Source organism: Streptomyces sp. NPDC059785 (assembly GCF_042732375.1).
In the GTDB taxonomy this organism is placed as follows: domain Bacteria; phylum Actinomycetota; class Actinomycetes; order Streptomycetales; family Streptomycetaceae; genus Streptomyces.
Map to the genome: position 1 here is coordinate 1 of NZ_JBHWHV010000074.1, position 44,759 is coordinate 44,759.

Genomic DNA, 44,759 nt, shown 5'->3' on the forward strand with positions numbered 1-44,759 from the left:
CCCGGCCTGCTTCAGGGTGGCGACCGGTCGCCACCCTGAAGCAGGCCGGTGCCACTGTGCGAAGGTGAGCGCATGCTCGTGCTCCGCTCCGCCGCCCTGTTCGCCGTCGCCGCGCTCTTCGAGATCGGCGGTGCCTGGCTGGTCTGGCAGGGCGTGCGCGAGCACCGCGGTTGGCTGTGGATCGGCGCCGGCGTGATGGCCCTCGGCGTCTACGGCTTCGTCGCCACGCTCCAGCCGGACGGCGAGTTCGGCCGCATCCTGGCCGCGTACGGCGGGGTCTTCGTCGCCGGTTCGATCGCCTGGGGCATGGTCGCGGACGGCTACCGGCCCGACCGCTGGGACGTCACGGGCGCGCTGATCTGCCTGGCCGGGATGGCGGTCATCATGTACGCGCCGCGGGGCGGCAACTGACCTCGGCGTACACATCGGCGTACGCGACCACGTACGCCTCGTAGCGCGCGGCCACGTACGCCTCGTCGCGCTCAGCCGCGTACGCCTCGGTACGCCTCGCCGTGCTCAGCCGCGTACGCCTCGGTACGCCTCGGTACGCCTCGGTACGCCTCGACGTGCGCGGCCACGTACACCTCCTCGTACCCCCCGGCCCGCACCACCCACCGCACACCCCACACACCGCCCGCCTATCCTGGCCGGACAGCCGCAGCACCGTACGCACCGAGGAGCAGCCGTATGACCCCCGCCGCCGCGTCCCGTATCGCCGTCGTCACCGGTGCGAGCAGCGGCATCGGTGCCGCGACGGCCCGGCAACTCGCCGCGGCCGGCTACCGCGTCGTGCTGACCGCCCGCCGCAAGGACCGCATCGAGGCGCTGGCCGAGGAGCTGACCGCGGCGGGCCACCAGGTGACGGCGTACGCCCTCGACGTCACGGACCGGGCCGCGGTCGACGAGTTCGCCACCGCCTTCAAGACGATCGGCGTCCTGGTGAACAACGCGGGCGGCGCGCTCGGCGCCGACCCGGTGGCCAGCGGCGACCCGGCCCAGTGGCGCCAGATGTACGAGACGAACGTCATCGGCACCCTGAACGTCACGCAGGCGCTGCTCCCCGCCCTCACCGCGAGCGGCGACGGCACGATCGTCGTGCTCACCTCCACCGCGGGGCACGGCACGTACGAGGGCGGCGCCGGCTATGTCGCCGCCAAGCACGGCGAGCACGTGCTCGCCGAGACGCTGCGCCTGGAGATCGTCGGCACGCCGGTCCGGGTGATCGAGGTGGCGCCCGGCATGGTCAAGACGGACGAGTTCGCGCTGACCCGCTTCGGCGGCGACCGGGAGAAGGCCGCCAAGGTCTACTCGGGTGTGGCCGAGCCGCTCACCGCGGACGACGTCGCCGACACCATCACCTGGGCGGTCACCCGCCCCAGCCACGTCAACATCGACCTCCTCGTGGTCCGCCCGCGCGCCCAGGCCTCGAACACGAAGGTCCACCGGGAGCAGTGACCACCGGCCCCCTGGACGACCCGGAGGACACCGACGCGGACGCGGACGCCGGTGAGCAGCGGCGCCTCGCCCTGGAGAAGAAGCGGGAGCGGTACGTCTGGTACTACCTGGCGTACTTTTTCTTCGGCATCCACATCGTCGCGTTCGTCATGATCTACGCGGTACACCACGCCAAATAGCGCACCGGCATAGTGTCGCCCCGTGGACAGACACATATCTTTCGACGCGCTGCACAACTTCCGTGACCTGGGCGGCTATTCGGCGGACGCCGGGCGGCGGGTCCGGCCGGGGCTGCTGTACCGCTCGGACTCCCTCGGCAAGCTGGCCGTCGGTACGGCGGACTGGGAGCGCTTCCTCTCGCTCGGGATCCGCACGGTGGTGGACCTGCGCTACCCCTGGGAGATCGACGGCCGCGGCCGCGTCCCCGACCACCCCTCGTTCTCGTACCGCAATCTCAGCATCGAGCACCGCCCCTACGACCAGGCGGCGCTGACCCCCGACATCGACCCGGGCCCGTACCTGGCGGAGCGGTTCGCGGAGGTCGCGCAGGACGGCACCAAGGAGATCCGCGAGGCGCTGGAAGCCGTCGCGGAGGCGGCGCGGGCGGACGAGCCCCTGGTCTTCCACTGCGCGTCCGGCAAGGACCGCACCGGCCTGCTGGCCGCCCTGGTCCTCGGCCTGCTCGGCGTGGACGAGCCCACGATCGTCGAGGACTTCAGCCTCACGGAGCTGGCCGCACCGGCCCTGCTCGCCGACTGGCGGGACCGCAACGGCGGCCGCAGCCCGGTCTGGCCCGCCTTCGGCCGCGCCCCCGCACGGATCATGCGGCTGTTCCTCGCGGACCTGACCGCCCGCCACGGCTCGATCGCGGGCTACGTCACCGACTCCCTCGCCCTGGACGCGGACGCCCTGGCGGACACCCTCCGCACCCATCTCCTGGAACCGGCCCCCGCCGCCGCCCCGCCCCTGACCTACCGCAAGGCGGTCCCGGCCGACGCCACCGCCCTGACGCGCCTGCACGACGCGTCCGCCCTGTGGCAGCTCGCCCGCGGGATCCGCGACTGGCGGCCGGGCGGAAAGGACGAGGCCCACTTCCGCACCCGCATGACCGAGGGCGAGGTCTGGCTCGCGTTCGCCGGCGACCACCTGGCCGCAGCCTGTGAGCTGTGGTGGGACGACCCGGTCCACTGGGGCCCCCGCCCGCCCGAGGCCGGCTACGTCCACCGCCTGATGGCCGCGTCCCACACGGCCCCGCGGGGCACGGGCCGCCGCATGCTGGCCGAGGCGGAGGCCCGCATCACCGCCGCGGGCCGCCCCTACGCCCGCCTCGACTGCCTCACCACCAGCCCCCGCCTGCGCGCCTACTACGAAGCCGCGGGCTACACACCCCTGCGCGACCAGCAGATACACCACCCCACGACGGGCCGCACCTACGAGGTGACCCTCATGGAGAAGCGGCTCGGGTAACTCACAGGGGTGAACTGCCTCGATCAGCCTTCTACGCACGGAAGATCACGGGCGCCGAGCGAAGCATGAAACGCAATGCCCGGGACGGCATCTACAACATCCTCTACACGAAGGAAGCCTCCCAGGCGCTGGCGTCCCACCTGTACTGTCCGGGCTGCCTGTCGCTGGCGCGCAAGCAGGCCGCCGACTCGCTTGCCACCTGGGTCCGCCCAGCAGGGATGAGCATCGCACCTGACCGCCGCCGCCGGCAGGCGTGGGAGGACCGCGTACTGCTCAGGCTGAACGACGACGTGGCGGCGGCCCGTGAACTCGGCCGGACCGAGAAAAGCTGTTACATCCGCCTCTGGCGTCTGCGTACCGGACAGGCTCCCCTGCCCGCTGATCAGTGAGACGACGAGCGGGGCTCCGGTCGAAGCCGGGCCCCGCTCCTCGGTGTCAGCCCTTCGCGTCGGCCCTTCACCTCAGCCCTTCACGCAGATGAACTGCTTCAGCTTCGCGACGATCTCGACGAGGTCGCGCTGGTGCTCCATGACCTGGTCGATGTTCTTGTAGGCACCCGGGATCTCGTCGAGCACTCCGGAGTCCTTGCGGCACTCCACCCCCCGGGTCTGCTCCTCAAGGTCCCGCACCGTGAAGTGCCGCTTCGCCGCGTTGCGGCTCATGCGCCGGCCCGCGCCATGCGAGGCCGAGTTGAACGCCTTCTCGTTGCCGAGGCCCTTCACGATGTACGAGCTGGTCCCCATTGAGCCGGGGATGATCCCGTAATCGCCGGCACCGGCCCGGATCGCGCCCTTGCGGGTGACGAGGAGATCCATCCCGTCGTACCGCTCCTCCGCCACGTAATTGTGGTGGCAGGAGATCTCCCGCTCGAACGTCGGCTTCGCCTTCTTGAACTCCTTGCGGATCACGTTCTTCAGGAGCGCCATCATCAGCGCACGGTTGTACTTCGCGTACTCCTGCGCCCAGAACAGGTCGTTCCGGTACGACGCCATCTGCGGGGTGTCGGCGACGAACACCGCGAGGTCCCGGTCGACCAGACCCTGGTTGTGCGGGAGCTTCTGCGCCACGCCGATGTGGTACTCGGCCAGCTCCTTGCCGATGTTCCGCGACCCGGAGTGCAGCATCAGCCAGACTGCGTCCGACTCGTCGAGACAGACTTCGATCATGTGATTTCCGCCGCCCAGCGTCCCCATCTGCTTCGCCGCCCGCTCCTGGCGGAACCTGACCGCTTCCGCGACCCCGTCGAAGCGGCCCCAGAAGGCGTCCCAGCCCCCGGTGGCCAGGCCGTGGAAGTCGCCCGGAGCGACCGGGTCGTCGTGCATCCCGCGGCCCACCGGGATGGCCTGCTCGATCTTCGAGCGGAGCCGCGACAGGTCGCCGGGCAGGTCGTTCGCCGTCAGGGACGTGCGGACCGCGGACATGCCGCAGCCGATGTCCACGCCGACCGCCGCCGGGCAGACCGCGTCCCGCATGGCGATCACCGAACCGACCGTCGCGCCCTTGCCGTAGTGGACGTCCGGCATCACGGCAAGACCCTTGATCCAGGGCAGCGTGGCGACGTTCTGGAGCTGGCGCAGCGCCACGTCCTCGACCGACGCCGGGTCGGTCCACATCCGGATGGGAACCTTCGCACCCGGCACTTCCACGTACGACATAACGTCCTCTTTCCCCCGGGAAACAACAGAAGTGATTAATCGCAAAACCAGCGCCAAGGTCGACGTATCAGACAACGGACCGGCGTCCACGGCAGTGCGTGCGATACACATTGTTCCCAGCGGCCGCCCCCGCGCGGCAAGCGAATAACCACAGGACACCCGCCCCAGGGTCCGACCGAGGACCCCGTCGAGAGGAGCCTCACCGTGCAGCGGAAGGCGTACGTACCGGGCGCCGCCGCGCTCCTCGCGGCACTGCTGGCCGGCTGCACCGGCGGCTCGGGCGACGGCGGCGCGGCCGAGGACTCCAAGGCCGGCGGCTCCGCCACGACGGCGACCTCGGCCCAGCCCGGCAAGTACAGCACCCTGCCGCAGCCGTGCGGCTCGGTCACCGAGGACGCGCTCGACTCGCTGCTGCCCGGCATCGCGGACCTCACCGACGAGCAACAGGAGAAGGCGTACGAGGGCGAGGCCACGCTCACCTACGACACCGACCGCAAGGCGGGCTGCCGCTGGAAGGCGGACTCCGCGGACGCGACGGACCACCTGCTGGTCGACTTCGAGCGCGTGGTGTCGTACGACAACGCGGTCAGCGACGACAGCCGGGCCGCGAAGGTCTACTCGACCCAGGAGGAGGCCGCGGACCTGCCCGAGCCGTCCGACTCGCCCGACGTCGAAGACACCGGGGACGGCGGGGACACGGGGGACGGCGGCGACACCGGCGACACGGGCGAGACCCCGTCCGCGTCCGCCTCCGCCTCGTCCACCGCCAAGGGCTCCAAGGGTTCCGGCACGTCGGACGGATCCGGCTCCTCGTCCGACGGCAAGGCGGGCTCCGACGACACCTCCTCCCCCACCGCGACCGCGAGCGAGACCCCGGCCGCCCTCCAGCCCCGCAGGATCGGTGATCTCGCCGACGAGGCGTTCCTCGACGACGAGCTGAGCGCCTCCGGCTCCACGGCCCGGCAGCGCACGGTGACTGTGGTGTTCCGCACGTCCAACGTCGTCGTGACGGTCTCCTACGAGGAGCAGCCGACCCAGGCCGGCATCGTCCCGGACAGCGAGGAAATGCAGGACAGGGCGCTGAAACTGGCCCGGAGCCTGGCCGATTCACTCAACGCGTAGCGGCCCCGCACGGCCGTCCGGGTGCTCCGCGGGAACCGCCCGAAGACGGACCGCCCCGCGCGCTCACCGCGTACCGTGGCCCCTCGGACCCGACCGGCCGCACCCGCCAGGTGCGCCCGTACCACGAGCGTCATGAGTGACCATGAGTGAAGGAACCATGCACCGATCAGCACAGCGAGCCCAGCGAGACCAGCGAGTACTGCGATTCGACCGCATCCTGGTGGGTGTGGCGGCCGTCCCCGTGATGCTCGTCGCCTCCGCCTGCTCCTCGGACTCCGGCTCCGGTGACGACGCGAAGGCCACGAAGACGGAGCAGAGCCCGACGGCCAGTGCGAGCGCCTCCGAGGAGACGGTCGCGAAGGCCGCGTACGCGACGCTGCCCGAGCCCTGCTCGGTGCTGTCGAAGAAGACGCTCGGCGATCTGGTGCCGGAGGCGAAGAAGGCCGGCAACGAGGGCAAGTCGGACGACATCAGCACGCGCGGCAACTGCTACTGGGACAGCCTCGACAACAACGGCGTCAAGGGCTCGCAGTTCCGCTGGCTGAACGTGGCGATGCTGCGCTTCGAGTCGGACTCGCGCGGGGCGGGCGACCAGCGCGCGCAGGAGTACTACGAGAAGCAGGTCAAGGCCGCGCAGACGGTGTCCGGGGCGAAGAACGCGAAGACGGAGCCGGTGTCCGGGACGGGCGACGAGGCGACGGCCGTGCGCTACGACCTGAAGAAGAAGGAGGGCGCCTTCAAGCAGCAGACGGTGGTGGCCCGGGTCGAGAACGTCGTCGTCACGGTGGACTACAACGGCGCGGGTCTGGCGGGCGACAAGACCCCGGACGCCGCCGGTCTGGTGAAGGACGCGCAGAACGCGGCGAAGGAGGCGGTGGCCGCGGTGACCGCCGCCAACGGCAAGGGCGGCAGCGCGAGCGCCTCCCCGTCGAAGTCGGCCTCACCGTCCAAGTCGGCGTCGAAGTCGGCCTCGAAGTCCGACGAGAAGTCGGACGCGGACGACGAGTCCGCCTCCGAGTCGCCCTCCGAGAGCGCCTCCCCGTCGAAGTCGAAGTCCTCCTCCAAGGACTGACCTCGCCCGGTCCGGGGGCCTCAACCGCCCGCCCTCGCAGTCCAGTTGGCGGAGCCCGGTGCGCGCGCGAACCGGGCTCCGGCCGTACCGGCGGATCGCCCGCCGCACACATGTGCCACCCTGTTGCGCGCAACAACACAGGCAAGGGGAGGGGATGACGGGTGGCCGCGCCACTGAAGCTCACACGGATGCACCGGGTTCTCATCGGCGTGGTGGTCGCCGGAGCGGTGGTCATCGCCGGTATCGGCTTCGCCGGTTCGTACGCGGCCGTCCGTGAGCTCGCCATCGAGAAGGGCTTCGGGAACTTCGCCTACGTCTTCCCGATCGGCATCGACGCGGGCATCTGCGTCCTGCTCTCCCTGGACCTCCTGCTGACCTGGATCCGCATCCCGTTCCCGCTGCTGCGCCAGACGGCGTGGCTGCTGACCGCCGCGACGATCGCGTTCAACGGCGCGGCGGCCTGGCCGGACCCGCTGGGCACAGGCATGCACGCCGTCATCCCGGTGCTGTTCGTCGTCGCCGTGGAGGCCGCCCGGCACGCGATCGGCCGGATCGCGGACATCACCGCGGACAAGCACATGGAGGGCGTCCGCCTCACCCGCTGGATGCTCTCCCCGGTCCCCACGTTCCTGCTCTGGCGCCGGATGAAGCTGTGGGAGCTGCGCTCCTACGAGCAGGTGATCAAGCTGGAGCAGGAACGCCTCGTCTACCAGGCCCGGCTGCGCTCCCGCTTCGGCCGCGCCTGGCGCCGCAAGGCACCCGTCGAGTCCCTGATGCCGCTGCGCCTGGCCCGCTACGGCGTCCCGCTCGCCGAGACCGCCCCCTCGGGCCTGGCCGCGGCCGGTATCGAGCCGGCCCTGCTGCCGCCCGCCCCGCAACAGCCCCAGCCGCAGCCCCAGCTCGAGGCGGCGACCGCACCCGCCGGCCGCCCGGAACAGGACGTTCGGCAGCCCGACCAGCAGCAGGCGCAACAGCGAGCGCAGCAGCAGGCCCAGCAGGCGCAGCCCGTCGGCCCCGAGCCCGAGTGGTACCCCGAGGACCCCGAGTTCGCTCCGCAGGGCGGCCCCGGCCAGGACCCGCAGTCCGGCCAGTCCCCCTGGTTCTCGGCACCGACCGTCCAGGACGTGGTCTACGAGGGCGGCTACGACCCCACGTACGTGCCCGAGGAGCAGTACGAGCAGTGGTACGAGGAGCAGCAGGCGCAGCGGTACGAGCCGGGGCCCGAGGAGACGGGCAGCTTCCCGATCCCGGCGGGTCCCGGCCGCACCCGGCAGCTCGGCGAGGGCGGCGCGCCCGGCCCGGAGCAGCTGCCGATCCCGGGGCCGCGCCAGGAGCAGCGGCCGCCGGTCGCCGAGGAGCGGCCCGACGCGGTGGCCGACGAGAAGACCCAGGAGGAGGCGTACTACAAGGTGTTCCGTCAGTCCATCGACGGCAGCTTCCCCACGCCCCGGGCTCTTGGTAACGACATCGAGGCCGCCCACGGCACGACGCTCAGCTCCAGCGCGCTGAAGGCGATGTCGGAACGCTTCCAGAACCGCTACAACGCGGAGCTGGAGGAGGACCACATCGCCTGAGCCCGGACGGGCCCCCGCGCCCCGAAGGGGCGCGGGGAACCGCGCGACCAGCCACAACGGACCCGCTGCCGGCGCACCGGCCCCGAGCGGAGTGCTTACGCGCCCAGCAGCTTGCGCACCCGGTCCTGGCCGACGGCGAGCAGCAGGGTGGGCAGCCGCGGGCCGGTGTCACGGCCGACGAGCAGGTGGTAGAGCAGCGCGAAGAACGTGCGCTGGGCGACCTTGATCTCCGGCGGGAGCTCCTTGGGACCGGCGTCGGCGGAGAAGCCGGCGCGGACCTTCGGGACGCCGTAGACGAGGTGGGTCAGGCCGTCCAGGGACCAGTGGCTGTCGAGGCCCTCCAGGAGCAGGCGCAGCGATTCCCGGCCCTCGTCGTCCAGGGACGCGAGCAGCTCGGCGTCGGGCTCGGCCCGGACGACGGTGCGCTGCTCAACGGGGACCTGGGTGTTGATCCACGCCTCGGCCCGGTCGAGCCGGGGCCGCACCTCGTCAAGGGCGGCGAGCGGGTTCCCGGGGTCGAGCTCGCTCAGGATGCGCAGGGTCTGGTCCTCGGCACCGGCGGTGACGTCGACGACGGAGGCGAGCGTGCGGTACGGCATCGGGCGGGGGGTCTTCGGCAGCTCCCCTGCGGCGGTGCCCACCGCGCGCGCGTGGGCGGCGGCGTCGGCCGGGAGGACGGAGCCGTCGGCGACCTTGCCCGCGAGCCGGTCCCACTCGTCGTAGAGCCGCTGGATCTCCTGGTCGAAGGCGATCTTGAAGGACTGGTTGGGGCGGCGGCGGGCGTAGAGCCAGCGCAGCAGCTGCGGCTCCATGATCTCCAGGGCGTCGGCCGGGGTGGGGACCCCGCCCTTGCTGCTGGACATCTTGGCCATGCCGCTGATGCCGACGAACGCGTACATCGGGCCGATCGGCTGCTTGCCGCCGAAGAGCCCGACGATCTGCCCGCCGACCTGGAAGGAGGAGCCGGGCGAGGAGTGGTCGACGCCGCTCGGCTCGAAGACCACGCCCTCGTGCGCCCAGCGCATCGGCCAGTCGACCTTCCAGACCAGCTTGCCGCGGTCGAACTCGCTCAGCCGGACCGTCTCTGAGAACCCGCAGGCCGAGCAGGTGTACGTCAGCTCGGTGGTGTCGTCGTCGTAGGCGGTGACGGTGGTCAGGTCCTTGCCGCAGTCCCCGCAGTAGGGCTTGTACGGGAAGTACCCGGCGGCGGAGCCGCTGCCGTCGTCCTCGTCGGCGGCGCCGGAGCCCTCGGCGGCCTCCAGCTCGGCCTCGTCGACGGGCTTCTGCGACTGCTTCTTCGGCGGGGCCTTCTTGGTGCGGTACTGGTCGAGGATCGCGTCGATGTCACCGCGGTGCTTCATCGCGAACAGGATCTGCTCGCGGTAGGCGCCCGAGGTGTACTGCTCGGTCTGGCTGATCCCGTCGTACTCGACGCCGAGCTCGGCCAGCGAGGCGGTCATCGCGGCCTTGAAATGCTCCGCCCAGTTCGCGTGCGGCGAGCCCTTGGGGGCGGGCACGGAGGTGAGGGGCTTGCCGATGTGCTCGGCCCAGGAGTCGTCGATGCCGGCGACCCCGGCCGGGACCTTGCGGTACCGGTCGTAGTCGTCCCAGGAGAGCAGGTGGCGCACCGTGTACCCGCGGCGGCGGATCTCGTCGGCGACCAGGTGCGGGGTCATCACCTCGCGCAGGTTGCCCAGGTGGATCGGTCCCGAGGGGGAGAGTCCGGACGCGACGACGATCACCGGTGCCCCGGCACCGTCGTGTTTCGCGCCCTCGGCCCGACGCTCCGACTCGGCGACGACCTCATCCGCGTAACGGGAGACCCAGTCGGTGGTCTCGGTGCTCTGAGCCACGATCGGCACGTCCTTCTTTCTCTTACTGCCTCTGAATACTGCTACTGCCTCTGATGCCAGTACGGCTGACCGACCCATTCTCCCAGCTCCGCCCTCAACCGCGAAAACGGCTTTTCACCGCGTGGGATACTTGGCCCCGCGGCCGGATGCGGCCGTGCACGACCAGCAGACCCACCGAACCCGAGCAGAACGGCAGCCACTGAAATGGCCTCGGTCACGTCCCTCACCGCTTCCGTCCACCAGCGCCTCGCGGACGCCCTCACGGCAGCACTGCCGGAGGCCGGTGCCGCGGACCCGCTGCTGCGACGAAGCGACCGGGCCGACTTCCAGGCCAACGGCATCCTGGCGCTCGCGAAGAAGGCCAAGGCCAACCCGCGCGAGCTGGCGGCGCAGGTCGTCGCGCGCGTGGAGTCGGGCGACCTGCTCGCGGACATCGAGGTCTCGGGCCCCGGCTTTTTGAACATCACGGTCACCGACTCGGCGATCATCGACAACCTCGCGGCCCGCGCCGCCGACACCGACCGCCTCGGCGTCCCGCGCGCGGAGCACCCGGGCACCACGGTGATCGACTACGCGCAGCCGAACGTGGCCAAGGAGATGCACGTAGGCCACCTGCGCTCCGCCGTCATCGGCGACGCGGTGGTGCAGATCCTTCAGTTCACGGGCGAGACGGTGGTCAGGCGCCACCACATCGGCGACTGGGGCACCCAGTTCGGCATGCTCATCCAGTACTTGATCGAGCACCCGCACGAGCTGGACCACGACAAGGGCGAGGGCGAGGTCTCCGGCGAGGAGGCCATGTCGAACCTGAACCGGCTGTACAAATCGTCCCGCGCGCTCTTCGACTCCGACGAGGAGTTCAAGACCCGGGCCCGGCGCCGGGTGGTCGACCTCCAGGCGGGCGACGCGGAGACCCTCGCGCTCTGGCAGAAGTTCGTCGACGAGTCGAAGATCTACTTCTACTCGGTCTTCGACAAGCTGGACATGGAGATCCGCGACCCTGACGTGGTCGGCGAGTCCGGTTACAACGACATGCTGGACGAGACCTGCCGCCTGCTGGAGGAGTCCGGCGTCGCCGTCCGCTCCGAGGGCGCGCTGTGCGTGTTCTTCGACGACGTCAAGGGCCCCGACGGCAACCCGGTCCCGCTGATCGTCCGCAAGTCCGACGGCGGCTACGGGTACGCGGCCACCGACCTGTCCGCGATCAGGAACCGCGTCTTCGACCTGAAGGCGTCGACCCTGCTCTACGTGGTGGACGCCCGCCAGTCCCTGCACTTCAAGATGGTCTTCGAGACGGCGCGGCGGGCCGGCTGGCTCAACGACGACGTCAAGGCGGTCCAGCTCGCGTTCGGCACGGTCCTCGGCAAGGACGGCAAGCCGTTCAAGACCCGTGAGGGCGAGACGGTGCGCCTGGTGGACCTCCTGGACGAGGCGGTCGAGCGCGCCACGGCGGTCGTCCGCGAGAAGGACACCAGGGGCGAGCTGTCGGACGAGGAGATCGCCGAGCGCGGCGCCCAGGTCGGCATCGGCGCGGTGAAGTACGCGGACCTGTCGACGTCGGCGAACCGGGACTACAAGTTCGACCTGGACCAGATGGTCTCGCTGAACGGCGACACCAGCGTCTACCTCCAGTACGCGTACGCGCGGATCCAGTCGATCCTGCGCAGGGCGGGCGAGACGCGTCCGGCCGCCCACGCGGAGCTGACCCTCGAACCGGCGGAGCGGGCGCTCGGCCTGCACGTGGACCAGTTCGCGGAGACGCTGGCGGAGACGGCCGCCGAGTACGCGCCGCACAAGCTGGCGGCGTACCTGTACCAGCTGGCGTCGCTGTACACGACGTTCTACGACAAGTGCCCGGTCCTGAAGGCGGAGACCCCCGCGCAGGTCGAGAACCGCCTGTTCCTCTGCGACGTCACGGCGCGCACCCTGCACCGGGGCATGGCGCTGCTCGGCATCAGGACGCCCGAGCGCCTCTGAGAGCGCGCAGCCCTTCCGCTGTGAACGGACCCGGACCGTGGCTGTGAACGGTCCGGGCCCGACGCGTGGCAAGGGCCGCTGTCATGGGCGGAGCCGATGTCAGTGGTCGGCCCTACTGTCTGGTCATGGCGACTCTTCCCAACGCGCTGCCGAAGCTGGCGGCCGATCCGAGCGGCGGCACGCTCGGGCTCGAACTGCCCTCCGGGACCCTGGTCGACGCGACCGCGGAGGGCCCCTGGCACGAACCGCTCCTGTGGTGCTCCGACGGGCCCGCGGCCCCCGGCGACTGGCTGCGGCTCTCGGCCGCGCGCCGTACGGCCGGGCTGCATCCGGTGCTCATCAGCGCCATCGACGACGAGAACGACCCGGACGGTGCGGACGGCGCGAGCGGTGAAGGACCGGCCGGCTGGCAGCTCGACCCCGGCGCCACGACCTACCCGGGCGACCACGACCCGGAGGAGGTGCTGGCCGACTACTGGGAGGAGTACGCGGCGGACGAGCTGTCCGCGGCCGACCCGGACCGGCCGGGCCGGGAGCGCGTCGAGGAGGTGTTCGGCCCGCGGTCGCCCTTCGCCGACACGGTGGCGCCGTTCGGCCCGGTCTGGCCCGGCCTCGCCCCCGCGGGCCCCGGCTCCGCCGACCCCGACGCCCGGGCCGCGGCGGTCGCCGACTCCCTGACCGGCCCGGACTCCTGGCTGGAAGCCCCCCGCGCGGCCCTGGTCCCGGCCCGCCGCAGCGCCGACGTCCCGGCGGCCCTCGGCTGGTCGGGCCCGGTGAACCAGGAGGACGACGTGGCGCGGCTGTGCGCCGTCCTGCGCTCCTGGGAGGACCGCTTCGGCATACGGGTGGTCGCCCTCACCGCCGTGCAGCTCGTGCTGTCCGTGGCGGCGCCGCCCGCCACCGCGGAGGCGGCCGAGGCGGTCGCCGCCGAGCACTTCGCGTTCTGCCCGGACGTCGTCGTCCATGGCGACCACAACACCCTGCGGGAGTACGCGGCGCGGGAGGTGCTGGGCCGGCACGTCTGGTCCTTCTGGTGGGACTGACACCGGCCCGCCGGCGGAGGCGGGAGCGTTGCGGAGGCGCCCCGACGGCGACCCGGCTCAGCCCCGCCGGAAGCCCGGCTCAGTCCCGCGCTGTGCCCGGCTCCAGCCCGCGTCCCAGCCGCCGCAGCCCCTCGGCGATCTCGTCGGGGGTCTGGGTGACGAAGGTCAGCCGCAGCGTCGCCCGGTCCGGGGTGCCCGCGTAGAAGGGCGCCCCGGGGACGTACGCCACGTCCTGCTCGACCACGCGCGGCAGCAGGGCGGCGGTGTCGTACCCCTCGGGCAGCCGGGCCCACAGGAACATGCCGCCCTCGGGGCGGTTCCAGGTGGAGCCGTCCGGGAGGGCGCCGGCGAGGCCCGCGAGCATCGCGTCCCGGCGCTGGCCGTACGCGGCGGCGACGCGCGCCACGTGGGCGTCGAGGTCCCGGTCGGCCAGGTAGCGGGCGGCGGCGAGCTGGTTGACGGTCGGGGTGTGCAGGTCGGCGGCCTGTTTGGCGACGGCGCAGGCGCGGCGCAGCGCGGCGGGTGCCCGCAGCCAGCCGAGCCGCATGCCCGGCGCCATGACCTTGGAGAACGACCCGAGCAGCACCGTCCGGTCACCGGCGCCCTCGTAGCCGGCGATCCACGGCACCCGCTCGCCCTCGAAGCGCAGTTCGCCGTACGGGTCGTCCTCGACGATCCACAGCCCGCGCCGCCCGGCGACGGCCGCGACGGCGGCGCGGCGCTCGGCGGGCAGGGTCCGTCCGGTCGGGTTCTGGAAGGTCGGCACGGTGTAGAGCAGCTTGGGCCGCTCCCGCACGACCAGTTCGTCCAGGGCCTCCGGGTCGATGCCGTCGTCGTCGCCCGGCACGGCCACGACCCGCGCCCCCGCGAAGGCGAACGCCTGAAGTGCCGCCAGGTAACAGGGGCTTTCGACCAGGACGGTGTCGCCGGGCTCCACCAGGGCGGTGGCGAGCAGTGACAGCGCCTGCTGCGATCCGGTGGTGACCAGCAGGTCGTCGGCCGCGGTCGGCAGCCCGCGCGCGGTGGTGCGCGCGGCGAGGGCGGCCCGCAGGACGGGCTCGCCCTCGGTGGTGGAGTACTGGAGCGCCCGCTCGGGCGTCTCCGCGAGCACGTCGCGGTAGGCGGCGGCGATGCCCTCGGCGTCGAAGAGTTCGGGCGCGGGCAGCCCGCCCGCGAAGTTGATCACCTCGGGGCGTGCGGTGACCGCGAGGATGTCCCGCACGGCGGACCCGCCGACCGAGGCGGCCCGCGCGGAGAGCGGCGGGAGGGGGGCGGACGAGGCGGCGGTACGCGGGCCGGTGCCGGGGCCGGTCCCGGGGCCGGTACGGGGGCCGGTGCCGGGGTCGGTGGGGGAATCGGCGGTGACGGTCACGAGGCGGCTCCTTGTCGGTGGTACGGCAGGACCGCACGCGCACCCGCGGCCCTGCTGCTCGGTGCCCGCACCCTAGGCAACAAGGTGCCGCCTACATCCACCATTTCCGCGATCCGGACACGGCGATCCGGACACGGCCGGAGCGCCCGGCCGTGTCCGCGCACTGTTCAGAAGGGCGGCACCGCTCAGGGCTTGACCGCCGTCCCCACGTAGACGTTGATGTCCGCGTCCGTGACGTCGTTGATGTCGCGGTAGCGGACCAGCTCGATGTCGTCGAGGGCGGACAGGTCGACGGCGTCGGCGTCCTCCGGGAGCGGGGCGGCCCCGTCGGGGTGCCAGTGGTGGGCGGGCACGACACCCGGCTCCTCGATCTCCAGCCCGTTCTCCGTGAAGAACCGCTCGACCTCGGCCTTGGTGCGCAGTACGAAGGTGAAACCGCGCTCGTGGTAGGTCCGCGCGACCGCGCGCACGTTCTCCGGATTCAGGTCCTCGGTGAGGTGGCTGAGCACCAGCCGGCTGCCCGAGGGCAGCACGTCGACCAGCTCCCGCACGATCGCGTACGCCTCGTCGTCCTCGATGAAGTGCAGGATCGCGGCGAGCACGAGCGCCAACGGCTCGCTGAGGTCGAGCGTCCCCGCGGCCTGTTCGAGGATCTGGGCGGGCTGCTTGAGATCGGCGTCGATGTAGTCCGTACGCCCCTCGGGGCCGCTGGTGAGCAGGGCGCGCGCGTGCGCCAGCACCACCGGGTCGTTGTCGACGTACACGACCCGGGAGTCCGGCGCGGCGCGCTGGGCGATCTGGTGGACGTTCTCCTGGGTGGGCAGTCCGGTGCCGATGTCCAGGTACTGCCGGATGCCGGACTCCTTGGACAGCCGGGTGACGGCCCGCCGCATGAAGTCGCGGTTGTGCCGCACGTCGAGGTACCCGCGGGGGTTGGCGGCGAGCGCCGCTGCGGCGGCCGCCCGGTCCACCGGGTAGTTGTCCTTGCCGCCGAGGAAGACGTCGTAGACCCGGGCCGGGTGCGCCTTCGTCGTGTCGATCCGCCTCCTCAGCTCGGCGGGGTCCTGGCTGAGCGCGTCACCGGGCATGGAGCCTCCCTGGGAAGTCACCTGGTCAGTCGATCACCTGGTCAGTCGATCGCCAACAACCTAGCTTCACCGATGACTTGATAGTGCCCGGCACCGGTACGGCCGCGCCCCTCACTCGCCGTCGGTCCGCTCCCAGGCGTCGCCGCCCAGCGGATAGCCGTACACCGGGCGCCCCTTCGTCCCGCTGGTCCGGAAGGGCCGGCCCTTGTTGTCGATGCGCACCGTCCCGCTGCGCTCGCCGCTGGACCAGTCAAGCTCCAGGTACCAGCTCACGTCGTTCGCCTCGGCGTGGGCGAGGATCTGGAACACCTCGGGATCGCTCTCGCTCACCTTGTACGGGAAGTCGCGCTGCCCGCCTTTGACCACGGCGTCCGGGTTGGCCAGGTCGAGGTTCACGTCGAAGGACTTGCTCTCCGCCGGTCCGCCGCAGCCGACCCCGATGAACCCCATGGAGTAGCTGTTCCAGGCGAGCGGCGCGCCCTTGCCCACCACCCGCACGTGCAGGGCGTCCAGTACGGCGGTCTCCTCGCCGGTGCCCTGCACGGTCAGGGTGAGCCGCTGCTCGTCACCGGAGACCGCGCCGAGCGTGGTGATCCAGCCGGGCGCCTCCTGCTCGTTCGGCGGCGGCGGCACGTTGGCGGGGTCCTGGTCGAGCAGGTAGGGCTGCCCGCAGGGGCTGTCCCAGACGTACGGCTTGGTGGCGACGGTGAGCGGTACGCCGCCGCCGCTGTTCCCGGACCCCTTCTCCGTACCGCCCCGCGAGGCGGAGGCGGAGGCGGACGGGGACGTGCTGTGCGAGGCGGACGCCGAGGCCGAGGGGGAGGACGACCGCCGCTTGCCGTCGGCCGACGCCCCGCCCGTGCCCGACTCCGCGACCGTCGCGGCCCCGGCACCCACCGCCTGCTTGCCGCCGCCCTCGTCGTCGCCACCGCCCTGCACGAGCCCCACGAGGACCGCGGCCGAGACGGCGGCGGCGACCACGGCGGCCCCGGCGAGCACGACGGTCCGCCGGCGCCGACGCACCGGAGCCTCCGGCTCAGCCGCCGCCTCCGGCGCGGACACACGCGCGCCCTCGGCCCCGACCTCTGGCTCTCCCCCAGCTTCTGCTGCCGCCTCCACCGATTCCGGAGCAGGTACCGATCCGGCAGGCGCCGGTGTGACGGGTGCCGGCGTGGCGGGTGCCGGTGTGGCGGGTGCCGGTGTGGCGGGTGCCCCCTTCTGTCCCCGCCGGGCATCGGCGAGCACCCACCGCCGGTGCAGCTCGACGAGTTCCTCGGGGGTGGCCTTGCAGACCCGGGCGAACCGCTCCACGGGCGCGTAGTCCGTCGGTACGGCATCCCCGTTGACGTACCGGTGGAGCGTCGAGGCACTCATGTGCAACCGCTTGCCGAGCACCCCGTAACTGAGCCCGGACCGCTCCTTCAACTGCCCCAGCAGCTCGGAGAATGCGTCCCCCGCCACCGTTCCTCCCTCTCCCCGTGTCCCGGACCGGCATTCCAGGGGACTGTCATTCCCCCAGGTCAGAGCCGGTACGAACGTTCCAGCGTCCCGTTTCCCCCGACTGCTGTGGCGGCTGGGACGGATCACCGCACAAGCTGTGGCCATCCAAGCACGCCGCTCCCGGCACCCGGTCGAGCGGTCTGCGCCAAGTCCCGCACCACCACAGGGGGATCACCATGTCCGCACGCACCGCCCGCACCCGTCTGCTCGCCGCCGCCACGCTCGCCGTCGCCGCGTTCACGATGACCGCGTGCGACAACGGAGAGGGCGTCCGCGACGAGGGCGCGTCGGCGCAGGCGTCGGAGACGGCGTCGGGCACGACGGGCACGACCGGGGGCTCGGACAGCACGGGTTCGAAGGGCACGGGCGGCTCGAAGGGAACGAACGGCTCGAAGGGCGCCGAGGCGGACCAGGCGTCCTCGTCCTCCGGCTCGTCCTCGTCCTCCAGCCGCCTGAACCCCTGCACCACGTCCGTCACCAAGGTGACCGCCACGGAGGTCTCCCGTCCCCTGAACCACATGCTGCTCACCGTCACCAACACGGGTTCGAAGACCTGCCACCTCGTCGGCTACCCGGCGGTCAGGTTCGGCGAGGCCCAGTCGGTGCCGCCGGTGTTCGAGGAGTCCCAGCCGCAGGCGGTGGTGACGCTGGCGCCGGGCGAGTCGGGCTACGCGGGCGTGCGTCTGTCGATGGCCGACGGCAGCGGCAAGAACGGCTACACGGCCGAGTCCCTGACGGTCTACTTCAACGACGACAAGGGCACGGCCACCCCGTCGCTCCCCGCGAAGGGCACGTACGTGGACGACTCGCTCACGGTCACGTACTGGCAGCAGGACCTGGACGACGCGCTGATGTACTGACACCGGCGACCGCGGGTCCGGCACGCGCTACCGCGTGCCGGACCCGCGCAGTCCGGGGCACCAGGTCTCCTGTTCCTCCGTCCCCCAGCGCCCGCAGAAGCCGACCTGCCGCAGCACGGCCTTCTCCCCGACCTGCTGGACGGAGATGAACTTGTCGACCGGGGTGTGCCCGCCCGCCTCGCCGCCGAAGTCGACGTCGCCGCTCTCCCCGTCGAGGGCCGAGTCCCCGTGGATGCCGCCGAGCGCCCGCCACACGGCGTGCGGGGTGATCTCCATCCCGGGCGCGTCCTCCTGAAGGCTGCGGACCGCCGCGAGGTACACGCTCACGGCGTCGTAGGCGAGGGCGGCGTGGCCGTCGAGGAAGGTGCTCGCCGACGGCCCGCACTCCTCCTCGAACAGCCTCTTCATCGTGGAGTAGAGGTTGTCGGCGCCGTCGCAGGAGTGCGAGTTGGGGGTGAAGTCGAGGAAGTCGTAGGCGAGCCGGCCGAACTCGGCGCGCCGCTTCGCGTCCGCGCCGAGCCGGGCCACGTCGTCACCGCCGAGGATGTGCGGCTCGGCCGTGCCGCAGATGCTGTCGACGCTCAGCAGGACGCTCTCGAAATCCTCGGAGCGTCCCGCGAAGAACACCAGCCGGTCCGGGTCCGCGCACACGTGCCGCCCGGCCGTGCGCGTACCGGCTCCGCCCGCGGAGGCGCCGGCCAGGGAGTCGGGGGTGAAGGCCCGCGGCACCACCGTGAAGCCGCGCCCGCCGAAGGCCCGGACGGCGTCCTTCCACAGGGTCCGGCTGTAGGCGTCGCTGCGGTCGTCGGAGTGCAGGAGCAGCACCTCCTTCTTCTTCACCGCGGCCCCCTCTCCCTCCCCCGACGTCCCCTTCTCCAGAAGTTCCGCGGCGTAGGCGGCGGCGACCTCGGCCTCGCGTTCGTTCTGCGGTGAGACCTGGTGGTAGAGCGGGGAGTCGTCGTCGAGGGTGTCGGCGGACGGGGTGGTGCCGACCATGGGCAGGCCCGCGCGGGTGAGCGCGGTGATCGTCTCCACGGTGGCCCGGCGGCTCTCGTCGAGGCCGGTGACCCCGACGATGGTGGGGTCGTCCCGCTTCATCCGCTCGATGATGGCGGCGACCTTCTTCCCGTGGTGCATGCCGGAACCGGCGTTCGCCGGGAAGATCCGCAGTACGGGCTGGTTCTCCGCGAGCTGGTCGAGCTGCCTGCGCTGGGCGCTCGCCGCTCCCTGGAGCTGTTCGCGCGCGTACGACAGGGCCTTCGGGGGCTGTCCGCCGGCGGCGCTGAACATGGCCGACACGTGGACGAGGGTGACCAGGGGCCGCCCGGAGTCCCGGTGGATCCGCTCGGCCTCCTCGTTCTGGGCGGCGAGCACCTCGAAGGTCCGGCGCAGCTCGTCGTCCTTGCCGCCGCCGACCGCGAAGCCGAATCCGTGCGGGGCGACGCCCACGCACTCCCGGGTCTCCTCCTCCCACCGCACGGTCCCGGCATCGGGGTCGGAGCGCTCGAGCCCGCAGTGCGCGCGCTGCCAGCGGCCGTCCCGGATCACCATGCCGCCGACGCTCGCGGCGACCAGGGCCAGGGCGAGGGTCACGGCCCCGACGGTGGCGGCCCGCCCGGCCCAGGCCGGAGGCCGTCCCACGGTGAACCGCCGGGCCGCGGAGGAGCTCTCGTGCTGGGCGTCCTGGTCGGGGTGGCCCTCCGGGAGCGGGCCCGGCACCTGGACGGGCAGCTTCCAGAAGTCGGCGCCGCGGCTGCGCCCCGCGCTCCGCAGCCGCTCGCACCACGCCTGGTACGGCGTCAGCTCCTCGGCCAGACTGCGCACCCGCACCCGACCGGGATCGTGCTCACGCCGCTGCTCGTCCTCCGTGCAGCTGGTGACGATGAGCAGCGGGTCGAAGGCGCCGGTCTCGTTGCGCACGTCCACGAACGAACGCACCAGCGCCCAGCCGCGGTTGTCCGTGCCGACGCCCTTGAGGAACGCCACGCAGTAGGCCGTGCGCCGGGCGGCGCGCCGCCGCCAGGGCCGCCGCCGGTAGGCGACCCGCAGGTCCTCCAGGAAGGCGTTGACCATCAGCTTGACGACCTGCTCGGGGTCCTCGCGCCCCCACCGGGGCTGGGTGAGCCGCAGCGCGAACCCCGCGAACGTCCCCGGATCACCGGGCGCCATGTACGGCTGCCGCAGCAGCCACCGGTACTCGCCGCCCAGCACCCGCCAGGCCCGGAACCAGGTGAGCGGCAGCACGTACAGCCCGAGGACGTACGCCCACCAGGGCACGTTCCCCTGGAGCGCCACCTCGGTGCCGGGCGAGCGCAGGAGGCCGAGGACGGGCCGGCGCTGGAACTCCCGGTCCCGCAGGCGGCGCAGCATGTCCCGGTCGTGCTGCGAGTCGGGTTCGTCCTCCGTGGAGGTCATCTCCAGCAGCCAGTTGACCAGGCCGAACCGCCGGAACCGTACGCGCCGGTCACCTCCGCCGCGGGCGGAGGAATACTCCCGGGCGAGCTGGACGAGCACCCTGCGGCACAGCTCGGAGCGCTGCCAGGCGGGGGCCAGGTCGGGACGTTCCCGGACGACCTCTTCCCACCGCTCGTCCATGGAGACGACCTCGTGCGGAACACGCCGCGGCTGCGCCTCCCCGAGCGCGCGCCTGATCTGCTCGGCGAGCCGCCCCTGCCGGTCGCCGACCAGTCCCAGTACGGGGATGCCGTCCCGGTGCGGCACCTCGCTCGGCAGCTCGCCCTTGCGCGGGCGGCGTACGAGCTGGTTCAGCAGCGCGAAGAGCCGGTCGGCGTGCGGGAAGACGGGTTCCACGGGACCCCCGGTGGGTGCGCAGGCGGGTGACCGGCACCATGACGCGCGGTCGCGACACCAACGCGTCCTCTCACCCGCCCGTCACGGCGCCCGCCTCCACGCGCCCCCGGCACGCACTCAGCGCAGGTTTCGCGCGACCTCGGTGGCCCAGTAGGTGAGGATGTTCCGCGCCCCGGCCCGCTTGATACCGGTAAGCGTCTCCAGGATCGCCTTCTCCCGATCGATCCAGGCCTTCTCTGCCGCAGCCTCGATCATCGAGTACTCACCGGAGATCTGATAGGCGACGACCGGCACGTCAGACTCCTCCGCAACCCTGGCGAGGATGTCGAGATAGGGCCCGGCAGGCTTGACCATCACCATGTCGGCCCCCTCCTCCAGATCCAGCGCCAGCTCGCGCATCGACTCCCGGATGTTGGCCCCGTCCTGCTGGTAGGTCTTCCGGTCCCCCTGGAGCGAGGACCCGACGGCCTCCCGGAAGGGCCCGTAGAAGGCGGAGGCGTACTTGACCGCGTAGGCGAGAACGGCCACGTCCTCGCGCCCGATCTGATCCAGGGCATCGCGGATGACCCCGATCTGCCCGTCCATCATCCCGCTGGGCCCGACCACGTGGGCCCCGGCGTCGGCCTGCACCTGAGCCATCTCGGCGTACCGCTCGAGGGTGGCGTCGTTGTCGACACGTCCGTGCTCATCGAGCACCCCGCAGTGCCCATGATCGGTGAACTCGTCAAGACAGAGGTCAGACATGACAAGCAACTCGTCCCCGACCTCACCTCGCACATCCCGGAGCGCGACCTGAAGAATCCCCTCCGGATCGGTCCCGCACGTCCCGGCGGCATCCTTCTTCGCATCCTCGGGCACCCCGAAGAGCATGATCCCGGAGACCCCCGCCTCCACCGCCTCCGCGGCCGCCTTCTTCAGACTGTCCCGCGTGTGCTGCACGACCCCAGGCATGGCAGCGATCGGCACAGGCTCGCTGACCCCTTCCCGCACGAAGGCGGGCAGGATGAAGTCGGCCGGGTGCAGCCGGGTCTCGGCGACCATGCGCCGCATCACAGGCGACGTACGCAGCCGCCGCGGCCGCGTACCGGGGAAGGATCCGTACTTCGTCATACCTCCACGCTACGCCCGCCCCACACGTGCCTTTGCCGACGCGCAGTCGGCCCCGCCCTACCCCTCGCCGTGTCGTCCCTCGCCGTCCTCGACGAGCCGCAGCACGACAGGCGGCTGGGCGAACTCGCCAAGGCCGAAAGCGGCGTCACGCCACTGACCGGCCAGGTACAGGAGCCGGTCGCTGTCATCGGTGAAGGGCGGTGCCGGCGCGCCGTCCACGGCGGGGCGCAGAACGACGGCTGCGAGCCGCACCGCCCACAGCGCGGCACCGGCGTGCGGTTCCACGCCGTCCCCGCCCGTCCGCTCGGCCATGAGCGTCTCCAGGAGGGACGACATCTGAATGAGCGAGGCGTAGGCGTGCCAGTAGGCCGCGCGCATCATCTCGTCGGTCACGGGCTCAGTCACGGGATTCGTCCCTCCGGGCTCGGCAGTCCCGGCACCAGGTGCCCTCCGGGGCACGGAAGGGGCGCGTACAGCCACCGGCACAAATCACCAGGGGATACCAGGGAGGCGGCTCGGCCTGCGGGCGCATGACCTCGATGGCCTTCTCCGGCAGGAACGGCACAGGTGGCGGCAACAGTGCCGCCAAGCGGTAGGCCAGGAAGCGCTTCGGATGTCTCAGGTGCGCGGGGATGTCAGCGGTCAGGGCGTGCTGCACGGCCGTCCGGCTGGCCCCGTTCTCGAACCAGGCGACGGCAGCGGGCACCAGGTGCCGTACGTCGCGCCGGGACAGGGTGAAGCGGTCGTCGGTCCGGCGCAGACCGATGAGGAGGGCTTCGGCCTCGTCATGGTGCTCGCTGCGGGGCGGGGCGGGTTCGACAGCATCAGGCGCGGGATCCCGGGCCGGCGGTTCGGGCTCGGCAGGTGCGGCCGGTGTCGCTGGTACGGCCGCAGCCGGCGACGCCACTGGTGCGGCCGGGACAGCCGTAGTGGCCACGGCAACGGCGGCGACCACCGGCCTCCCGGGCCTTCCCGGCTCCCCCGGCACCTCGTGGGCGTACGTCCGCGTGATCACCCGCCCGTCGGCGACCCGTTCCCGTACCCGCTCGATGTAGCCTGCCCCCTCCAGCTCCCGCAGCGCGAAGGCGATGCGGTCGCGCCCTTCCGGAAAGTGGGCGGCGAGCGTACGGATGTCGGAAGCGGCGCCGTCCGGCAGCGACAGGATGTGCACGGCGAGCCCGATCGCGGTGAGCGACAACTGGCGGTGCTGGGCGAGGTGGTTGCCGATGATCGAGTACCGGTCGGGTTGGTACGTCCGTACGTGGGTGACACCGGATCGGGCGGCGGTGCGCCGAACGCCCTGACGCGGACACGAGGCAGGGATAAGCTTCTGCTCAGCCATGGGGGAAGGTTCTGCTTCCTCGTTGGTAGGCCCTCGCACTGGGATTGCAGTCCCGGCGAGGGCCGTTGCTTTTGCGGTACGCGGTTGCGGCACGCGGAGTCGTACGAAGTCGTCGTCCGAGGCCGAGACTGCACGGCCGTACGGCCCGCGCGCCAGCCGCACAGACCCCTTTCACCCGCCCGAGTGACGTAGGCGGGGTTTGGTCCGGTTGGGAGGGTTCTTTCCCCAGGTTCTTTGGTCTTTTACCGCCCGCAGCTCCGGCGTCCGCACCACCGGGTCCCGTGTTTCCGGGCCCCGGTAGGGGGCCTATCGGCAGGGGCCGGAACCAAGATCCAGACCGAGATCGGGATCGATCTCCGCCCACACGGTCTTGCACGGCACCGGCCCCCACATGACCCCCCATCGATCCGCCAACTCCTCGACAAGCAACAGACCGTGACCGCACTCCGCGAGCTCAGCGCCATCTCCCTGACGCACCCGGGTGGGCAGACGATCACCGCGCGTGTCAGTCACCTCGATGCGCAGCGCGCCGGACGCGGTGACGAAGAGGACGAGACGGAAGTCCCTCCCGGAGACTTGCCCGTGCAGCGCCGCGTTCGCCGCCAACTCCGCCACCACGAGCCGCGCCGGGTCCAACGGCAGCCGCCACTCTCGCAGTTGCTCGACCGCCAGCAACCGGGCGAGACGGGCACCACGACGCGTGGCGGAGAGCGGAACGGAGAACTGCTGATGGGAATAGTTGAATTGCTGTTTCACATCACTCAGCGTGTCCACCCGTGCGTAGCCTGTGAAGAGAGGCAGCTCGTGCGGACAGTGGCTGCCCGTACGGTGCCCGGTTCCGTCCGGGCCGCACGGGGTGACGTAACCCGCACGCCAGGGGTTGAACCGCGGGTGCCCGGCGGGAGGCGGCGGACGTGAACGAGTGGGACGCGGGACTACGTGACCAAGACGACGAGGCGGGAGCCGTACTACGCACGGTCGCGCGACAGCTGAAGCTGTGGCGTGAGTCGGCCGGCCTCACCCAGGCCGAGTTCGGCGCGGCGATCGGCTACGGCGAGGAACAGGTCTCCTGCGTGGAGCGGGGGCGGCGCATTCCCCGCCCCGAGTACCTGGACCAGGCCGACGAAGCGCTGGCGGCGGGCGGCCGGATCGCGGCACTGAAGCAGGACGTGGCGGAGGTCCGGTATCCGAAGAAGGTGCGGGACCTCAAGAAACTGGAGGCGGAGGCGGTCGAGCTGTGCGCCTACAACAACTCCGTCGTGCAGGGGTTGTTGCAGACGGAGGAGTATGCGAGGGGTCTCTACGGCGCCCGTCGGCCAGGGTTCACCAAGGACGAGGTCGAGGAGCAGGTCGCAGCCCGCTTGGCGCGTCAGGAGGTTCTCGACCCCCTGACGGGGCGGCGCGTTTTCAGCTTCGTGCAGTGCGAGTCGACGTTGCGCAGGCCCATCGGGGGCAAGCTTGTGTTGCAACAGCAGCTCGAACGGTTGTTGGAGGTAGGGCAGCAACGCAATGTCGACCTCCAGGTTTTACCGCTGGACTGTGAGGAGAACTCAGGAACCGACGGTTCGTTCAGACTTCTCAGGCTCAAGGACGGCGCCACAGTTGCGTTCAGCGAAGCACCCCTCAAGAGCCGAGTGATGACCGACCCCAAGGAAACGACGGTCCTCGACATCCGCTACGGAGCCCTCCGAGCCCAGGCACTGAGCCCACAGGAGTCGTTGACCTTCATCGAAAACGTGCTGGGAGAAAAGAAGACATGACGCTCAAGGCTTACGCAGCCGACGCCAAGTCGGAGTGGATAAAAAGCAGCTACAGCACATCTGACGGGCCTGACTGCGTGGAGGTGGCGACAGCCCCGCGCCACATCCTGATCCGTGACTCAAAGGTCCCCGACGGCCCCCGCCTCGCCCTCTCCCCCACCACCTGGGCGTCCTTCCTGCCGTACGCAACCGCTGAAACCACTGACCGTTAGCCGCGTACGCGCGGAAGGGGCCGTGCCGGTACATCAGATGCCCGGCGCTTGCGTGGTCACCGTCGGAGTTGAACCGGACATCTCCGGGGCGACCACGTAAGCGACGGGCGGATGTACCGGCGCGGCCCCGACCCACGACCAAAGAGCAGGCGCCCCGGCGGGATACCGGCAGAGAAAGGCATGGCCGACACGACGATGAAGATCGACGAAGAGACCCGCATGCGCCAGGCGCGTGAGGAACTGCAAGCCGCGGGCATCACGGTGACCGAGAACACCGTGCGCAGGGCCCGGAAAGGCGAACTGTTCGCCCGGCTCCAGAAGCTGCGGACGGCGGCTTCGTAACCACAAGGACGCGGGGCGCACTCGAAGAGCACGCCCCGCACTCGCCACCGCCTCAGCTCAGATCAGGTTGTCGTCCGCCGCCTACGAGACCCCGGCCGCCGCTCGCTCGGCCGAGTCACCGGATCCCCCGCCTCCACCGCCGCCGCACGGCGCCGCGCGCCGAAGTCCGCCAGCGCCTCCGCCAGCTTGTGCACGGACGGCTCCGGAGCCATCACGTCGACCCGCAGCCCGTGCTCCTCGGCCGTCTTCGCCGTCGCGGGCCCGATGCACGCGATCACCGTCACGTTGTGCGGCTTCCCCGCGATGCCCACCAGGTTCCGCACGGTCGACGACGACGTGAACAGCACGGCGTCGAACCCGCCGCCCTTGATCGCCTCACGCGTCTCGGCCGGCGGCGGCGACGCCCGCACGGTCCGGTACGCCGTGACGTCGTCCACCTCCCAGCCCAGCTCGATCAGCCCGGCGACCAGCGTCTCCGTGGCGATGTCGGCCCGCGGCAGGAACACCCGGTCGATCGGGTCGAAGACCGGATCGTAGGGCGGCCAGTCCTCCAGCAACCCCGCAGCCGACTGCTCACCACTCGGCACCAGATCCGGCTTCACGCCGAAGGCGACCAGCGCCTTCGCCGTCTGCTCACCCACCGCCGCGACCTTGATCCCGGCGAAGGCCCGCGCGTCGAGCCCGTACTCCTCGAACTTCTCCCGCACGGCCTTGACCGCGTTGACCGAGGTGAAGGCGATCCACTCGTACCGCCCGGTCACCAGGCCCTTGACCGCCCGCTCCATCTGCTGCGGCGTCCGCGGCGGCTCGACCGCGATCGTCGGCACCTCGTGCGGCACCGCACCGTACGAGCGCAACTGGTCGGAGAGCGACGCCGCCTGCTCCTTCGTCCGCGGCACGAGCACCTTCCAGCCGAACAGCGGCTTGGACTCGAACCAGGACAGCTGGTCGCGCTGGGCGGCGGCGGAACGCTCACCGACCACGGCTATCACCGGCCGCCCGCCGTCGGGCGAGGGCAGCACCTTGGCCTGCTTCAGCGTCTGCGCGATCGTCCCGAGCGTCGCGGACCAGGTCCGCTGCCGGGTCGTCGTACCGGCGATGGTGACGCTCAGCGGCGTATCGGGCTTGCGCCCGGCGGCCACCAGCTCACCCGCCGCCGCGCTCACGGAGTCGAGCGTGGCGGACACGACGACGGTCCCGTCCGACGCCCCGACCTCGGTCCAGCACCGGTCGGAGGCCGTACGCGCGTCCACGAACCGCACATCGGCACCCTGCGCGTCCCGCAGCGGAACACCCGCGTACGCGGGCACCCCGACGGCCGCGGCGACACCGGGCACGACCTCGAACGGCACCCCGGCGGCGGCGCAGGCCAGCATCTCCTCGGCGGCGTACGTGTCGAGCCCGGGGTCCCCGGACACCGCACGCACGACCCGCTTGCCGCCCCGCGCGGCCTCCATGACAAGATTGGCCGCATCCCTCAACACGGGGGCCTCAACGGTTGTTGACGCACCGTCAACAACCGTGAGCTGAGGCGTGCCCGCACCCGAGCGCGCCCCCGAAGAGGCACCCACGGGAGAGCCCAAGGCAGCGCCCGAGGACACACCCGGCGGCGCGCCGGACGACCCGGACGCTCCGAAGGACGCGTCCGTGTTCAGTACGGCGACGCTCTGCCTGGCATGCGTGCGGACGACGTCGAGCACCTCGTGCTCGGCGACGAGGACGTCCGCGTTGGCCAGCGCCTCCACGGCGCGCAGCGTCAGCAGTCCCGGATCCCCGGGTCCGGCACCGAGGAAGGTGACGTGCCCGTGTTCCGGAGGGGCGGGAAGGTTGGTGGGGCTCAAAGTGCTCGCTCCCCCATCAGACCGGCCGCGCCCTTGGCAAGCATCTCGGCGGCGAGTTCACGGCCGAGCGCAGTCGCCTGGTCGTATGTCTCGGGCACGGGACCGGTGGTGGACAACTGCACCAGCGACGAGCCGTCGGTCGTGCCGACGACGCCCCGCAGGCGCATTTCCTTGACAATCTGCCCGTCGGCCAGGACGTCGGCGAGTGCACCCACGGGTGCGCTGCAACCGGCCTCCAGGGCGGCGAGCAGGGACCGCTCGGCGGTCACGGCGGCCCGGGTGAACGGGTCGTCGAGCTCGCCGAGCGCGGCGACGAGGTCCGCGTTGTCCGCGGCACACTCGATCGCGAGGGCCCCCTGGCCGGGGGCGGGCAAAACAGTGTCGACCGCGAGGAAGTCGGTGACCTCCCCGATCCGGCCGATCCGGTTGAGTCCGGCGGCGGCGAGCACGACGGCGTCGAGCTCCCCACTGCGCACGAACCCGATCCGGGTGTCGACGTTCCCGCGGATGGAGACGGTCTCGATCGCCATCCCGTGGTCACGGGCGTACGCGTTGAGCTGCGCCATCCGCCGCGGCGAACCGGTACCGACGCGCGCACCGGCGGGCAGCTCCCCGAAGGTCAGCCCGTCGCGGGCGACGAGCACGTCACGCGGGTCCTCGCGCACCGGCACGGCGGCCAGCGCGAGGTCCTCGGGCTGCGTGGTCGGCAGGTCCTTGAGGGAGTGCACGGCGAAGTCGACCTCGCCGCGCAGCAGCGCGTCGCGCAGCGCGGTCACGAAGACGCCCGTGCCGCCGATCTGCGCGAGCTGCTCGCGGGAGGTGTCGCCGTAGGTGGTGATCTCGACGAGCTCGACGGGCCGCCCGGTCACCCGGCTGACGGCGTCCGCCACCTGCCCGGACTGGGCCATGGCGAGCTTGCTGCGCCTGGTCCCGAGCCTCAGCGCCCCTCCGGTGTTCCGGGCGGCGCGCCCTTGCGGCTCACGTGCCTCACTCATGCTCGCCCTCGGTTCTCGGCGTTCTCGGTACTGATGTCTTGGGTGGCCCGGGAGACGGCGGCGACCGTCTCCTGGTCCAGGTCGAACAGGGTCCGCAGCGCGTCCGCGTACCCGGCGCCGCCGGGCTCGGCGGCGAGCTGCTTGACCCGTACGGTCGGCGCGTGCAGCAGCTTGTCGACGACGCGCCGCACGGTCTGGGTGATCTCCCCGCGCTGCTTGTCGTCGAGGCCGGGCAGCCGCCCGTGCAGGCGGGCCATCTCGCTCGCGACGACGTCGGCGGCCATGGTGCGCAGCGCCACGACGGTGGGGGTGATGTGCGCGGCGCGCTGGGCGGCGCCGAAGGCGGCCACCTCGTCGGCGACGATCCGGCGCACTTGGTCGACGTCGGCGGCCATCGGCGCGTCGGCCGAGGCCTCGGCGAGCGACTCGATGTCGACGAGCCGGACGCCGAGCAGCCGGTGCACGGCGGCGTCGATGTCGCGGGGCATCGCGAGGTCGAGCAGTGAGAGCACGGGCGCGGGACGGGCGGCTTCGGCGACCGGTTCGGGCCTGCGGCGCTCAGGGATCCGCCCGGCACCGGCCGCGGTGGCGGCCAGGGCGGCGATGAGCTCGGCGTCGGCGGCCTCGACGGTGCCCGGGTCGGCGGTGCCGGCTCCCGCACCGGTGCCCACCGCACCCGTGTCAGCCGTGCCGGCTCCCGCGCCGGTGCGCACGGCACCCTTGTCGACCCAGGCGGCGTGCTGCTCGAGCTCGGCGGCGGCCATTCCGGCGACGGCGGCCTCACCCAGTACGGAGAACCCGGCGGTGGCCTGCACGGCGGACAGGTCGAGCGGACACCCGTCCTCGCTGCCGATGCTGGTGGGTGCGAGCACCTCGTCCGCCGGAGCCCCGGCCGGAGCTTCGAGAGGCACCCCGGCCCCGGACGGAGCCGCTCCCGCGGCCACTCCCGTACGCCCTTCCACCGCGGCGGAGATCGCGTCGGCCGTGAGGACGAGCCCCGTGGCCCCCGTACAGGAGACCGCGACGTCGGCACGTGTCAGCTCGGCCGCCACCGAGTCCATCGGCACCGCACGGGCCCGTACGTCCGTGTCGTCGCCCTCGGACAGGATCCGGGCGAGCCGCTCGGCGCGCTCCAGGGTCCGGTTGGCGACGACGACCTCGGCGACACCGGCGCGCGCCAGCGTCGCGGCGGCCAGCGAGGACATCGACCCGGCGCCGATGACCAGCGCCCGCTTGCCCTTGGCCCAGGCCTCCACGGCCGCACCGGCGGCGAGCTGTTCGAGGCCGAAGGTCACCAGGGACTGGCCCGCGCGGTCGATCCCGGTCTCCGAGTGCGCCCGCTTGCCGACCCGCAGCGCCTGCTGGAACAGGTCGTTCAGCAACCGGCCCGCGGTGTGCAGCTCCTGCGCGGTGGCGAGGGAGTCCTTGATCTGGCCGAGGATCTGGCCCTCGCCGACGACCATGGAGTCGAGGCCGCAGGCCACCGAGAACAGATGGTGGACGGCCCGGTCCTCGTAGTGCACGTACAAGTACGGCGTCAGCTCGTCGAGGCCGACGCCGCTGTGCTGGGCGAGCAGCGTGGACAGCTCGGCGACGCCCGCGTGGAACTTGTCCACGTCGGCGTACAGCTCGATGCGGTTGCAGGTGGCGAGCACGGCGGCCTCGGCGGCCGGCTCGGCGGCGAGGGTGTCCTGGAGGAGCTTGACCTGCGTGTCCGCGGACAGCGCGGCCCGCTCCAGGACGCTGACCGGAGCGCTGCGGTGGCTCAGCCCGACGACGAGGAGACTCATGCCGGCATCACCGCGGGGACGTCCCCGTCGGGTCCCTTCCCGGAGTCCTGGCCGGGCGCGACGGCGGTCCCGGCGTCGGCCGCGGCCTCCTCGCCGGCCTTGCGCTGCTCGTGGAAGGCGAGGATCTGGAGTTCGATCGAGAGATCGACCTTGCGCACGTCGACGCCGTCCGGGACGGACAGGACGGTCGGCGCGAAGTTGAGGATGGAGGTGACCCCGGCGGCGACGAGCCGGTCGCAGACCTGCTGGGCCGCGCCGGCGGGGGTCGCGATCACGCCGATCGACACCCCGTTGTCGTCGATGATCCGCTCCAGGTCGTCGGTGTGCTGCACCGGGATGCCCGCCACGGGCTTTCCGGCCATCGCGGGGTCGGCGTCGATCAGCGCGGCGACCCGGAAGCCGCGGGAGGCGAACCCGCCGTAGTTGGCCAGGGCGGCGCCGAGGTTGCCGATACCTACGATCACAACCGGCCAGTCCTGGGTCAGCCCCAGCTCGCGGGAGATCTGGTACACGAGATACTCGACGTCGTAGCCCACCCCGCGGGTCCCGTAGGAGCCGAGGTAGGAGAAGTCCTTGCGCAGCTTCGCGGAGTTGACCCCCGCGGCGGCCGCGAGCTCCTCGGAGGAGACCGTGGGTACCGAGCGCTCCGACAGTGCGGTGAGGGCTCGGAGGTACAGCGGAAGACGGGCGACGGTGGCCTCGGGGATTCCTCGGCTGCGGGTCGCCGGTCGGTGAGTTCGGCCAGTTGCCACGGTGCTCCTGCGGGTAGAGCGGGGCTGCGGGCGGTCATACGTCCCCGGACCGCCCCGTCGAATGCAGGCTATGTCTTTGTGAACGCGTGCACAAAGATGGTGTCCGATTTGCCCGGCCAACGTGACCGGGGTCACGCGCCCCCGGCGCAGGCGCGGGGAACCGGCGCACAGGCACCTTCGTTCCACTCCGGAAGGGGGCAAAACCGCACACTCTCCTCAACGCATCCCGCCCCCCGCGACCAGTCGACCCTCGATCCTAAGCGACTTTCCGGACCACTTGGACTACTCAGTCAGGCCACGGTTCGGCCACGGAAGCCGGAAACGTACGGGGCGCGGAACGCCTCGCGAGCCGGCGCCCGTCCTGACCGCTCCGTACACCTCCGGACACCCCTGGACGCCCGGCCGCTCAGGCCGTCAGCGCCCGGCGCAGCCGCCCCTCGTCCACCCGCCAGAACGTGTGCTGCGCGCCGTCCACGAGCACCACGGGGATCTGCTCCCAGTACGCGCGGTGCAGTTCCTCGTCCTGCGTGATGTCCTTCTGCTCCCACGCCACGCCGAGCTCCGCGCAGACCTTCTCGATCACCGCCTGTGCGTCATCACACAAATGACATCCGGGCTTCCTGATCAACGTGACGAGCCGGCCCTTCGCCGCCTCGGTCCCGTCCGTCTTCTCCGTACGGCGGTCACTGCGCCGGAACATGGGGCTCATGTCGGCCATTCTCGCCCCACGGCGCCCGCGCTGCCCCGCCCCGGCCGCGGGCGGTCCACCGGTCCCGTACCCGCGCCGATGTGCGCCCGGCGCGCCGATCGGCTCGCGGATCGGATCGCCGCTTTACGACGCGGTCGCGGAGAGTTCACAGCCCCGCATCCTCTCGACTCCGGAACGACCGAACAGACTGGCTATGCTCACGACATGGCCGCTCTCGGATGGCTCACTCCCCGTAGGCGCTCCGCCACGGCGCGGAGCGTGTTGGCAGGCGAGGCCTCGGCTGAGGCAGCGCGCAAGTCCTCCCAGGAGCTGGAGGGCCTCGCGCCCGCAGCCGAGCCCGACTCCGCCCCGGAGGAACCCCAGTTCCCCGTGCTCGGCGACGACAAGGCCGCCGCCTTCTTCGACCTCGACAACACCGTGATGCAAGGTGCCGCGCTGTTCCACTTCGGGCGCGGCCTGTACAAGCGGAAGTTCTTCGAGACGCGCGATCTCGCCCGGTTCGCCTGGCAGCAGGCCTGGTTCCGGCTCGCGGGCGTGGAGGACCCGGAGCACATGCAGGAGGCGCGGGACTCCGCACTCTCCATCGTCAAGGGCCACCGCGTCGCCGAACTGATGTCGATCGGCGAGGAGATCTACGACGAGTACATGGCCGAGCGGATCTGGCCCGGCACGCGCGCGCTGGCCCAGGCGCACCTGGACGCCGGCCAGAAGGTGTGGCTGGTCACGGCCGCCCCCGTGGAGATCGCCACGGTGATCGCCCGCCGGCTCGGCCTCACCGGCGCCCTGGGCACCGTCGCCGAGTCGGTCGACGGCGTCTACACCGGCAAGCTGGTCGGCGAGCCCCTGCACGGCCCGGCGAAGGCGGAGGCGGTACGCGCCCTGGCCATGGCCGAGGGCCTGGACCTCTCGCGCTGCGCCGCGTACAGCGACTCGCACAACGACATCCCGATGCTCTCGCTGGTCGGCCACCCGTACGCGATCAACCCGGACGCCAAGCTGCGCAAGCACGCCCGCGCCTCGGACTGGCGGTTGCGCGACTATCGCACCGCCCGGAAGGCCGCCAAGGTCGGTATCCCGGCCGCGGCGGGGGTCGGGGCGGTGGCGGGCGGCACGGCGGCGGCGATCGCGATCAGCCGCCGACGCCGCTGACGCGTCCGCATCCGGTACGCGTTTTCGCACGCCCACCTCACCGCGTCTTCACCCGCCCGCGTCGCCGCGCGTTCGCACACCCGCGTCACCGCACCCTCCGCGTTGCCGCACCTTCACAGCCACGCGTTGCCACACCTCCGGCACCTCCGCACCCCCGCGTTGCCGCGCCTTCGCAACTCCGCGCCTTCACAGCCCCGCGTTGCCGCGCCTTCGCAATTCCGCGCCTTCGCGCTTCGACCGCCGCACCTCGGCTCACCGAGCGCGATCGCTCCGCGTTCGCTCCACTGGCCGTCGCCGACCTTGTCCCTCCCGCGCGGGCGGCACACGCCGCCCGCGCCCGTACGCCCGGCCGTCGCAGTCGTCACCGGCCCCCGCGAGCGCAACCGACGGACCCGCCACCGCCAAGTGAGCCGCCGCCGAATGAGCGTTCCCCGGCCGTCTCGTCCCCGCGACCCTCGAGACGCGGTGTACCCGCCGTACGCGAACACAGGTTCCGCGAACCCGTGTCATGGCCGTGACCTGGCAATCCGGCAGTCCTACCCGTCCGGCGCCGCCGCCAGTCACCACGCTCGTACCCGGCCACAACACGCCCCGCACCCAGACGGAAAGCGAAGCGATTCGATCAAGAACCGTTCACAATCCGGCACTTGATCAGGCGTCGATCAGTAACAGAAGCGACGTAATCGATGATTTGAGCAACTGGGTGTAGCGCTCCCTGTACGAAGCGTTATTCTCCTCAAACGCATGACGGACTCCACCGGTCGCTACGACGGGTGAACGGTCCGGTACTGCACGTGATGGAAGCTCTGCCTCTGGGAGTCCCGTGTACCCACACGTCGGGGTTGACGCCTCGGGCCTGGCTACGCTGCGCGCAACGGTCCTCGACCGGCTGCGCGACTTCGTCCCCACCGCGTATGCCGTCCCCGCCCTCGCTGTCTCCGCCGCGCCCACCAGCCCCTGCTACGCACTGACCGACGGTATCGAGCGAGGTTCGGCGCGCAGCGCCGTCGTCGGGGGCCGGCGGTCGGGCGAAGGGCGGGAGGCCGGCAGACGAGGCCGGTCCGCCGCCACGCCCACCGCACGCCGTCCCGCCGCGGACAGCGACAGCGCCCGGATGATGGCGCTGGTCGAGCGCGCCCAGGCCGGTGAGGCCGACGCCTTCGGACGCCTGTACGACCAGTACAGCGACACCGTGTACCGCTACATCTATTACCGCGTCGGCGGCAAGGCGACCGCCGAGGACCTCACGAGCGAGACCTTTCTGCGGGCCCTGCGCCGCATCGGCACGTTCACCTGGCAGGGGCGCGACTTCGGCGCCTGGCTGGTGACCATCGCCCGCAATCTGGTCGCCGACCACTTCAAGTCGAGCCGCTTCCGGCTGGAAGTCACCACCGGCGAGATGCTCGACGCCAACGAGGTGGAGCGCAGCCCCGAGGAATCCGTCCTGGAGTCGCTGTCCAACGCGGCCCTCCTGGACGCCGTGCGCCGCCTCAACCCCCAGCAGCAGGAGTGCGTGACACTGCGCTTCCTGCAAGGACTCTCGGTCGCCGAGACCGCGCGGGTGATGGGCAAGAACGAGGGTGCCATCAAGACCCTCCAGTACCGAGCCGTGCGCACGCTCGCCCGGCTCCTCCCGGACGACGCCCGCTGACGCCCGCCGGCACCTGCTGCTGACGCCCGCTGACACCCGTCAGCGGCACCCGGCGGGCCTCGTACACCCGGCGACGGTCAACTGACCGTGCGTCGACGTGTGTTGCCTTCACGGTCCCCTCGGCTGTCGTCCGTAACCCAAGTGCCGCGCCGCTCGTTGTGCGGGATACAGGCTCCCTGTGGTCACGCCCTCGCCATTCCCGATCACTCGATCGTGTGGATGCGCGCTGTGCGTGCAACCCTCAGGACCCCCTGGGGAGTCGACCGTCATGACGAGAGGAGGTGCCGCCAGTGATCGCGAACGTATCGGCACACCGGCGGGCGAACGCCTTCGCCCAGGCCCTGGAGGAGCAGTCCGACCGGGGCACGGCGGCCGAGCAGCCGGACGACCCGGCACCGCCACCGGCCGCCGCGGATCGGACCGAGCGGGGCCGCATGCTGGCCCTCGCCACCGGTCTCGGCGAGCTGCCCAAGCCGGAGCTTGACCCCGAGGTCAAGGTCGTCCAGCGGGCCCGGCTCGTGGCCGCGATGGAGGCCATGCTGCTGGAGGGCGAGGCCCCGGGAGGCGAAGCGACGGACCCTTCGGTACCCGAGCAGCGGGCCCCCAGAGGCCGGGGCGCCCACCGGGCGACCGGACTGGGGAAGCTACGGCCCAGATCCCGGCTGTCCAAAGGACTGGCCGCGGGCGGGCTCACCGTCGGAGTGGCCGCGGGAGCCTTCGGCGGCGTAGCCGCCGCCAGCTCCGACGCCCTCCCCGGTGACTCCCTCTACGGCCTCAAGCGCGGCATGGAGGACTTCAAGCTGGGGCTGGCCAAGGGCGACAGCGACCGCGGAGAGCTCTACCTCGACCAGGCCTCCACCAGACTGAGCGAGGCGAGCCGGCTGATGGAGCGGGACCGCTCCGGCCCGCTCGACCACGAGGTGCTCGGCGAGATCCGCCGCGCCCTGTCCGGCATGCAGCACGACGCCTCCGAAGGCCACCGCCTGCTCCACGAGGCGTACGAGCGGGACGGATCGCTGGCCCCGATCCAGGCCCTCTCCAGCTTCTCCCAGTCGCACCGCAAGGTCTGGGGCTCGATGCGCGACCGGCTGCCCGTCCAGCTCGGCGACGTCAGCGAGCAGGTCTCGTCGGTCTTCGACGCCATAGAGCAAGAGGTCGGCCCGCTGCGTTCACTGCTGCCGCACTCCCCCGAGCAGGGCGGCAGTGGCGAACACGGCTCCGGTGCGGCCTCCACCGGCTCCTCCGACACCGAGCACCCCGCCCCCAGCGCGAGCCGCGGGCCCGGGGAGAGCCACACCGCCGGCGGCAAGCCCAAGCCGTCGACGTCCGACAGCGGCGGCGACAGCCTCCTCGGCGGCAACACGGGGGGTCTGCTCGACCCGCCCCGGGACGAGACGAGCTCCTCCTCCCCGTCGGCCGGCCGCTCCAGCGCGAACACCGAGCCGGACGTCACCCTGCCCCCGCTCCTGCCCGGTCTGCTTCCCGGCCTGGGCATCGACGGGGAGGACGCCAAGTAGGGCACGTACGGCATCGGGCATACGGCACAACGTTGGGGCGCTCCGTGATAGGGGGCGCCCTCAGCGTTGTGACGGTGCGTTGTCGCGACGCGGGCGGCGTGTGGTGGCGAGGGTCAGAAGAACTCAGAAGAACACCGAGCGGCGTTGCACCAGCAGTTTGTACAGGGTGTGCTGGATCTGCTCCCTGACCTGGTCCGTCAGGTTGAACATCAGCATCGGGTCCTCCGCCGCCTCCGGCGGATAGCCGTCGGTGCGGATCGGCTCGCCGAACTGGATCGTCCACTTCGTCGGCAGCGGCACCGCGCCGAGCGGGCCGAGCCACGGGAACGTCGGCGTGATCGGGAAGTACGGGAAGCCCAGGAGCCGGGCCAGCGTCTTCGCGTTGCCGATCATCGGGTAGATCTCCTCCGCACCCACGATCGAGCACGGGATGATCGGGGTGCCCTGCCGCAGCGCCGTGGAGACGAAACCGCCGCGGCCGAAGCGCTGGAGTTTGTAGCGCTCGCTGAACGGTTTGCCGATGCCCTTGAAGCCCTCGGGCATCACACCGACCAGTTCACCGCGCTCCAGGAGCCGTTCGGCGTCCTCCGCGCAGGCGAGCGTGTTCCCGGCCTTGCGGGCCAGCTCGTTCACCACGGGCAGCATGAAGACCAGGTCGGCGGCGAGCAGCCGCAGATGACGGCCCGCCGGATGGTTGTCGTGCACGGCGACCTGCATCATCAGGCCGTCCAGCGGCAGCGTCCCGGAGTGGTTCGCGACCAGCAGCGCTCCGCCCTCGGACGGGATGTTCTCGATGCCCTTCACCTCGACCCGGAAGTACTTCTCGTACACCGGGCGGATCAGGGACATCAGGACCTGCTCGGTGAGTTCGGCGTCGTAACCGAACTCGTCGACCTCGTAGTCGCCGGTGAGCCGTCGGCGCAGGAAGGCCAGGCCGCCGGCGATCCGTCGTTCCAGACCGTCCGCGAACCGTCGCTCGAGGCCGCCGTCGCGCGCCGGTGCCTGCTCCGGCGCCTCTGCTTTCTCCTGCGTCACAAGGACATCATCCTGCGTGTGCGTCCGGCCCGGCAGGGGCTGGACCTCACGCACCACCGCGGGCTCGCCCTTGCGCCGGCTCCCCCCGCTGCGGCGGCGCGGCGGGCGCTGCACAGCACCGCCACGCGACCGGTCGTCGTCGAACGGAATGACCTTGGCGTCCGCCATTGTTGATGCGCTCCTCAGTTGGCGCTCTGCGTCGGGGGGTTGCCGCCGCCCAGGGCGGGCAGCGCGGCGATCCGGTCGACGGCCCCGGCGAGGGCCTCAGGCGGCAGGAGCCCGGGTCCCCGGCTGCGGACGAAGTCCGCGAAAGTCTCCGCGGTCGTGTATTTCGGCTGGAAGCCCAGGGTCTCGCGCATCTGGTCCGTCGCGACCACCCGGCCGTGGGTGAGCAGCCGCAGCTGCTCGGGCGAGAAGTCGGTCATGCCCAGCGTACGCACCGCCGTGCCCACCCAGCTCACCGCCGGCAGCAGCAGCGGCACCGTGGGCCGGCCGAGCCGCCGCGCGCACTGCGAGAGCAGCAGGACGCCGTCTCCCGCGATGTTGAACGTGCCGCTGTTGAGCGTGCCGCGCTCAGGCTCGTGCGAGGCCACCCGCAGCACGTCGATGACGTCGTCCTCGTGCACGAACTGCAACCGCGGGTCGTAGCCGAGCACGGTCGGCAGCACGGGCAGCGAGAAGTACGACGCGAGGGGCGAGTCCGCGCTCGGCCCCAGGATGTTGGCGAACCGCAGCACGCACACCGCGACGTCGGGGCGGCGGCGCGCGAAGCCGCGTACGTAGCCCTCGACCTCCACCGTGTCCTTGGCGAAGCCGCCGCTGGGCAGCGACTTCGGCGGGGTCGTCTCGGTGAAGACGGCCGGGTCGCGCGGCGCGGAGCCGTACACGTTGGTGCTGGACTTCACGGCGAGGCGCTTGACCGTCGGGGACTTCTGGCAGGCACCGAGGAGCTGCATGGTGCCGATGACGTTGGTCTCCTTGACCGTGGTCCGGCTGCCGCTGCCGAGCGGGGTGCCGGTGACGTCCATGTGGACGACGGTGTCGACGGAGTGCTCGGCCAGTACCCGGGCGATCGTGGGCTGCCTTATGTCGGCCTGGACGAAGTCGGCACCGCCGAGATGGTGCTCGGGGCGCACCGCGTCCACGGCGATCACCCGGTCGATCTGCGGATCACGCTGGATCCGACGCACGAACCGGCCCCCCAGCTGACGGGCCACTCCGGTCACGAGCACGACCTTTCCCAAGATCAGCGCCTTCCTTCCAGGCCTCGATCGCGTCTGTGCGTCTGTGCGTACCCTGTGCCGCGTTCCCCGTGTGCGGCCAACTTAGCGGGTCGATGTTGCGCTGTGATGACCGCCCGATGCACGAAGTGACGACAGCCCCGGATGTGCGATCGGACCAAGCCATTTGCCGCATGTCCGGACGTCCGGGAGCCGTTGGGGAGGACGGCCCCGGGGAGGCCTCCGGGACACCGCCGGGAGGCCTCCGGGAGACCGCCGGATTCGGCCGGATTCGGCCGGATCCGCTTGTCGCGGCGTGCGGGCCGTGTCCGGCGATCAGTGCGTGGTCGGTGACCGGTGCGGTCAGGGACCGGTGCGTGGTCGGTGACCGGTGCGTGGTCGGTGACCGGGTATGACTGTGGCCTCCCACCAGCGGCGGGAGGCCACAGAGCGCGCTGTCGCAGCGGTCGTACAAGCGCAAGGGCGAGCCCCGCGGGAGCGGGACGCGGCCTTACTTCTTGTTACGACGCTGAACGCGAGTGCGCTTGAGCAGCTTGCGGTGCTTCTTCTTCGCCATCCGCTTGCGCCGCTTCTTGATAACAGAGCCCACGACTACCCTCGCTCACTTCTCTTCACTCGGTGCTGGGCGCCGGGGCCCACACGACCTACGAGGGGCTAGCCTACCCGCCCGAGCGCTGAGGTCGTAATCGAGGTGAACCGGGGAATCCCCGGAGGGCCGCGAAGGCCTTCCGGGGATCCCGCGGAACGCCGTCAGGCGGTCTCCACCCCCACGTAGCTCTCGCGGAGGTACTCGTGAACCGCTTGCTCCGGCACCCGGAAGGACCTGCCCACCCGGATCGCCGGCAGATGACCGCTGTGCACCAGTCGGTACACGGTCATCTTCGACACTCGCATCACCGAGGCGACTTCCGCCACGGTAAGGAACTGAACCTCGTTCAGAGGCCTCTCGCCAGCTGCAGCCATGACACACCTGAACCTTCCGCACTCGACGGCCACCGGCTTCCCCTTCCGGTGACACTTCGTCGTTGCGTGCTCACTCCCCAGAGTAGGGGCGGGTGATGCGAGTGGGGAAGAGGAGCTGCCATCGGCGGCCTACTGTGACAGACACGCTCGATTGAGTACATAGCGAGTAAGCGGTCGGTAGTAATCAGACCGCACAGCGTCATCAAGTGGAACGACGACGGACACTCGCCCCTCTGCCTCGCCGACGAAGAGGGCCGGATCGTCCGTATCCCCCAGACCGATGGCCTCGAACCCCAGCTGACCTGCCCCGCAGACCCAGCCGTGGTCTCCGACGACCAGCTCGGGAAGCGGTCCTCCGGCCTCCGCTGCGGCGGCCAGCGCGGTACGAATCGGGAGGGGAGAGTGTGTGTGCGCGCCGGTCGCGCGCCCAGGGAGCTGCGCGCCGGGCTCGCGCACCAGCGCGACTCCTCGTACGTAGTCAAGGTTGTACGTGCGTAGACCGAACCGGGTCGTTATGTCGACACGGTCGCCCTGCGCCGGGGTGAGGACGGTACATCCGGCCGCCGAGAGGGCGTCCGCCAAGGCGGCGTAGAAACCGATCAGCCGGTGCGGATGTCCGGTCCCGAGGAGTACGGGGGCCCTGCGCCGGGCGGCTTCCGCGAGGCGTTCGGCGAAGGCGTGCAGGGCGGTCAGCGTACGTTCGGGGTCGATCACATCATGCCCCGAGGTGCAGCGCGGGTCGGCGGAAACCCCGCACTTGTCGGCCATCAGCTCGATCAGGTCGCCCTGGCGCCAGGTCCACTCCGGGTCGATGCCGATCAGTACCCGGGGGTCGCGGGCCGCGAAGAGCCGATAGCTGCGCAGGCTCTTCTCGCGCGGGGTGGCCACGGGGCCGGCCAGGCGGGCTGCCAGCAGGTGGGCACGCAATGCTCCGGTGCTCAACACGGGAGCGATGCTGGCGCATGCGGGCCCGGTCCACCCGGGGAATCGTCGAACACCCCACCGTTGGCGTAACGATGCTGCGGGTCTTGCACCTGCCGGTGGTGCGTCGTCTTCCGGGCCGGTGCGGGCGGTGGGGGCTGGTGCGCCTGCCGGGGGCGGGTCGGGGCCGCGCCGGTACATCCGCCCGTCGATTGCGCGGTCGCCAGGCAGGGATCTTGTGCGACCTCTCCGGTGACCACGCAATCGACGGGCATTTGATGTACCGGCACGGCCCCTTCCGTGCATACGCGGCTGCGGCAGCGCGAGGGCTGAGGCCCGGGCGCGAGCAGGGCCTCGCCGCGCGGGGCTGCGGCGGGGTTACGCCAGCAGTCCCCGTAGGGGGAACGCCGCGCGGCGGGTGGCCAGTACCGCCTGGTCCAAGCGGTCCGCCGGGTCGTAGCCGGACTCCCAGTCCTGCCAGGTCACCGGCCACCGGCCGTCGGTCATCCGCATCGGTGCCAACTGCCTCGTACGGGCGAAGACTTCCTGGCGCCAGCCCTCGGGGATCACCGTCTCGGGTTCGATCGGGCGTCCCGCCGCGATCCCGACCAGGTGCGTCCATGATCGCGGCACCACGTCCACCACCGCGTACCCGCCGCCGCCGAGCGCGACCCACCGGCCGCCGGCGTGCTCGTGCGCCAGCTCGTGACAGGCCACCTGCACGGCCCGCTGCGCGTCCAGCGACACGGCCAGATGCGCGAGCGGGTCCTCGAAGTGGGTGTCGGCGCCGTGCTGGGTGACCAGCACCTGGGGCCGGAAGTCGGCGATCAGTTCGGGTACCACCGCGTGGAACGCGCGCAGCCAGCCCGCGTCCCCGGTCCCCGCCAGCAGCGCGACGTTCACCGCCGAGCCCTCGGCGCAGTCCGCGCCCGTCTCCTCCGGCCAGCCGGTCTGCGGGAACAGCGTCCGCGGATGCTCGTGCAGCGAGATGGTCAGCACCCGCGGGTCCTCCCAGAACGCCGCCTGCACACCGTCCCCGTGATGCACGTCGACGTCCACGTACGCGATCCGCTCCGCCCCGAGTTCGAGGAGGCGCGCGATCGCGAGGGCCGCGTCGTTGTAGATGCAGAACCCGGAGGCGCCGCCCGGCATCGCGTGGTGCAGGCCGCCCGTGAAGTTCACCGCGTGCAGCGCGTCCCCGCGCCAGACCGCCTCGGCCGCCCCCACGGACTGCCCCGCGATCAGCGCGGACGCCTCGTGCATCCCCGCGAAGGCCGGATCGTCCACCGTACCGAGCCCGTACGACGCGTCCGCCGCGGCCGGGTTCAGCGACGCCGCCCGTACCGCCGCCAGATAGTCCTCGCGGTGCACGAGCCGCAGCGTCGACTCCCCGGCCGGCTTCGCCGCGACCACCCCGGTCTCCCGGTCGAGCCCGAACGCCCCGACCAGCTTCCGGGTCAGCGCGAGCCGCACCGGGTCCATCGGGTGACCGGGCCCGAAGTCATAGCCCGTTACTGCCTCGTCCCACATCAGCTGTGCGCGACCGCTCATGCCCGTCACCGTATCGGTCCGGTTCGGCGCCGAACGACCTGGCGTATCTCAGGGTCAGCAGGATCAGCACCATCGGTACGAGCATGGCGCCGCGGTAGCTCCACGCGTCGCCCAGCGCTCCCACCAGCGGCGATCCGATGAGAAAACCCACGTAGTTGAAGATGTTGAGCCGCGCGACCGCCGCGTCCGACGCCCCCGGGAAGAGCCGTCCGGCCGCCGCGAACGTCTGCGGCACCAGCACGCAGAGACCCAGCCCGAGCAGCGTGAACCCCAGCATCCCCACCCACGCCCCAGGCGCCACCGCCACCACCGCGAACCCGAGCGCCGCCACCAGCGCACCCGCCCGCACCACGGCCACCGCCCCGAACCGCCGCACCCCGAAGTCGCCGAGCGCCCGTCCCAGCAGCGTCGTGACCATGTAGACGTTGTACGGAACGGTCGCCAGCTGCTCCGAACTGTGCAGCACGTCGTCGAGGTACTTCGCGCTCCAGTTGGAGACCGTCGAGTCCCCGATGTACGCGAACGTCATCACCAGGCAGAGCGGCAGCAGGATCTTGAAGACGACGGTGTCGGGGGCGGGGAGGGAGGCGGATGGTGAATCGGGCGTGGGATCGGGGGTGAGGTCGGGGGGCGGGTCAGAGACGGCTTTTCCGTCTACGTACCACCTGCTGGCCAGCAGCGCCGCCGGCAGGAGTACGGCCACCGCCGGCAGGTACGACACGAAGAGCGAAAGATGCCAGTGGGCGCCCGCCCACGCCAGCGACGCTCCCAGGATGCCGCCCAGACTGTACGCGGCGTGGAAGCCCAGCATGATGCTCCGCCCGTACTGTCGCTGGAGGCTCACGCCGAGCATGTTCATGGAGGAGTCGAGGCCGCCCACCGCCAGACCGAAGGCGGCCAGCGCGACCGCGACCTCCGCCACCTGGTCGCCGGCCCCCACCCCGAGCAGTGCCAGGAGCACGACCGGCTGCGACCACCTCAGTACGCGGCTGGGTCTGGCCCGCCGTACCAGCCGCTCGGTGCAGACGCTGCCCACACCGGCGAGGATCGGCACGGCCGCGAGGAAGACGGGCAGCAGCGCGTCGGATATCCCGTACCGGTCCTGGATGGCCGGGATACGCGTCACGAGGAGGGCGAAGGCGACGCCCTGGGCGAAGAAGCTGAACGCCAGAGAGGCCCTGCCGCGCCGCAGCTCATCTGTCATGGCGGCGAGCGTAGGGCCCCGGTCCTGCGGTGAATAGATCAAGCCGAAGGTGAATTGTGTTCAGTTTCGGCGCGGCGCCGTGCCCTGTCGCGCGGCGCCGCGGCGGTCACTTGGCCTCGACAGGCCCGTCCGTGAGCTCGTTCTCCAGCATGATCTTCATCGGCACCACCGCCAGTCCACCGCTGACCAGCACTGCCCCCACGATCGTGACGACCATGACGACCGAACCGAGCCAGACCATCGTGTCGACCGGGATCGTGTAAGCCCCCACGACACGGAGAACGCACTCGGTCAGCAGGGCGACGCCCCAGACGGTGGAGAAGGTGCGCTCAGCCCGCCGGAAGCGTGCCGAACCGTTCAGCAGCCGCTCCCACGCCTCGGTCCTGGCCGCGCTCCCCTTGGTGACGGACGGCGCCAGCACCGTCGTCATCATCGGCTTGCCGAGCCTCACGGAGAGCAGAATGCCGATGCCGACCACGCTGCTGACCGCGCTGTCCTTGGCCAGCATCAGCCGCGGGTCACCGGTCACGAAGCTCATCAGCAGCCCGGCGACGTTGACGATGAGGATCAGCGCGGCCAGGCCGTTCAGCCGCCGGTCCTTCACCGCGGTCCACCCGGTCCGCACCGCCGGCACCACGCTGCTCCAGCCGAGCGCCGCCACGGTGCTCATCCCGAACCCGCTCTTCAGGAGGTAGTACGACCCCAGCGGCAGCGCCACGTCCACGACCAGCGGCAGGAAGCTCTGCCGCGCCCCACCCTTACCGGTGCCGGTGCCGGTGGTGATGGGGGCAGCAACCTCGGTGCTGGTCTCGGTGGCCGTGAGGCTCATGATCGGGTCCCTCCGTCGTCGCTGTGTACGTCCCGTTTCGGTGTACTCAGCTTCGCGTCCGGGCCCCTGGTCGCAGTAGAAACGATCGTCCGTAGTCGGCCGTGACAAATGTCAGTGCCGTCGCCCGACGGTCGTCATCGCAGCAGGTCGGGCAACTGGCTCATGTCGCCGAACAGTTGGGTCGCCCCGGACAGCCTCTCGGCGGGCGTCATGGCCGTGAACCCGTACACGTCCATCCCGGCCGCGTTCGCCGCCCGCACCCCGAGCGGGCTGTCCTCGACCACGGCACACTTCTCCGGCGGTACGCCCATCCGCTCGGCCGCGTGCAGAAACAGGTCCGGCGCCGGCTTCCCCCGCCCCACGTCCTGTGAACTGAAGATCCGCCCGTCGTCGAACCACCGGTCGAGCCCGGTCTTCCGGTGCCCGACCCGAATCCGCTCATGACTTCCCGAGGACGCCACGCAGTACGGCACCCCGTCCGCGGCCAGCTTCTCCAGTACGTCCACGGCCCCGGCGACCGGCTCCAGCTCACGCTGGAAAGCGGCGAACACCCTCGCGTGGAAGACGTCGTCGAAGTCCTCGGGCAACCGCTCCCCGGTCCGCTCCAGTACGAGATCGTGCACCCGGTGCATCGCCGCACCCATGTAGTCGCGCAGGGAATCCTCGTACGACGTCTGGTGCCCCAGCTCGGTGAGATACGCGGCCAGGAGCGTATTCGAGATGGGCTCGCTGTCCACGAGGACACCGTCGTTGTCGAAGATCACCAGGTCGTAGCGCATACCTTGAGCTTATGGGAGACGCCGCGACGGGAGGCGGCTCAATAACAGTCCCAATGACTCTCTGAAATGCAGAAAGCCCCCGCACCGGTCAACCCGGGCGGGGGCTTTCTGTCTTTACTAAAATTAGTTCGGCGGCGTCCTACTCTCCCACAGGGTCCCCCCTGCAGTACCATCGGCGCTGTGAGGCTTAGCTTCCGGGTTCGGAATGTAACCGGGC

The 44,759-nt window shown here is 71.4% G+C and carries 41 protein-coding genes and 1 rRNA gene; 17 read left to right on the top strand and 25 right to left on the bottom strand.

What is annotated here, in order from left to right; translation table 11 throughout:
- The first annotated feature begins 72 nt into the window (after window positions 1-72).
- The 5 genes from ACFV6E_RS37095 to ACFV6E_RS37115 all read left to right on the top strand — a co-directional run bounded on the left by ACFV6E_RS37095 (window position 73) and on the right by ACFV6E_RS37115 (window position 3,311).
- Window positions 73-411, top strand: a complete 339-nt coding sequence (locus tag ACFV6E_RS37095) for a YnfA family protein (RefSeq protein WP_385177412.1) — start codon at window positions 73-75, stop codon at window positions 409-411.
- A 276-nt stretch (window positions 412-687) separates the two neighbouring features.
- Window positions 688-1,455 carry an SDR family NAD(P)-dependent oxidoreductase gene (locus ACFV6E_RS37100; RefSeq protein WP_385177414.1) on the top strand — a complete coding sequence of 256 codons (768 nt, stop codon included), beginning with the start codon at window positions 688-690 and terminating at the stop codon, window positions 1,453-1,455.
- Entirely contained in the window at window positions 1,452-1,634 is a 183-nt protein-coding gene (locus tag ACFV6E_RS37105) for a hypothetical protein (RefSeq protein ID WP_385177415.1), read from the top strand. Before ACFV6E_RS37100 ends, ACFV6E_RS37105 begins: the two co-directional genes overlap by 4 nt.
- Window positions 1,635-1,656: 22 nt before the next feature.
- Window positions 1,657-2,922, top strand: coding sequence for a tyrosine-protein phosphatase (locus ACFV6E_RS37110; RefSeq protein WP_385467742.1), 1,266 nt, complete (start codon window positions 1,657-1,659; stop codon window positions 2,920-2,922).
- A 65-nt stretch (window positions 2,923-2,987) separates the two neighbouring features.
- Entirely contained in the window at window positions 2,988-3,311 is a 324-nt protein-coding gene (locus tag ACFV6E_RS37115; protein WP_385177419.1) for a hypothetical protein, read from the top strand.
- Window positions 3,312-3,383: 72 nt separating this feature from the next.
- Here ACFV6E_RS37115 and ACFV6E_RS37120 read toward each other — a convergent pair whose 3' ends face one another.
- On the bottom strand, window positions 3,384-4,577 hold the full coding sequence (locus tag ACFV6E_RS37120; protein WP_385177421.1) for an RtcB family protein: 1,194 nt from the start codon (window positions 4,575-4,577) through the stop codon (window positions 3,384-3,386).
- A gap of 204 nt (window positions 4,578-4,781) precedes the next feature.
- On the opposite strand from ACFV6E_RS37120, the gene ACFV6E_RS37125 reads away from it, so the two are divergent.
- From ACFV6E_RS37125 to ACFV6E_RS37135, 3 genes are all read left to right on the top strand, one after another.
- Complete coding sequence (locus tag ACFV6E_RS37125) at window positions 4,782-5,699, top strand: DUF3558 domain-containing protein (RefSeq protein ID WP_385467745.1); 918 nt, start codon at window positions 4,782-4,784, stop codon at window positions 5,697-5,699.
- A gap of 157 nt (window positions 5,700-5,856) precedes the next feature.
- Entirely contained in the window at window positions 5,857-6,771 is a 915-nt protein-coding gene (locus ACFV6E_RS37130; RefSeq protein WP_385467748.1) for a DUF3558 domain-containing protein, read from the top strand.
- Between the two features lie 161 nt (window positions 6,772-6,932).
- Window positions 6,933-8,345: a DUF2637 domain-containing protein gene (locus ACFV6E_RS37135; protein WP_385467751.1), complete on the top strand. Its 1,413-nt coding sequence runs from the start codon at window positions 6,933-6,935 to the stop codon at window positions 8,343-8,345.
- A 95-nt stretch (window positions 8,346-8,440) separates the two neighbouring features.
- Here the strand turns inward: ACFV6E_RS37135 and lysS are convergent, their stop codons facing one another.
- Window positions 8,441-10,207: a lysine--tRNA ligase gene (gene lysS / locus ACFV6E_RS37140; RefSeq protein ID WP_385467754.1), complete on the bottom strand. Its 1,767-nt coding sequence runs from the start codon at window positions 10,205-10,207 to the stop codon at window positions 8,441-8,443.
- A gap of 195 nt (window positions 10,208-10,402) precedes the next feature.
- On the opposite strand from lysS, the gene argS reads away from it, so the two are divergent.
- Window positions 10,403-12,175 (top strand): arginine--tRNA ligase, encoded by a 1,773-nt coding sequence (gene argS / locus ACFV6E_RS37145; RefSeq protein ID WP_385467757.1) that lies wholly within the window; start codon window positions 10,403-10,405, stop codon window positions 12,173-12,175.
- Between the two features lie 125 nt (window positions 12,176-12,300).
- Window positions 12,301-13,218, top strand: a complete 918-nt coding sequence (locus ACFV6E_RS37150; RefSeq protein WP_385467760.1) for a DUF4253 domain-containing protein — start codon at window positions 12,301-12,303, stop codon at window positions 13,216-13,218.
- 79 nt (window positions 13,219-13,297) lie between these two features.
- On the opposite strand, the gene ACFV6E_RS37155 is transcribed toward ACFV6E_RS37150, so the two are convergent.
- The 3 genes from ACFV6E_RS37155 to ACFV6E_RS37165 form a co-directional block, all read right to left on the bottom strand.
- Window positions 13,298-14,590: a PLP-dependent aminotransferase family protein gene (locus ACFV6E_RS37155; RefSeq protein WP_385166204.1), complete on the bottom strand. Its 1,293-nt coding sequence runs from the start codon at window positions 14,588-14,590 to the stop codon at window positions 13,298-13,300.
- A gap of 185 nt (window positions 14,591-14,775) precedes the next feature.
- Window positions 14,776-15,678, bottom strand: a complete 903-nt coding sequence (locus ACFV6E_RS37160; protein ID WP_385467763.1) for an SAM-dependent methyltransferase — start codon at window positions 15,676-15,678, stop codon at window positions 14,776-14,778.
- A gap of 111 nt (window positions 15,679-15,789) precedes the next feature.
- Entirely contained in the window at window positions 15,790-17,139 is a 1,350-nt protein-coding gene (locus ACFV6E_RS37165; protein ID WP_385467767.1) for a helix-turn-helix domain-containing protein, read from the bottom strand.
- Between the two features lie 215 nt (window positions 17,140-17,354).
- On the opposite strand from ACFV6E_RS37165, the gene ACFV6E_RS37170 reads away from it, so the two are divergent.
- Window positions 17,355-18,038 carry a DUF4232 domain-containing protein gene (locus ACFV6E_RS37170; protein WP_385467770.1) on the top strand — a complete coding sequence of 228 codons (684 nt, stop codon included), beginning with the start codon at window positions 17,355-17,357 and terminating at the stop codon, window positions 18,036-18,038.
- A gap of 27 nt (window positions 18,039-18,065) precedes the next feature.
- Here the strand turns inward: ACFV6E_RS37170 and ACFV6E_RS37175 are convergent, their stop codons facing one another.
- The 5 genes from ACFV6E_RS37175 to ACFV6E_RS37195 form a co-directional block, all read right to left on the bottom strand.
- Window positions 18,066-20,849, bottom strand: coding sequence for a hypothetical protein (locus ACFV6E_RS37175; protein ID WP_385467772.1), 2,784 nt, complete (start codon window positions 20,847-20,849; stop codon window positions 18,066-18,068).
- 117 nt (window positions 20,850-20,966) lie between these two features.
- Window positions 20,967-21,959 carry a porphobilinogen synthase gene (hemB, locus tag ACFV6E_RS37180; RefSeq protein ID WP_385467775.1) on the bottom strand — a complete coding sequence of 331 codons (993 nt, stop codon included), beginning with the start codon at window positions 21,957-21,959 and terminating at the stop codon, window positions 20,967-20,969.
- A gap of 57 nt (window positions 21,960-22,016) precedes the next feature.
- Window positions 22,017-22,364, bottom strand: a complete 348-nt coding sequence (locus ACFV6E_RS37185; protein ID WP_385166195.1) for a hypothetical protein — start codon at window positions 22,362-22,364, stop codon at window positions 22,017-22,019.
- Window positions 22,357-23,301, bottom strand: a complete 945-nt coding sequence (locus tag ACFV6E_RS37190; protein WP_385467778.1) for a helix-turn-helix domain-containing protein — start codon at window positions 23,299-23,301, stop codon at window positions 22,357-22,359. The genes ACFV6E_RS37185 and ACFV6E_RS37190 overlap by 8 nt, the downstream gene beginning before the upstream one ends.
- A 306-nt stretch (window positions 23,302-23,607) precedes the next feature.
- Window positions 23,608-24,075 (bottom strand): ATP-binding protein, encoded by a 468-nt coding sequence (locus ACFV6E_RS37195; RefSeq protein WP_385166191.1) that lies wholly within the window; start codon window positions 24,073-24,075, stop codon window positions 23,608-23,610.
- Between the two features lie 140 nt (window positions 24,076-24,215).
- Between ACFV6E_RS37195 and ACFV6E_RS37200 the strand changes: the two genes are divergently transcribed.
- The 3 genes from ACFV6E_RS37200 (at window position 24,216) to ACFV6E_RS37210 (ending at window position 25,615) form a co-directional block, all read left to right on the top strand.
- Window positions 24,216-25,061: a helix-turn-helix domain-containing protein gene (locus ACFV6E_RS37200; RefSeq protein WP_385166189.1), complete on the top strand. Its 846-nt coding sequence runs from the start codon at window positions 24,216-24,218 to the stop codon at window positions 25,059-25,061.
- On the top strand, window positions 25,058-25,273 hold the full coding sequence (locus ACFV6E_RS37205) for a DUF397 domain-containing protein (protein WP_385467781.1): 216 nt from the start codon (window positions 25,058-25,060) through the stop codon (window positions 25,271-25,273). Before ACFV6E_RS37200 ends, ACFV6E_RS37205 begins: the two co-directional genes overlap by 4 nt.
- Window positions 25,274-25,453: 180 nt before the next feature.
- Window positions 25,454-25,615 (top strand): hypothetical protein, encoded by a 162-nt coding sequence (locus tag ACFV6E_RS37210; RefSeq protein WP_385467784.1) that lies wholly within the window; start codon window positions 25,454-25,456, stop codon window positions 25,613-25,615.
- Window positions 25,616-25,677: 62 nt separating this feature from the next.
- Here the strand turns inward: ACFV6E_RS37210 and ACFV6E_RS37215 are convergent, their stop codons facing one another.
- From ACFV6E_RS37215 to ACFV6E_RS37235, 5 genes are all read right to left on the bottom strand, one after another.
- Entirely contained in the window at window positions 25,678-27,456 is a 1,779-nt protein-coding gene (locus ACFV6E_RS37215; RefSeq protein ID WP_385166184.1) for a uroporphyrinogen-III synthase, read from the bottom strand.
- Window positions 27,453-28,451 (bottom strand): hydroxymethylbilane synthase, encoded by a 999-nt coding sequence (hemC, locus tag ACFV6E_RS37220; protein ID WP_385166182.1) that lies wholly within the window; start codon window positions 28,449-28,451, stop codon window positions 27,453-27,455. The genes ACFV6E_RS37215 and hemC overlap by 4 nt, the downstream gene beginning before the upstream one ends.
- Entirely contained in the window at window positions 28,448-30,241 is a 1,794-nt protein-coding gene (locus ACFV6E_RS37225) for a glutamyl-tRNA reductase (RefSeq protein WP_385166180.1), read from the bottom strand. Before ACFV6E_RS37225 ends, hemC begins: the two co-directional genes overlap by 4 nt.
- Window positions 30,238-30,993, bottom strand: a complete 756-nt coding sequence (locus ACFV6E_RS37230; protein WP_385166178.1) for a redox-sensing transcriptional repressor Rex — start codon at window positions 30,991-30,993, stop codon at window positions 30,238-30,240. Before ACFV6E_RS37230 ends, ACFV6E_RS37225 begins: the two co-directional genes overlap by 4 nt.
- 406 nt (window positions 30,994-31,399) lie before the next feature.
- Window positions 31,400-31,711 (bottom strand): glutaredoxin family protein, encoded by a 312-nt coding sequence (locus ACFV6E_RS37235; RefSeq protein WP_385166176.1) that lies wholly within the window; start codon window positions 31,709-31,711, stop codon window positions 31,400-31,402.
- Window positions 31,712-31,906: 195 nt separating this feature from the next.
- Between ACFV6E_RS37235 and ACFV6E_RS37240 the strand changes: the two genes are divergently transcribed.
- From ACFV6E_RS37240 to ACFV6E_RS37250, 3 genes are all read left to right on the top strand, one after another.
- Window positions 31,907-32,851: an HAD family hydrolase gene (locus tag ACFV6E_RS37240; protein ID WP_385166174.1), complete on the top strand. Its 945-nt coding sequence runs from the start codon at window positions 31,907-31,909 to the stop codon at window positions 32,849-32,851.
- An 823-nt stretch (window positions 32,852-33,674) separates the two neighbouring features.
- The gene (locus tag ACFV6E_RS37245) at window positions 33,675-34,502 is read left to right on the top strand and encodes an ECF subfamily RNA polymerase sigma factor, BldN family (protein ID WP_385166172.1); all 828 of its coding nucleotides are present in this window, start codon (window positions 33,675-33,677) and stop codon (window positions 34,500-34,502) included.
- Between the two features lie 290 nt (window positions 34,503-34,792).
- Window positions 34,793-36,019: a DUF5667 domain-containing protein gene (locus ACFV6E_RS37250; RefSeq protein ID WP_385467787.1), complete on the top strand. Its 1,227-nt coding sequence runs from the start codon at window positions 34,793-34,795 to the stop codon at window positions 36,017-36,019.
- A gap of 123 nt (window positions 36,020-36,142) precedes the next feature.
- Here the strand turns inward: ACFV6E_RS37250 and ACFV6E_RS37255 are convergent, their stop codons facing one another.
- The 10 genes from ACFV6E_RS37255 to rrf all read right to left on the bottom strand — a co-directional run.
- On the bottom strand, window positions 36,143-37,222 hold the full coding sequence (locus tag ACFV6E_RS37255) for a lysophospholipid acyltransferase family protein (protein ID WP_385166168.1): 1,080 nt from the start codon (window positions 37,220-37,222) through the stop codon (window positions 36,143-36,145).
- 14 nt (window positions 37,223-37,236) lie between these two features.
- Entirely contained in the window at window positions 37,237-38,298 is a 1,062-nt protein-coding gene (locus ACFV6E_RS37260) for an NAD-dependent epimerase/dehydratase family protein (RefSeq protein ID WP_385166166.1), read from the bottom strand.
- A 487-nt stretch (window positions 38,299-38,785) separates the two neighbouring features.
- Window positions 38,786-38,884 (bottom strand): 30S ribosomal protein bS22, encoded by a 99-nt coding sequence (locus ACFV6E_RS37265; RefSeq protein WP_003948845.1) that lies wholly within the window; start codon window positions 38,882-38,884, stop codon window positions 38,786-38,788.
- Between the two features lie 161 nt (window positions 38,885-39,045).
- Window positions 39,046-39,258 (bottom strand): helix-turn-helix domain-containing protein, encoded by a 213-nt coding sequence (locus ACFV6E_RS37270; protein WP_004984898.1) that lies wholly within the window; start codon window positions 39,256-39,258, stop codon window positions 39,046-39,048.
- 129 nt (window positions 39,259-39,387) lie between these two features.
- On the bottom strand, window positions 39,388-40,203 hold the full coding sequence (locus ACFV6E_RS37275) for a phosphatase (RefSeq protein WP_385166164.1): 816 nt from the start codon (window positions 40,201-40,203) through the stop codon (window positions 39,388-39,390).
- A gap of 354 nt (window positions 40,204-40,557) precedes the next feature.
- Window positions 40,558-41,730, bottom strand: coding sequence for an acetoin utilization protein AcuC (locus ACFV6E_RS37280; protein WP_385166162.1), 1,173 nt, complete (start codon window positions 41,728-41,730; stop codon window positions 40,558-40,560).
- On the bottom strand, window positions 41,681-42,934 hold the full coding sequence (locus ACFV6E_RS37285) for an MFS transporter (protein WP_385467789.1): 1,254 nt from the start codon (window positions 42,932-42,934) through the stop codon (window positions 41,681-41,683). The genes ACFV6E_RS37280 and ACFV6E_RS37285 overlap by 50 nt, the downstream gene beginning before the upstream one ends.
- Before the next feature lie 106 nt (window positions 42,935-43,040).
- On the bottom strand, window positions 43,041-43,763 hold the full coding sequence (locus tag ACFV6E_RS37290; RefSeq protein ID WP_385467792.1) for a VC0807 family protein: 723 nt from the start codon (window positions 43,761-43,763) through the stop codon (window positions 43,041-43,043).
- A 134-nt stretch (window positions 43,764-43,897) separates the two neighbouring features.
- The gene (locus tag ACFV6E_RS37295; RefSeq protein WP_385166158.1) at window positions 43,898-44,542 is read right to left on the bottom strand and encodes an HAD family hydrolase; all 645 of its coding nucleotides are present in this window, start codon (window positions 44,540-44,542) and stop codon (window positions 43,898-43,900) included.
- Window positions 44,543-44,668: 126 nt separating this feature from the next.
- Window positions 44,669-44,759: ribosomal RNA gene (gene rrf, locus ACFV6E_RS37300) — 5S ribosomal RNA — on the bottom strand; the annotation flags it as partial.

What these genes read in the sequence shown, in the direction of transcription:
- ACFV6E_RS37095 (WP_385177412.1), top strand. Translation starts at nt 73, where the DNA reads ATGCTCGTGCTCCGCTCCGCCGCCCTGTTCGCCGTCGCCGCGCTCTTC.
- ACFV6E_RS37100 (WP_385177414.1), top strand. Translation starts at nt 688, where the DNA reads ATGACCCCCGCCGCCGCGTCCCGTATCGCCGTCGTCACCGGTGCGAGC.
- ACFV6E_RS37115 (WP_385177419.1), top strand. Translation starts at nt 2,988, where the DNA reads ATGAAACGCAATGCCCGGGACGGCATCTACAACATCCTCTACACGAAG.
- ACFV6E_RS37120 (WP_385177421.1), bottom strand. Translation starts at nt 4,577, where the DNA reads ATGTCGTACGTGGAAGTGCCGGGTGCGAAGGTTCCCATCCGGATGTGG.
- ACFV6E_RS37130 (WP_385467748.1), top strand. Translation starts at nt 5,857, where the DNA reads ATGCACCGATCAGCACAGCGAGCCCAGCGAGACCAGCGAGTACTGCGA.
- argS (WP_385467757.1), top strand. Translation starts at nt 10,403, where the DNA reads ATGGCCTCGGTCACGTCCCTCACCGCTTCCGTCCACCAGCGCCTCGCG.
- ACFV6E_RS37150 (WP_385467760.1), top strand. Translation starts at nt 12,301, where the DNA reads ATGGCGACTCTTCCCAACGCGCTGCCGAAGCTGGCGGCCGATCCGAGC.
- ACFV6E_RS37160 (WP_385467763.1), bottom strand. Translation starts at nt 15,678, where the DNA reads ATGCCCGGTGACGCGCTCAGCCAGGACCCCGCCGAGCTGAGGAGGCGG.
- ACFV6E_RS37170 (WP_385467770.1), top strand. Translation starts at nt 17,355, where the DNA reads ATGTCCGCACGCACCGCCCGCACCCGTCTGCTCGCCGCCGCCACGCTC.
- hemB (WP_385467775.1), bottom strand. Translation starts at nt 21,959, where the DNA reads ATGACGAAGTACGGATCCTTCCCCGGTACGCGGCCGCGGCGGCTGCGT.
- ACFV6E_RS37190 (WP_385467778.1), bottom strand. Translation starts at nt 23,301, where the DNA reads ATGGCTGAGCAGAAGCTTATCCCTGCCTCGTGTCCGCGTCAGGGCGTT.
- ACFV6E_RS37205 (WP_385467781.1), top strand. Translation starts at nt 25,058, where the DNA reads ATGACGCTCAAGGCTTACGCAGCCGACGCCAAGTCGGAGTGGATAAAA.
- ACFV6E_RS37210 (WP_385467784.1), top strand. Translation starts at nt 25,454, where the DNA reads ATGGCCGACACGACGATGAAGATCGACGAAGAGACCCGCATGCGCCAG.
- hemC (WP_385166182.1), bottom strand. Translation starts at nt 28,451, where the DNA reads ATGAGTGAGGCACGTGAGCCGCAAGGGCGCGCCGCCCGGAACACCGGA.
- ACFV6E_RS37225 (WP_385166180.1), bottom strand. Translation starts at nt 30,241, where the DNA reads ATGAGTCTCCTCGTCGTCGGGCTGAGCCACCGCAGCGCTCCGGTCAGC.
- ACFV6E_RS37235 (WP_385166176.1), bottom strand. Translation starts at nt 31,711, where the DNA reads ATGGCCGACATGAGCCCCATGTTCCGGCGCAGTGACCGCCGTACGGAG.
- ACFV6E_RS37240 (WP_385166174.1), top strand. Translation starts at nt 31,907, where the DNA reads ATGGCCGCTCTCGGATGGCTCACTCCCCGTAGGCGCTCCGCCACGGCG.
- ACFV6E_RS37255 (WP_385166168.1), bottom strand. Translation starts at nt 37,222, where the DNA reads ATGGCGGACGCCAAGGTCATTCCGTTCGACGACGACCGGTCGCGTGGC.
- ACFV6E_RS37270 (WP_004984898.1), bottom strand. Translation starts at nt 39,258, where the DNA reads ATGGCTGCAGCTGGCGAGAGGCCTCTGAACGAGGTTCAGTTCCTTACC.
- ACFV6E_RS37280 (WP_385166162.1), bottom strand. Translation starts at nt 41,730, where the DNA reads ATGAGCGGTCGCGCACAGCTGATGTGGGACGAGGCAGTAACGGGCTAT.
- ACFV6E_RS37285 (WP_385467789.1), bottom strand. Translation starts at nt 42,934, where the DNA reads ATGACAGATGAGCTGCGGCGCGGCAGGGCCTCTCTGGCGTTCAGCTTC.
- ACFV6E_RS37290 (WP_385467792.1), bottom strand. Translation starts at nt 43,763, where the DNA reads ATGAGCCTCACGGCCACCGAGACCAGCACCGAGGTTGCTGCCCCCATC.
- ACFV6E_RS37295 (WP_385166158.1), bottom strand. Translation starts at nt 44,542, where the DNA reads ATGCGCTACGACCTGGTGATCTTCGACAACGACGGTGTCCTCGTGGAC.